The organism is Mycobacterium sp. IDUB_36 (assembly GCF_055419225.1).
Map to the genome: position 1 here is coordinate 1970360 of NZ_JBVAXH010000001.1, position 57244 is coordinate 2027603.

Sequence of the window (57244 nt, forward strand, 5' to 3'; positions counted from 1 at the left end):
CGGCCCAGCGAGGTGTCCGGCCTGCGGTTGACCCCCAGCTCGTCCCCGGTACCCGCCCACCCGACGATGGTGGCCGTCGACCTCGGCGACGGACCTCAGGTCCGAACGCTGGAAATATCTGGCCCACAGACTCTTTCGCTGCATCCGCGGCAAACCGACACGGTCACGGTGAGCCTGCTCGACTGGAAAGACGTCATCGACCGCACCGCGTTGGGGTTCGACCAGCTCAAACCACCCGGTCTGGCTGAGGTCTCGGCGCTCGACGGCCGGGGTGAGCCGATCGCGGCCGCTGACGCGCGGCGCAACCGGGATCGTCCGGTCACCGTCGACTGCGAGCACGGCCCGGTCATCGCGATCGCCGGCCGATTCGTCCACACCGATGTGCACACGACGGTGGGTGCGCTACTGGAGGGCTCCCCGGTCAGCGCCCACCCCTGCGACCGTGATCCGATTACGTTGCCCGCAGGTCAGCAGGAGCTGGTGGTCAGCCCCGGATCGCAATTCGTCGTCGACGGCGCGCAGCTCGCCGGTCCCACGGCCGTAGCGTCGACCGGTGCCACCCCCGCAGCGGCCGGCGCGTGGAGCCCGGCCCATCGGGAAGTGCGCGTCGCGGCGGCCGAGAGGCCACGGGTATTGGTCGTACCGGAAAGCATCAACGCCGGCTGGGTGGCCCGCACCGGCGCCGGAACCCGGCTTACACCGTTGGCGGTCAACGGGTGGCAGCAGGCCTGGATCGTTCCCCCCGGGACGTCGGGCACCGTCACGCTGACCTTCGCGCCGAATTCGCTGTACCGGGTGGGCCTGGCCGGTGGGCTTGCGCTGCTGCCACTGCTGGCCGCACTGGCCTGGTGGCCGGCACGGCGCCGCAGCACCGACCCGGCAGCGCCGCCCTGGAACGCCGGCCTGTGGGTTGCGGTGCCGGTGCTCAGCGCGGGGTTCGCCATCGCCGGCTGGGCGGGTCTGGTGATCTTCGGTGCCGCAATGGGTTTGCGGTGGGTACTGCGCAAGAGTCCACAGCGGCGCGACAGTGCCACCCTGTGGTTGAGCGCCGGTGGCCTGATCCTGGCAGGCGCCGCGCTGTCGCGCCACCCGTGGCGATCGGTCGACGGATACGCCGGCCATTCCGCCGGGGTGCAGCTGCTGGCGCTGATCTCCCTTGCCGCGCTGGCCGCCTCGACCGTGACGCGCGACGCCGAACGCTAGATCCAGAACCGCGGTCTACAGGGTTTCGTCGAGTTCGCCGAGACGATCGGTCAGCCGCAGGTTGTCGGAGTAGTCCACCGGGCAGCAGATCAGCGACACCCCGTCATCGGCGAGCGCTGTCTGCAGCGTGGGCAGCAATTCGTCGGCGCTGGAGATCCGATAGCCTTTCGCGCCAAAGCTTTCCGCGTACTTCACGATGTCGGGGTTGCCGAATTTGACGTAGTGGTGCTCGCCGAGTTCGAGGTCCATCTTCCACTCGATCAGGCCGTAGCCGCCGTCTTCCCAGATCAGTACCACCAGCGGGATCTTCTCCCGGACGGCGGTCTCGATCTCTTGCGAGTTCATCAGGAAGGCGCCGTCGCCGGCCACCGCCAGCACCTTCGACTCCGGCCGCGCCAGCTTGACCCCCATCGCACCCGGCAGCGCAAAACTCATGGTGGACAGCCCATTCGAGATCAGGCAGGTATTGCGCTCGTAGGTCGGGTAGAGCCGGGCCATCCACATCTTGGTGGCGCCGGTGTCGACCAGCACCACGTCGCTGCGGTCCAGTGCGGCGCGGGTGTCGGCAACCACCCGGGCGGGTGCCAGCGGGTACCGCGAATCCTGTTGTCCGCCGCTGAATTCCTCGCTGAGCAGACCCGCACCCGGAATCTCCGGGTCGGCGACGAAGACGTGATCGTCGAGCGCCTCGGTGACGGCGTCGAGTGAGGCGCTGATGTCGCCGATGATCCCGACGTCGACCGAGTAGTGCGCATCGACTTCGGCGGGGAATCGATGGATGTGGATGATCTTCTTGTCGGCCTTCGGATTGATCCGAACCGGGTCGAACTCCTGCAGCTCGTATCCGACCGCGATCACGACGTCGGCGTTGTCGAACCCGAAGTTCACGTAGTCGTGGCGCATGAAACCCAGTGCCCCGATGCTGTTGGGGTGGTCGTCGGGCATCACGCCCTTGCCGTGGAACGTGTTGGCCACCGGCACGCCGAACTTCTCGGAGAATCGCACCAGCGCCTCGGTCGCATCGGAGCGGGCGGCGCCGTGGCCGGCCAGGACCACCGGCCGCTTGGCCTCGCGCAGGATGTCGACGGCGCGCGCCACCTGGCGGAAGGCCGGCGCTTCGGCGTGAACGACGTTGCGCGGCAACGGTCCCAGCTCGTAGTCCTCGTCGTCGGCGTCGATGTGCTCCGGCACCGCGAGGTACACCGCGGCGGGGCGTTCGGTCTCGGCGAGCTTGAACGCCTTGCGGACCATCTCGGGTATCGCCTGCGCGGTCGGGATGTCGGCCGCCCAGCGGGTGATCGGGGCGAACATCGAGACCAGGTCGACGTATTGGTGCGACTCCTTGTATTCGCGGTTCTGACCGACCTGGGCGGAGATCGCGACCAGCGGGGTGCTGTTGGTGGTGGCGTCGGCAACACCGAGCTGCATGTTGATCGCGCCCGGGCCCAGGGTCGAGGAGACCACCGCCGCCCGCCCGGTGACCCGGCCGTACATCTCGGCCATGAACGACGCCGCCTGCTCGTGCCGGGTGAGGACGTAGCGGATGCTCGACGAAGCCAGCGCCTGCACGAAGCGGATGTTCTCCTCACCCGGCAGCCCGAAGACCACCTCGACGCCCTCGTTTTCCAGGCACTTGACTATCAGCTCTGCGGCTTTGCTCATCGGCCTCTCCCTTGTTGGGAACGTTAGTGGCAGGCTAGGTGTTGGAACTCTCAACAACGACTAAACACGACTGCAATAAGGAGGGGCCAGCGTGCCCATCGCCACCATCAACCCGGCCACCGGCGAGACAGTCAAGACCTTTGACCCGGCTACCGACAGTGATGTGGAAGCAGCAATCGCCAAAGCCCACGAGCGATTCCTCGACTACCGTCACTCCACCACGTTTGCCCAGCGGGCCGAGTGGGCAAACGCCACCGCCGATCTGCTCGAAAAAGAGGCCGACGAAGTCGGCGCGATGATGACCCTCGAGATGGGCAAGACGCTCAAGTCGGCGAAGGCCGAAGCGATCAAGTGCGCCAAGGGCTTTCGCTACTACGCGGAGAACGCCGAGAAGCTGCTGGCCGACGAGCCGGCCGAGGCGTCCAAGGTCGGCGCCAAGCGGGCCTACACCCGGTGGCAGCCGCTCGGGGTGGTGCTGGCCGTGATGCCGTGGAATTTCCCGCTCTGGCAGGCCGTGCGGTTCGCCGCGCCGGCGCTGATGGCGGGCAACGTCGGCCTGCTCAAGCACGCCTCCAACGTGCCGCAGTCGGCGCTGTACCTCGCCGACGTGATCGCCCGGGGCGGTTTCCCGGACGGCTGTTTCCAGACATTGCTGGTGTCGTCCAGCGCGGTCGAGTCGATCCTGCGCGACCCGCGGGTCAAGGCGGCCACCCTCACCGGCAGCGAACCGGCCGGTCAGGCCGTCGCCGCCATCTGCGGTGACGAGATCAAGCCGAGCGTGATGGAGCTCGGCGGCAGCGACCCCTTCATCGTGATGCCGTCGGTGGACCTCGACGAGGCGGCCAAGACCGCGGTCACCGCCCGGGTGCAGAACAATGGCCAATCCTGTATCGCCGCAAAACGTTTCATCGTGCACACCGACGTCTACGACGCCTTTGTCGACAAGTTCGTCGAGAAGATGCAGGCGCTCAAGGTCGGCGACCCGACCGACCCGGACACCGACGTGGGCCCGCTGGCCACCGAGTCGGGCCGCGACGAGATCGCCAAACAGGTTGACGACGCCGTCGCCGCGGGCGCCAAGCTGCGCCTCGGCGGCAGCAAGCCCGACCAGCCCGGCTGGTTCTACCCGCCGACCGTCGTCACCGAGATCACCAAGGACATGGCCCTCTACACCGAAGAGGTGTTCGGCCCGGTCGCCTCGATGTACCGCGCCGCCGACATCGACGAGGCGATCGAGATCGCCAACGCCACCACCTTCGGGCTCGGGTCCAACGCGTGGACCAACGACGAGGCCGAGCAGGAACGCTTCATCGACGACATCGAGGCCGGCCAGGTCTTCATCAACGGGATGACGGTCTCCTACCCCGAACTCGGATTCGGCGGGGTCAAGCGGTCCGGCTACGGCCGCGAGCTGGCCGACCTCGGCATCCGGGCGTTCTGCAACGCCAAGACGGTCTGGGTCGGCTAGAACCGGTCAACAGCCACCGAGATCGACGCCGTAAGTCAAACGGCCGCCAGCGCCTTCTCGTCTTCGGCGGCGAAGGTGTCTTCGAGCTGGACCGGTGAGTAGTCGAGGTCGATCTCGCCGAGCGGTCGGCCGCGCGCGCTGGAGATGGTGCCGAACCGGCGCATCCCCTTGTCCGCAGCGTATTGCATGAACTCGTCCTGGACCAGATCGAACGGCATCACGTCGAACAGGGCGAACCCTTGCACGGTTGCCTCGAGGGCGAGCGGCATCAACTCGTTCATCCGGCTCTCGAAGACCGCCCAGTTGGCGTCGTCGGCGGCGACGTGGCGGCGGCAGGTGAAGGTGCCCCAGGCCATGTGCCGACGTTCGTCGTCACCGATGCGACGCACCAATTCCTGCATGCCGGGCAGGATTCCGCGGGCCACGCAGATCTTGTGCCACGCGTAGTACCCGGTGAGCGCCAGCATCCCTTCGACGACGTGGTTGTAGGTGACCGAGGCGCGGATCTGGGCTGCCGGTGACGCATCGGACGACAACGCGTTGAGCGAGTCCGGCAGTTCGTCGTAGAACATCGTGCGATACGCCGGCAGGGGTTCCAGATAGCTCTGCAGGTCGCCGCTCATGCCGACGGCGTCGAGCCAGAGCCGGAACACCTGGGTGTGCTTGGCTTCTTCGAACGCGAATTGCGTCAGGTACATCTCGTCGCCGAGGCGTCCTTCTTCCCGCATCGCGGACATGAACGGCTGGATGTCCTCGGTCACCGCTTCCTCGCCGGCGATGAACTGCGCGCACAACCGGGTGGCGAAGTCTCGCTCGTCGTCGTCGAGTCGCTCCCAGTCGGCACGGTCTCGGGAGAAGTCGATGTCGGCGGGATTCCAGAATTTCGCGTTGCCACCCGCGAAAAGCTTGAGCGGCAAGCTGTCCCAGTTGAGACCGCCAGCGGCGAGTGAGTGTGAACCAGTGCGTGTCATCAGACCTCCTCAGATCTCATGCGGTGTGAATACTTGTGCTGCCAACGGGAGCGAACGCGGCCGAAAGCACCGCGACCAGCCGGCGGACCGCTAGCGCGGGCTGTTCCGGGCTGGGGTCGTCGAGACCGAGAATCGGGTCCAGGCCGCGCACGTACGGCGCCAGGGCCAGGTGCGGAAAGATCAACAGCAGCAACGACATCAACGCCTCGACATCGGCATCGGTGCGAAAGTCGCCCCGCAGTTGCGCGTCGCGGACCAGCGGTCGCAGCACCTCCAGATAGTGGCGGTGGATGACGTTGCGCACGCTGACGCGGGCATCGGTGTCGACCTCGAGCGTCGCCGCCGCGTGCACGGCCCGTTCGTGCGGATGATCGGCGAAATACGCGATCCAGACGTCGAGCCAGTCGGTGAGGAAGTCGAAGAACGGCCGACTCGGGTCGAGTGGACCGATCTGGGCTTCCATGTAGGCCCGCACCCGCTGGCTCACGACGTCGGTGACGAACGCATACAGGTCGCGCTTGTCGGCAAAGTATTGGAACAGGCTGCCTTTGGCCACACCCGCTCGGCGGGCGATCACGTTGAGGCTGCCGCCGGAGAAGCCGTGCGCACCGAACTCCGCCTCAGCGGCCTCGATGACGGCCGCGCGGCGTCGGGCATCCACGCGGGCCCAGGTGACCGTCGGCATCAGCCCTCCTCCCGTGGATGACCAGTGGTCACTCTACTGTGAGCCACGTCACGCCACAAGGGCCTAGGCGCAGATGATTCGCGTCATGGCGGCCATGGCCGCTGAAGTCGACACCCTCGAAATGCTCCGCGAATCGGCACGTTTCGCCATACTGCTGCGCAGGGAGGGGTTCATGGGGCATTACAAAGCAAACCTGCGTGACATCGAGTTCAACCTTTTCGAGGCGCTGGCGCTCGGCGACGTGCTGGATTCCGGGACCGCCGGCGACATCGACGCCGAAACCAGCCGGGAGATCCTCGCCGAGGTGGCCCGATTCGCCCAAGGTCCGGTCGCGGAGTCGTTCGTGGCCGCCGATCGCGAGCCGCCGGTGTTTCTGCCCGACGAACACACCATCACCGTGCCGGATCCGATTCGCAAGACCGTGCAAGCGATCTGGGACGCCGAATGGTGGCGACTCGGTGTGGCGCCCGAGATCGGTGGCACGTCGGTGGCGCGCACCGTCGCCTGGGCGGCGCTGGAGATGATCATCTGCGCGAACCCGGCGCTGTTCTTTTTCTACGCCGGGCCGCCGATGGCCGACATCCTCTACGAGCTCGGCAACGAGAAGCAGCGCGCGCTGGCCAACGCGGCGATCCAACGACGCTGGGGCGCAACGATGGTGCTGACCGAACCCGACGCCGGTTCCGATGTCGGGGCCGGGCGCACCAAGGCCGTCGAGCAGCCGGACGGCTCCTGGCATCTCGAAGGTGTCAAGCGTTTCATCTCCGGCGGCGACCTCGGTGACACGGTCGACAACATCCTGCACCTGGTGCTGGCCCGCCCGCAGGGTGCGCGGCCGGGCACCAAGGGCCTGAGCCTGTTCGTCGTACCGAAATTTCTCTTCGACTGGGACACCTTCGAAACGACTGGGCGCAACGGTGTTTTCGCGACTGGGCTCGAGCACAAGATGGGCTACAAGGCGTCGCCGACGTGCGAGCTGACCTTCGGCGCGCACGGCATCCCGGCTCAGGGCTGGCTGGTCGGCGACATCCACGACGGCATCGCGCAGATGTTCAAAGTGATCGAGAACGCGCGGATGCTGGTCGGCATCAAGTCGTCCGGCACGCTGTCGACGGGCTACCTCAATGCGCTCGAGTACGCCAAGACGCGCCTACAGGGTGCCGACATGACGCAGATGCTCGACAAGAACGCGCCCCGGGTCCCGATCACCCGGCACCCGGACGTGCGGCGGTCGCTGATCATGCAGAAGGCTTACGCCGAAGGACTGCGGGCGATCTATCTCTACACCGCCGCACACCAGGATCCCGCTGTTGCGCAAGCTGTTTCGGGTGCCGACCCGGATGTGGCGAACCGGGTCAACGATCTACTTCTGCCGATCATCAAAGGTGTGGGCTCCGAGCGGGCGTACCAGTACCTGACCGAGTCGCTGCAGACCCTGGGCGGATCGGGCTTCCTGCAGGACTACCCGATCGAGCAGTACATCCGGGACGCCAAGATCGACTCGCTCTACGAAGGCACCACCGCCATCCAGGCGCAGGACTTCTTCTTCCGCAAGATCGCGCGCGATCGGGGGGTGGCGCTCGCACACGTCGCCGGTCAGATCGAGTCGTTCCTCGACAGCGATACGGCCGACCAACGGCTCAAGGTGGAGCGCGCCTATCTGCGAACCGCGCTGGAAGACGTGCAGGCGATGACGGCCACCCTGACCGGTCACCTGATGGGATCGGTCGAAGCGCCGGGCGACCTGTACAAAATCGGCCTGGGCTCGGTGCGCTACCTGCTTGCCGTCGGCGACCTGCTGATCGGCTGGCAGTTGCTCCAGCATGCCGAAATCGCCCTACGCGCATTGGATTCCGGTACCAACGAGAAGGACAACGGATTCTACGAGGGCAAGATGGCGGCGGCTCAGTTCTTCGCGGCCAACGTGCTGCCCGAGATCACCGCCACCCGGGGAATCCTGGCCCGTACATCGACGGCGCTGATGGATCTCGACGACGACGCCTTCTGACCCGGACATCCCCCGAACCACCCACGGCGGCCGATCGGTCGTCCTAGAGTCGGCTACGTGTCGTTAGTGAATACCGCTTCCGGGCCTGTCAACACCACCGATATCGGCGTCACGCTGATGCATGAGCACGTGTTCATCATGACCACCGAGATCGCTATGAACTATCCCGACGCCTGGGGCGACGAGGACAAACGGGTGGCCGACGCCATCAACCGGCTCAACGAGCTGAAGTCTCGCGGTGTCGACACCATCGTCGACCTGACCGTGATCGGGCTGGGCCGCTACATCCCGCGCATCGCCCGGGTCGCCGCGGCCACCGAGCTGAACATCGTCGTCGCAACCGGTCTCTACACCTACAACGACATCCCGTTCCGGTTCCATTACGAGGGCCCGGGCGGAATGCTGGGCGGCCCGGAGATCATGTCCGACATGTTCGTCCGCGACATCGAGGAGGGCATCGCCGACACCGGCGTCAAGGCCGGAATCCTCAAGTGCGCCACCGACGAACCCGGTATCACACCGGGTGTCGAGCGGGTGCTGCGCGCGGTCGCGCAGGCGCACAAGCGGACCGGGGTGCCGATCTCCACGCATACCCACGCCGGGCTGCGGCGCGGGCTCGAGCAGCAGAAGATCTTCGAAGAAGAGGGCGTCGACCTGAGCCGGGTGATCATCGGGCACTCCGGCGACAGCACCGACATCGGCTACCTCGAAGAGCTGATCGCCCCCGGCTCCTACCTGGGCATGGACCGGTTCGGCCTCGACCTGATCTCGCCGTTCGAGGACCGGGTCAACATCGTCGCGCAGATGTGCGAGCGCGGGCACGCCGACAAGATGGTGTTGTCCCACGACGCCAATTGCTACTTCGACGCCCTGCCCGAAGCGTTGGTGCCGGAGCTGGCGCCGAATTGGCACTACCTGCACATCCACAACGACGTCATCCCTGCCCTCAAAGAACGGGGGGTGACCGACGAGCAACTGAACACCATGCTCGTCGACAACCCGCGTCGCATCTTCGAGCGGCAGGGCGCCTACTCGTGACCGCGCTGGTCCTCCCGATCGGCGCCCAGATCTCCGCGCTGGCCGCGCTCGCTCCCGACGAGCCGGCCGTCACCTGCGACGGGTGCACGCTGACCCGCGGCGAACTCGACCGCTCGACCAACCGGCTGGCCCGCGCCTATGCCGAGCGTGGGGTCGGCGTCGGCGACTACGTGACCATGGTGCTGCCCAACTCGATCGAATGGATCCAGGCCGCGGTGGCGTGCTGGAAGCTGGGCGCGGTGCCCCAGCCACTGTCGGCGCGACTGCCCGATGCGGAGCTGGCCGGCCTGCTCGAGCTGCGTCCGCCGACATTGCTGGTGGGCCGCCTGCATGACCAAATACCGAGCGTGGCAATCGGATTCGCGCCCGACCCGTCGCTGTCCGACGGTGAGCTGCCCGAGGCGGTGTCGCCGGTGTGGAAGGCGATGGGATCGGGCGGCAGCACCGGCCGGCCCAAACTCATCGAATCCGGTGGTGACAGCCGGATTCCCGCCGCTATCGGTTACCCGCTCGGCGCCCAGGAGGGCGACGTCACCTTGGTTCCGGTGCCGCTGTCGCACAACACCGGCTTCACGACGGCGACCATCGCGCTGCTCATGCGCCACCACCTCGTGCTGATGAGCCGATTCGAGCCGGTGCAATTCCTTCGGCTGATCAGTGACTTTGGTGTCACTTTTCTGACGACGGTGCCGACCATCATGCAGCGGTCGTTGCCGGTCTACCACGACGACCCGGACGCGTTCGACCTGTCGTCGATACGACGGTTCTGGCACCTGGGTGCGCCGTGCCCGCCCGCGATCAAGCAGGCGTGGATCGACATCCTCGGGCCGGAGAAGGTGTGGGAACTCTACGGCGGCACCGAATTACAGGCGCTGACCTTCATTTCCGGTGACCAGTGGCTCGCTCACCGCGGCTCGGTCGGCGTTGTGGTCGCCGGTGAGATGAAGGTGCTCGACGACGACGGCAACCCGTGCCCGCCCGGCGAGGTCGGAGAAATCTACCTGCGGCCCAGCCCGGGTAGTGCCCCGACCTACCGCTACGTCGGTGCTACGGCGAAATCCCGCGACGGCTGGGATTCGTTGGGCGACCTCGGCTACTTCGACGCCGACGGATTTCTCTACATCTCCGACCGCCGGGTGGACATGTTCACCGTCGGTGGCCGCAACGTCTATCCGGCCGAGATCGAGGCGGCACTGTCGGAGCATCCGGATGTGTTGTCCTGCTTGGTCGTCGGCGTACCGCACCAGGATCTCGGGCAGGTGCCCTACGCGCTGGTCCAGGCCGGGGCCGAGCTGGATGCACAGGCGGTGCAGGACTTTCTGCGTGAGCGCATCGCCGGCTACAAGGTGCCGGAGACCGTGGAATTCGTCGACGGTCCGCTACGCGACGATGCCGGTAAAGCCCGCCGTTCGGCGGTCCGCGACGAAATCATGGCGCGACTCTCCCCCGCAAGCGGGGGGACCCCCACCTCATTGGGTTAGATCGAATCGTCGTCTGCGGGTATCACGGCGCGATTGCGTCTTCCTGACGCGGGCTGAGCGGTTCCCCGCGACGTGAGCTGCGGTGAGATTCCCAGCGCCGCAACGCCTCCCGGCATGGTGACTCGACGAGCGCATAGCTCACCGCGGAGATCGCGATGGTGAAGACCAGAGTGAACAGCAACACCCTGGGCATGTGTCCGTGGAAGGCGAACTGACCGATCACCGGGAACACCATCGTCAGCGCGGCAAGATGCCACACGAAGATGCCGTACGACCAGCGTCCGAGCGTGACCATCGCAGCACTGCCCAGAAGCCGATGGGTGTCGCCGGGGCGGTCGAGCACCAGCGGCGCCACCAGTCCGACGGCCACCAGCGCACCCATCGCGGTCTTCACCGTGAATTGCGCACTGCTGCTGGGGACCAGGCCGGCCGGGCCGGCCAGCGGCGAGGCCGCGACCAGGTAGGCCACCAGCACCACGGCAGCCAGCGCAACGCGGTGTCGCGCCAGTGCGCGCGGCCAGCCGGCCGGGCTGTACATCCACTCGGCGAGCAGCATCCCGGCGGCGAACCAGGAGAAGAAGGCCGGCGGCCAGGTCAGCGGATTGAGTCCGGGCGGCGGGTGAAACGGAATCCAGCCCCAGAACAAACTCGCGACAGCGATGGCCGCAATGGCGGGCACCCGGGCGCGGACCGGTAACCGGGCGGCGAGCACTGCGAGGATCGGCAGCGCCAGGTAGAAACTGACCTCGACCGACAGGCTCCACATCTGGGTCAGGCCGGCGGTCAGCGTCAGCGGCACATAGACCTGGGTGAGTGAGAGATTCGCCAGCCACACGGTCAGACTCGGATGATTGCCCTGCGGCAGCAGGGTCAGAATCACCACGACCGCAACCAGGTAGGCCGGCATGATCCGGACGATCCGCGAGCGCAGGTAGTGACCGGTAGCCGGCTGCGGCGCCAGGCCCCGCGCGGCGGCCGCGTGGCCGCGCCACAACAGGAATCCCGATAGACCGAAGAACACCGCGACCGCCAGATCGAAGCGGCCGAGCAACCGGCCGTCGACTCCACCCGAGTGCCCGGTGTCGAATGCGACGTGGGTGACGACGACGCCGATCGCGGCACAGGCCCGCATGCCCTCGACGGCGGGCAGGAATTTGCGGGTGCCGCCGACCGTCTCGGCGTCGCCGGGTTGGCCGCTCGATCGCATGCCGACAGTCTGCCCGGTGAATGGGTACACCCCGTTTGCCCACCCCGGGGACATAAACAGGCACCTTAAATAATGCTGTTAGGGTCGAACGAGTTTTGCTTCGCTGCAGCGCCGCCAGCGGGTAGAACCCCAGGTCGCCGCGGGGTTCGGGCGGGACAGGTTTGCGGGCCTGAACCAGACGAGACCAGAAGGAGGTCACGGCAACGTGAACCGAGCAGTCATGTTGCGGATGGCCGCGTGCGGAATCATGGGACTCGGTGCCGCGCTGTTGATCGCCGCGCTGCTGTTATGGACCTACACCGGCAGCAGGATCACCAAGATTCCGCTCGACCTGGATGCGACGTTGATCGGCGAAGGAAGCGGCACAACCGTCGACCCGGCCTCGCTCTACAGCCCGAAGCTCGTCGTCGACAAGAACGTTCCGGTGGTGGCCCAGCAGCAGATCGACGTCGAGTCCCCCGCCAATGCCGACGTCGTGACGTTCCAGGTGGGTAGCTCGGTTCGGCGCAGCGACAAGCAGAAGGATTCCGGGCTGCTGCTCGCGCTCGTCGACACCGTCACGCTCAACCGCAAGACGGCGTCCGCGGTGTCGGACGACACCCATCCCGGCGGTGCGGTGCAGAAGCCGCGCGGCTTCAAAGACGAAAGCCCGGCCACCAACATCGCGCTCCCCCACGACGGGCTGTCCTACCGTTTCCCGTTTCACACCGAGAAGCGGTCCTACCCGTACTTCGACCCGATCGCGCAGAAGGCATACGAGGCCAACTACAACGGCGAAGAAGACGTCAACGGGCTGGCCGCCTACAAGTTCACTCAAGACGTCGGCTACGACGCCGACGGCAAGCTCGCCGAACCGGTCCGGTACCCGTCGCTGTACGCCGACGACGCGGACAGCAAGGTCACCAACAGCGCAGCCATGTGGGGCCTGCCCGGTGATCCCGACGAGAAGATCACGATGACCCGCTACTACGCGGCGCAGCGGACGTTCTGGGTCGATCCCGAGTCCGGCACGATCGTCAAAGAGCAAGAGCGGGCCAATCACTACTACGCCCGGGACGCCCTCAAACCCGAGGTGACGCTGGCCGACTACAAGATCACCTCGAACGAAGAGACGGTCGAATCGCAGGTCAACGCCGCTCGCAACGAACGCGACCGGTTGGCGCTGTGGTCGCGGGTGCTGCCCATCACCTTCACTGCTGCGGGCGTCATCGCGTTGATCGGCGGGCTGCTGCTCGGCTCCTTCAGCCTGCGGACCGAGACGGCGTTGAACGACCCCGAGCTGGAGAAGTCCGATCGCGGGTTCTTCGGCCGCGGCGAGCCGCCGGTCGAGCGAGTGTCCGGTGCCGAAGCCGAGACCGAGAAGATACCCACTCCGCCCAAGGACCCGAAACGAGACGGCCCGTCGAGTTCGGGAGGTTCTTCGACTCCCGCGCCACCGGACGTCCCCTAGCTGATTCAGCGCGTGCGGTGGTCTCGTCCCGGGTACGCACTGGCCCTGGCGCTCCTGGTGGTGGCGCCGCTGCTGAGCCCCGGCTATCTGTTGTTGCGCGACGCGGTCTCCACGCCGCGGTCCTATCTGACCGATAACGCGCTCGGGCTGGTGTCCGCTCCGCGGGCCACCCCGCAGGATTTCGCGGTGTCGCTGGCCTCCCATGTCGTCGACGGCGGCATCGTGGTGAAGGCCCTGCTGGTGGTGGGTCTCTTCCTGGCCGGGTGGGGCGCCGGCCGGTTGGCCGCCGCGGTACTACCCGAATCCGGTGCCGGTGGCCAGTTCACCGCGATCACGCTGGCGATCTGGAATCCCTATGTGGCAGAACGTCTTTTGCAGGGGCACTGGAGCCTGCTGCTCGGGTATGGCTGCCTGCCCTGGATCGCGCGATCCGTCGTGATGCTGCGATCGTGCGAAAGTGTCTGCTGGTCACAGGTTTTCGCGCTGGCATTCTGGATCGCGCTGGCGGGCCTGACACCGACCGGGCTGATCCTGGCCGCGGTCACCGGGCTGGCGTGCGTTGCCTTTCCGGGCGGTCTCTCGCGTCGGCGTTGCGCGGCAATCGTCGTGGGAGAGGCCGTGCTGGCCGCACTGCCGTGGCTGACCGCGGCACTCCTGGGCCTGTCATCAGCGGACCGCATGTGGGCGCACACCCCGGGCATCGCCGCATTCGCCGCACGCGCCGAGCCCGGTCTGGGCACGCTCGGCAGTCTGGCCGGCATGGGCGGGATGTGGAATGGCGATGCTGTACCTGTTTCGCGGACAACATTTTTCGCGCTGATCTCGGCGGTGGTGCTGCTGTCCATTGTCGCCACCGGGGTGGTCGGGTTGCGGCATTCACGTCCCGCGCGGCCGCTGCTGGCACTGGCCTTGGTTTCGGTGCTGATACCCGCTGCACTGGCCACCGGCGTGGGGCTGTCCGCCCTGCACGCGGTGGTCGACGCAGTACCGGGCCTCGGCGTGCTGCGCGACGGACAGAAGTGGGTCGCGCTGGCGATGCCCGGCTACTCGCTGGCCGCGGCTGCCGCCGTGTCGACGTTGCGCCGGTGGTTGCCGCCCGCCGCGGCGGCGCTGACGTGCTGCCTCGCGCTCCTGTTGTCGCTTCCCGACTTGGCGTGGGGTGTCGCGGGAAAGGTCCATTCGGTGCGCTATCCCAGCGACTGGCCGGCTGCCGCCGCCGTGATCAATCGCGCGCCCGCGGAGGTCGCGGTGTTGCCAGCCGACAGCATGCGGCGCTTCGCCTGGTCGGGCCCGGCGCCGGTGCTCGATCCGCTGCCGCGGTGGCTGCGCGCCGACGTGTTGGCGACCGGCGACCTGACCATCTCGGGGACGACGGTGCCCGGCGAGGGCGACCGCGCCCGGGCGGTGCAGCGTCTGCTGCTGACCGGCGCCGACCCGGACCGGCTACGGGCGGCCGGCGTCGGATGGCTGGTGGTCGAGCTGGGAACTCCCGGCGACGTGAGCGGAGCCGCCGATACAGTGGCGCGCTTACCGGTTGCCTATCGCGGGCGGGACCTGATGGTCTACCGGGTCGGCGGTGACACGGCCGGCGCGTCGCCGAGTCGTCGGGCAGTGGTGATCGTCGCGCACCTGATCTGGCTGGCGATGCTGATCGGCGGAGCCGCCGGATCTGTGCTGACGCGCCGGACGTCGCTACACGACGCCGGAGACGAAGTCGCCGGCGACGACTGACTCCAGCACCGAGCGCAGTGCGTCGGCGCTTTGCCTCCAGGAGAATTCCGCGCTGCGCGCCTGCGCTTTGACGCCGAGCTGATCGCGCAGCACCGGGTCGGTGAGTAGACGCTCGAGACGGTTGACGAGTTCGCCGTGGTGGTCGACGAGAACACCGGTGACCCCGTCGATGATCGAGTCGGCCAGCCCGCCCGATGAGCGGTAGCCGATGGTCGGCACCGCGTGCTGGGCCGCTTCGATGACCGCCAAGCCCCAACCTTCTTTGCGTGACGGCAGCACATGCACCCAGGCCTGTTGCATGACAAGGTGTTTCGCAACATCGTCGACGTGCCCGTGAAACGTCACCGCATCGCCGATGCCCAGCCGCCGGGCATGGTCGGTCAACCGCCGATCCCACCAACCGCCGCCGACGACGTCGAGGTGCAGGTCCGGAATCGAGGCCCGCAGCTCTGCCACCGCATCCAGCGCGTCCTCGATCTGCTTGTGCGGCACCAGCCGCGAGAGCACCAGCACCCGTGGGCCGTGCGCCCGGGCACCGGTCAGTGACGCCTCGGGCGCCTCATCAAGCCCGTTGCGCACCACCGCAATTCGCGCGTTGTCGACGCCGAGGCCGACCAGGTCGCGAGCAGACGGAAGAGACACCGTCACATACTGGTTGCGCCGATGCAGCCGCGGCGACAGCCACGCTTCCACGAACCAGCCCACCCGGCCGAGAAACAAACCGGCGACCGGCCACTGTTCCCGATGGCAGTGGTGCACCAGCACCACGACACGGCGGCCGTAGATCAGCCGGGCCAGAAACGGCAGACCGTTCTGGGTGTCCACGACCACGTCCGGTCGCGCGTAGCGCAAAGACCCGACGCCGAGCCGAGCGGCCGCCATCGCCAGCATCGCCCAGATGTAGACGGAGTAACGGCCACCCGAGCGGCTGATCTGGACGCCGTCGACGACCTCGCGTCGAGCGGCCCCGGGGTAGCGCGCGGTGCGCAGGGTGACGTTCACCCCGGCTGCGGCCAGCTGCGCGCCGATGCGCTGCAGGTAGGTCTCACTTCCGCCGCCCTGCGGGTGACCGGTGTCGCGCCAGCACAGAAGGAGCACTGAGCGGACGGCGGACATCGGGTTAGCCTAGCCGGGCGACGATGCTCGCCGCGAAAACGGTGAGCGGCTTTAGGGTTGGCCGGTGGCTGTGACCGAGGTGTTCGCCCGACGGGCGACGTTGCGCCGGTCGGTACGGCTGCTCTCGAGCTTTCGCCACGAGCAGCGCGAGCCGACCCGGTTCTACCGCCCACTGGCCTCCGACACCGCCGCCATGGTCGGTGACCTGTGGCAGGGCGTGCACGGCGAGCGGCCGGTCGGTCGCAGCGTGCTCGACGTCGGAGGTGGGCCCGGTTATTTCGCCGCGGCGTTCGGTGACGCCGGGTTGCAATACACCGGTGTCGAGCCGGATCCCGGCGAAATGCACGCCGCCGGACCGGCTTTGGCGCGTGGAGCAGGGACCTTTGTGCGGGCCTCCGGGATGGCGCTGCCATTCGCGGACAACAGCGTCGACATCTGCCTGTCGTCGAACGTCGCCGAGCACGTCCCGCGCCCCTGGCAGCTCGGCAACGAGATGCTGCGGGTGACGCGGCCCGGCGGCTTGGTGGTGCTGTCGTACACGGTCTGGCTCGGCCCGTTCGGCGGCCACGAAATGGGCCTGACCCATTACCTGGGTGGGGCTCGCGCGGCGGCGCGCTACGCCCGCAAACACGGCCATCCGGCCAAAAACAACTACGGGTCGTCGTTGTTTGCGGTGTCGGCGGCGGACGGCCTGGACTGGGCGTCCAGCACGGGGGTGCTGATCGCCGCGTTCCCGCGCTACCACCCGAAATGGGCCTGGTGGCTGACGTCGCTGCCGGTGGTACGCGAGTTCCTGGTGAGTAATCTCGTGCTGGTCCTCCAACCGCGATACTGAAACGTGTTCTCGTTTGGACGCGGCTTGGGTATGGTTGCGCCCATGACCCAAGTCACAACCGAGCACGCTACGACGGAGTACGACAAGCTTTTCATCGGCGGTAAGTGGACCGAGCCGTCCACATCCGAGGTCATCGAAGTGCACTGCCCGGCGACCGGCGAGTACGTCGGCAAGGTGCCTCTGGCCGCAGGCGCCGACGTCGATGCCGCGGTCGCTGCGGCGCGCGCGGCATTCGACAACGGACCGTGGCCCTCCACCCCGCCGAAAGAACGCGCGGCCGTCATCGCCGGCGCACTCAAGCTGATGGAGGAGCGCAAGGACCACTTCGTCAAACTGCTCGGCGACGAGACCGGCCAGCCGCCGATGTCCGTCGAGACGATGCAGTGGATGAGCGGAATCGGGTGCCTGAGCTTCTTCGCCGGGCCCGCCGTCGACCAGGTCAAGTGGCAGGAAGTCCGCAACGGCGGCTACGGCCAGACCATCGTCCATCGTGAGCCGCTCGGCGTGGTCGGCGCGATCGTGGCGTGGAACGTGCCGCTGTTCCTGGCGATCAACAAGTTGGGCCCGGCGCTGCTGGCCGGCTGCACGGTAGTGCTCAAGCCGGCCGCCGAAACACCGCTGAGCGCAAACGCTTTGGCGGAGGTGTTCGCCGAGGCCGGCCTGCCCGAGGGCGTGCTGTCGATCGTCCCCGGTGGCATCGAGACCGGTCAGGCGCTGACGTCCAACCCCGACATCGACATCTTCTCCTTCACCGGGAGCTCCGCGGTCGGCAAGGAGATCGGCAAGCGTGCCGCCGAAATGCTCAAGCCGTGCACCCTCGAACTGGGAGGAAAGTCGGCCGCGATCCTGCTCGAGGATGTCGACTTGGCCGCGTCGGTGCCGATGCTGGTGTTCTCCGGCATCATGAACACCGGGCAGGCCTGTGTGGCACAGACCCGCATCCTGGCGCCGCGCTCGCGCTACGACGAAATCGTGGAGGCGGTCGGCAATTTCGCGGCTTCGCTGCCCGTCGGGCCGCCGTCGGACCCGGGCGCGCAGATCGGCTCGCTGATCTCGGCGAAGCAGCGGGACCGCGTCGAGGGATACATCGCCAAGGGCGTCGAGGAGGGTGCCCGTCTGGTGACCGGCGGTGGTCGTCCGGAAGGACTGGACAACGGCTTCTTCGTCCAGCCAACGGTGTTCGCCGACGTCGACAACAAGATGACGATCGCGCAGGAGGAGATCTTCGGCCCGGTGCTGAGCATCATTCCCTACGACACCGAAGAGGACGCGGTCAAGATCGCCAACGATTCGGCGTACGGATTGGCCGGCAGCGTGTGGACCACCGATGTGCCGCGCGGCATCAAGATCTCCGAGCAGATCCGCACCGGTACGTACGCGATCAACTGGTACGCGTTCGACCCGTGCTGTCCGTTCGGTGGTTACAAGAACTCGGGAATCGGTCGCGAGAACGGTCCCGAGGGTGTCGAACACTTCACGCAGCAGAAGAGCGTGCTGATGCCGATGGGTTACACCACCGACTAGTCTCGCGCCGCCGAGTCTGCAGCCGGCCGTGCGTTCGAATTCGACTGCGCAGCCGGCTGTCTCGGCGTTGTGTCACTGCACAACGACGTCACGCTTGAAGTCGATCCGCAGCACGCTCCGCACCGCCACTTCATCGCCCAGCATGAGGCCGACCGTCTGCACTGTGCGATCGGCCGCGGCGATGCCGGCCTGGATGCCGCGCCGTGCCGGTACGACAGCCGTGAGCGTCACCGTCGGTCGACCGCGTTCGATGACCGCGCTGCCGCGGGCTTTGACGACGCCGGTCTCTTGCCCCAGCGCGGCGGCGGCAGCGGTGGCGACGGAGTCTGCGTCGGCGGTGAAGTCGTACGTGTTGGCGGCCAACGGAACCCTGGCCGCCTTCCGGGGGTAGCGGTGTGCCGCCAGCCAACGACAACCCAGCGCCACCGATGCCAACCCCGTCGCGGCGCAGGTCCACGGCCACCACCAGGCCTGCACACAGTGCGCCAGTTCGATTCGCGGACTGACGATTCTCCGTTGCCACGCGACGAGGAAGCAGCCGAGCGCCAGCAGACCGACGCCCGACAGCAGCGTCACGACCCGGTCCACAGCCACCGCGCGCCGGGTCACGAGACGCTCTCCGTGCGGAGCCTGACGACTACTCGCGGTGGCGTCCTCAGCCGGCTCAACTCGTCGGACACTGCTGCGGCAACCGAGTTTTTGGCATCCCGGCTGGCGGTTCCGGTGATCCGGCACCGAACCACGACCCGTCGCCGAGACACCTTCGCCCGCGCCTCGAGCACCCCGCCGACGGTCTGCGCCGCGGCGACGGCGATCTTGCCGATGTCCTTGACGCGCAAATACACCGCGGTGTCGGCTGCCAACAGACGGGCTGTGCGACGTCTGGGTGCCAGCGCGGTCAGCATCAGCCCGAGGCCGACCACGGCCAGGAAGGTGCCTGCGGGCACCAGCCAAGGCCCCGGCCGCACGGTGTCGATCGCTCGCAACACCACGGGAAGCCACGCTGTGCCTCGCGTCCATCCCGCCGTCAGCACCGCATCACGGACCGCGACGGCACCGCTCGCAACAAGGACGAGAGCAATCACGACGCCGACACGGCTGGCGCCGGCCGCCGCTACCGGCGCGGGCGCTGGACGAACCTGGGGGCCGACGCGATCAACCGAGATAGCGAGTGTCGTGTGCGGATCCGTCGTGGTCACAGCAGTGCCCTCCCCTGCGTCGGGTCGCCCGGCGGTACGACGGCGCCCACATGCACGGTGACGCGGTCGACCGACAGTCCGCTCACTGATTCAAGTGCGTCGCGAACATGGGTGCTGGTGGCTGCCGCCACCTCGCCCAGCGACCGGCCCCAGCCCACCGCGATCTCGACATCGGCGCAGACCCGCTCACCGGCGACGGCGACAGTGGCCCGCGGTAGCGCCCGCCCGGGCAGCTTCCCCGGTCCGCTGCGGTGTCGGTAGACGTCGGGTGACGTCAATGCCGCTGCGATCACGATGCTCTGAACAGCGCGTTCGCGTATCTCCAGCCGGCCCGCGTCGCCCGAGCCGGGGGGCGCAGATTCGGCAAGGTCAGCCACGGCCACGCCCCCGCAGCCACGTGGTGGCATCGAATTCGCCGTCCCGGTGACCGCCGATGACGTATCCGATGGCACCCAGGACCAACGCCAGGAGAAATCCTGTGAATCCGCCGGCGGCGCCCGCCACCCCGAGAAGCACACCGGCCAACATTCCGGCCGTTGCTGTCGTCATTGCCGTCCTCCTGTTTGTCTAGCGTGAATCCGCGACGCTCGCGCCCGGCCGCAGTGGGCCGGACGCGATGTCCTCGACCGTCACGTCCACCGCGGTGGCGTCGGGAAATGCTTCGGCCACCGCCGCGCGGACCGCGGCGGCGGTGCCCCGGATCTGCGCATCGGCCGCCACGACGAGATGAACTTCGATTCGGTGACCGTCGACGCGCACGCCGGGAACCCGACGTCCCGGCAGGTAGGTGGCTACCTCGCCGAATTTACCGGGGTGCAGCGCCACGACGCCGGACACGGTGCGGGCGATACCCGCCACCGTGTCGGCGTCGGTCTCCTCCGCTGCCGGCACTACTCCACCCGAGCCAGGTGACTGTTCGGCGAGTCCGAGTCGTCGTCAGGCACGTGGACGTCGTGCACGGTGATGTTGACTTCGACGACCTCTAGTCCGGTCATGCGTTCGATCGCGGCAATCACGTTGCGGCGGATACCAGCGGCCAAATCGGCGATGGACACCCCGTATTCGGCGACGATGTCGAGGTCGACGGCGGCTTGCTTCTCCCCGACCTCGACCGACACGCCCTGCGAATAGTTCGTCGATGCGCCCGGGATCCGCTCGCGCAGAGCTCCGACCGCCCGGCTGGCATTGCCGCCCAGGTCGTACACACCGTGAACCTCGCGGGTGGCCATTCCGGCGATTTTGGAGACCACGACGTCGGCGATGGTCGTCTGACCGTGGCTGGTGACCAGCGGGCCGTTGGTGCTCTCGGCGACCGGACTCGTGGGATTGCTTGCCATGTCCTCGTCCTTTCCATCGATTTGGTTCTACTGGTGGGTGGACGTAGCTGACGGGCAAAACCGAACGCCCCGAGCATGTAATCCCAGACACACTCGTGGTTTGCTAACAGTGGTCGACGCTTCCGCGATCGGCCACGGCGGCGCGCAGGGGGGCCAGTGTTGGCAGAGTCGTCGCCGGCGGAGGGTGACGACTCATTCGACGAAGAGCTCCTCGCTGCGGCAGCGCGGGCCGGCGATGACGCGGCGTTCGAATCCCTGGTGCGTCGGCACGGTCCCGCGATTCACCGTTACGCCCGCCGGATGACGGGTGACAGCGACGCGGTACCCGACATCGTTCAGGAGACCTTTGTCGCCGCGTGGCGCCAGATCGGCAACTTTCGTGCGGAGTCCTCGCTGCGAACCTGGTTGTTCGCCATCTGTGCTCGCAAAGTCGTCGATTCGCACCGGGTCAAGCGCGCCACCCCCATCGACGACCGGCTGATAGAACCGGCGAGCACCGATCGCAACACCGATCCGTTCGCGGCTACCTCCAACAGCGCCTTCCTGGCTGCGGTGGAGGTGGCGCTGCAGGAACTGCCGCCGCGCCAGCGCGCCGCATGGTTGCTGCGCGAACTCGAGCGGTTGACCTTTCCCCAGATCGCGACCATCCTCAACGTGAGCCCCGACGGTGCGCGCGGGCACCATCACCGGGCGCGCGCCACGCTCCAGCAAAGGCTTCTGCAATGGCGATAGGCGATCTCGGCGCGATCGAGCGCGCGGCACACCTGATGCGCGCACAACCCGAACCTGGCTGGCAGGCGATCGAACACGATGTGCTCACCGCGGTACGTTCGACCCCGCGCGGCGGCTGGCCACTGGTCGTCGAAGATCCCCAGCCCGGATCTGCGCCGGGAACGCTGTACGTGAGCGACGTGGCCCTGGGCGCCCGCCTGTCGCGTGCGCTGGCCGGCGACTCCGACTACGCCGTCACCGACATCCAACTGCGGTCGTCGGGAACTGCACTGCAGGCTGTCTCGATCACGCTCAGTGGCCGCTACCTGGCCGATCTCCCGTCGGCTACCGCGCGGGCGCTCGCCCGCTGCGAGGCGGAGCTCGCCGAGGTTGTCGGCAACATCCCGGGTATTTCGATAGACATCGTCGTCAACGACGTGCACCAGTAACGGCTGAGCCAACAGCCCTCTGCGACAAGCATTTCCGCTACCGTGGCGCACATCACATCGATGAGGCGTTCGCTTTCACCCCGACCACGCGTCTCAACCATTGGTTAGCGACAGATCGTCGCTGGAAGATGAGGAAGGTGACGCAATGGGAATCGCAGACAAAGCGAAAAACGCCGCCGAGGACGCAATCGGCAAGGTCAAGGAGACCGTAGGCGACGTCACGGGCAATGACGACCTCAAGGCCGAAGGCCAGAAGGACCAGGGCGTGTCCGGCGTCAAGAAGGTCGGCGAGAACATCAAGGACAAATTCACCAGCTGATCGGATCAACGACTGCGGTGGGTTGCGTTGCATACGCAATCCACCGCAGCTTTTTCCAGCCACCGCACTCGAGCGGTCAGAACGCCTCCTCGCGGAGCTGCATCACCGCGAGGTCGACGTTCGTCGCGATCTCACGCTCGGCGGACAACCGAGGCAGCACGTTCTTGACGAAAAATGTTGCCGTCGTGACCTTTCCGGCATAGAAGGCTGAGTCCGACGGGTTCGGTTCGCCGTCGAGGGCCGCCAGCGCGACCTCCGCGTGCCGCAGCAGCAGCCAGCCGATCAGGAGGTCGCCGACGGCGGTCAGAAACGCCACCGATTCCAGGCCGACACGGTAGAGCTCCTCGGCGCTCTCCTGGGAGGCCATCAGATAGCCCGTCAGGGTGGCAACCCAGGCCTGCATGTCATCCAGCGCGGTCGCCAACTGTTTGCGGGCGTCAGCGAGTTCTGGGCGCGCACCGTCGCTGTCGATGAAGGCTTCGATCTGGGTGACCAGGTGCCCCAGCGACGCGCCCTGGTCACGAATGATTTTGCGGAAGAAGAAGTCCTGCGCCTGGATCGCGGTGGTGCCCTCGTAGAGCGAGTCGATTTTGGCGTCCCGGATGTACTGCTCGATCGGATAGTCCTGGAGGAAACCGGATCCGCCAAAGGTCTGCAGCGACTCGGTCAGACATTGATAGGCCCGCTCCGAGCCGACCCCTTTGACGATCGGCAACAACAGATCGTTGACCCGCTCGGCCAGATCGGCATCTGCACCCGATACTGCCTGGGCGACAACGGAATCCTGGTGCGCCGCGGTGAACAGGTAGAGCGCGCGGAGGCCCTCGGCGTAGGCCTTCTGCGTCAGCAGCGCCCGGCGCACGTCGGGGTGGTGGATGATCGTCACGCGTGGCGCGGTCTTGTCCGTCATCTGCGTCAAGTCGGCACCCTGGATGCGGGTCTTGGCGTACTCCAGCGCATTCAGGTAACCGGTCGACAGTGTGCCGATCGCCTTGGTGCCGACCATCATTCGGGCATATTCGATGATCTTGAACATCTGCGCGATCCCGCGGTGGGTGTCGCCGACCAGCCAACCCGTCGCGGGCAGCCCGTGCTGGCCGAAGGTCAACTCGCAGGTGGCCGAGACCTTGAGGCCCATCTTGTGCTCGACATTGGTGACGAACACGCCGTTGCGCTCCCCCGGTTCGCCGGTCTCGGGGTCGATCAGGAACTTGGGCACCAGGAACAGGCTGAGCCCCTTGGTGCCGGGCCCCGCTCCTTCGGGTCGGGCCAGCACCATGTGCATGATGTTTTCGAAGACGTCGTCGCTGTCGCCGCTGGTGATGAAGCGCTTGACCCCGTCGATGTGCCAGGTGCCGTCGGACTGCTCGACCGCTTTGGTCCGGCCGGCGCCGACGTCGGATCCGGCGTCGGGCTCGGTGAGCACCATGGTCGCGCCCCAGTTGCGGTCGATGGCCATCGACGCCCAATGTCGTTGCTGCTCATTGCCGACCGCGTAGAGGATGTTGGCGAGGATCGGACCGGCCATGTACATGAACACGGCCGGGTTGGCCCCGAGAACCAACTCGTTGATCGCCCACTGCACCATCGACGGCGCCGGCACACCTCCGACGGCCTCCTCCAGGCCGACCCGGAACCATTCGCCTTCGGCCCAGGCGCGCATCGACTTCTTGAACGGCTCGGGCAAGGTGACGACGTGGGTGTCAGGGTCGAATGTCGGCGGGTGACGGTCGCCGTCGGCAAACGATTCAGCCACCGGCCCCTCGGCCAACCGGGCGGCTTCGGAAAGCATCTGCCGCACCGAGTCGCCGTCGAGGTCGCCGAATGCCTCGTCGGCAAGCACCTCATCCAGCTTCAGGAATTCGAACAGGTTGAACTCGAGGTCGCGCACGTTGCTCTTGTAGTGGCCCATGCTGACGCCTTTCGATCGCCTGGGCTGAGCCTAACGCCATTCGGCGCTTGAGGGGTCGTACTCCTGTAACACGAAGCCGCACAACGTATTTGCAGACTGCCGCCCGGAAAACCGCTCAGGTCTGCTCGAGCGCCGTGGAAAGTGCCGCCCGGGAGCGGACCCCGAGCTTGCGGTAGACGGCGCTCAGGTGCATCTCGACGGTCTTCTCAGCAAGGAACAACGCCGCCGCGATCTGCTTGTTGGACCGTCCCGCGGCGGCCAGTTCCGCAGTGCGTTGTTCGGCGCCGGTCAGACGCAGCCCGTCACCGCGGGGGCTGTCCAGGCGGGCGAGGTCCGCCCGTGCCCGCGCCGCCCACAGTGGTGACCCGAGTCGGTCGAAGGTCTCCAGAGCTTCACCCAACGAGCCGGCAGCCTCCTGCCGGCGGCGCCGGCGCCGCTGGATTTGACCCAGAAGTAGCTGCGTGCGGGCGGTTTCAAAGGGCATCGGGAGCCCCTTGTGGTGAGTCATCGTCTGCTCGACAACGCGTTGCGCCCCGTCGAGGTCGCCTCGAGCGGCCAGCAGCTGGCCGCGCCCGCGTGCGCCGATGGCCAGCATCCACGGCCGGTCATGCCGAATCCCATTGCCCTCCAACGCTTCGATCAGAGGTTCAGCCTCGTCGGATCGACCGACGGCGATCAGCGCCTCGATCGCGTCGGGCAGGTGACGACCACCTTCGATCTCGGTGGTCAGGCCGTCGAAGGCGGCCAGGTCGGGCGCCAGCACGTCGAGCGCGGCGGAGTAGTCACCTCCTGACACGTCGAGAAACGCCAGTGTGCTCCGTGGGTCCTTCGCCATCTGGAATGCGCCGATTGCGTTCGACGTGTCCACCGCGGCCTGAGCCAACGCACGGGCTTCCGACTCGCGACCGGCGTATGCGGCGACCGCGCACAGCGGAGTCCATGCGGTGACGAGCGAGAACTTTCCACCCATCTGCTCGGCGCGCTCGAGCGCTTCCTGCGCCGCGCGCGCGGCATCGGCGTAGCGACCCGACCACAAATCGATCTGCGCCACATGCACTGCAGCCCAGATGATGTCGACTTCGGTGCCGCCGTCGAACATCTGTTGCTGAACCGCACGCATCTCTCGCCGGGCGCGGTAGAGCTCACCCATACCACCGTGGACCATCGCCTGTACGGCGCTGGCGCGGAAAAACGTGGTCGCTCCGCTGGCGGGATCCTCCAGTTCCAGTGCTGTCTGCAGCGATTGCTCATCGACACCCCGGCCGGCGACGAAACTGCCTGCCACCCAGATCGACCTCGCCTGGCTCCGCAAACCCGGTACGCCGACCCGATCGGCGAGCTCGACCGCGTCGCCGATGATTCGCAACGCCTCGGTGAAACGATCGGTCATCACCAATGCCAGGGCCAGGCGCAGTCGACACAGCACACCGAGGGCGGGATTGTCTCCCAGCTCGTCGACCGCCTCGCTCATGATGTCGACGGCACCGGCCATGTCGTCGTCGTAGGCCTGGACCCCGCCCAGCCACATCAGCGCCAGACAGCGCAGCGCCCCCGGCGGCGCCTCGCTCAGCGCCGCCTGCAACCGGGATCGCGCCGCGAGGAAGGAACCTGCACGAAAATGCAGTTCTCCCAACCGGATTCGCCGCCACACGACATCGCCACCCAGCGTCAGGGCCAGCTCCAGCAACTCGGCCGCGACCGCCGGCGCACCCTGCGCGATCGTCGCGTCGGCGGCCGCATCCAACGCCGAGAGCATCGTCGTATCGCCGGTCGCGGCGGCCAGGGCGAGATGGCGGGCCCGGATTTCCGGCCGGTCGACGATGGTCGCGAGTTTTCGGTGCATGGCCCGGCGCCGCGATGGGGTGGCATCGGTGTACACCCCGGAGGCGAACAGCGGATGGGAGAACCTCACCCGATCGCCGTCGACCACGAGGGTGCGCAGCGCCCGCATCGATTCGAGAACCGCAACGACGTCGGCGGCCGACTTGTCGGTGGCACGCGCGACCGACTCGAGAGTCGGTGCCGCGCTGCAGGCCACCGCCAGCAACACGTCGGCGGCGTCGGTGTCGACCCGACCGATCCGCTGGCGCACGAGCGCGGTGAGGCTGTCGGGCAGGTCGACCTTGCCGGCGCCGAGGTCGTCGGCCGCACAACGGGCGAGTTCGATCGCGAAAAAGGGATTGCCGCCCGATATCTCGTAGATTCGCGTGATTGTCGGGCGTGGCAGCGGGTGGCCCAATCGGTCGGTGACCAACGCGTGCACCGCGCGCCGCCCCAGCGGTCGGAGCTTGGCTCCGCTGACACTCTCGGGACGGCGGAACTGCAACCACGACCGCTCGTCATCCGAATCCGGTTCGCCGGTACGAAAGCTCAACAGCAGCCCCACCAACCCGGTGAGTCGACGAGCGGCGACGCCGAGCACGGCGCGACTCGATGCGTCCAGCCATTGGACGTCGTCGATGACCAACAGCACCGGGAGCTGCCCGCTCACCTGTTCGACAACCGACGTCAACGCGGTGGCCACGGCCCGTTCGTCGGTGGCCGGACCGCCGTTGTCGGCCTCGCCGCTACACGCCCGCTCCAGCACGTCGCGATGCGGCGTCGGCAACGCTGCGACATCGACGTCTCGGAGCAGGTCCGCGACCGCTGCGTAGGCGTAGGTGACCTCGGCCGGCGAACCCTGCGCCGACAGCACCCGGAATCCGCGCGTCTCGGCGTCGGCGACGGCATCCAGCAGCAGCGTGGTTTTACCGATGCCGGCTTCGCCCTCCACCACCAGCGCGGCGGGTCCGGTCTGGGCACGGGACAGAAACTCTGCCACCGCCACGGACTCCGCGGCCCGTGTGATCGTCTCCCCGCCCACACCCTGCATTTTGCAGGCGAAGTAACGCTACGGACGAGCTTGTGCGGCTTTTTATGCAATAAGGCTTAGCGGCGGCGCTTGGTGGGTATGGAGGGGCGGAAGATCCACAGGTCATATCCGGCTGTAGCCAGCACCGAAGCGGAATTCGAGTTGCTTGCTGGACGCGAGTCTTATATGGTCTCTTACATAGTCCTCAGGAGATGACCATGCTGATCGTCGAACTCAATGTCGCCGGCTATCGCCTGAGCGGCGAATGGGCAGGTCTGCGCCGCAGCACGCTGCGGCCGGCGCGGTTCAATCCGAGGTCTCTCCGGTCCATCCAGTGGCGGATGCCGCAGCTTCGCCAGACTCCCGCAGCCTGACAGCCCGTCACACCCCCATGACGTCAGCCATCAAAACGCGCCGTACCCGCGGCAACACCCGCACCAAAATGCTGATCAGCGCCGCCGAAGTGATGCGCGAGCGCGGCGCCGCCGGCGTAACCATCGACGAGGTGCTGCACCGCAGCGGCGCTCCCCGCGGGTCGGTCTATTACCACTTCCCCGACGGGCGCAACCAGATCCTCGCCGAGGCGCTGCAGTACGCCGGCGACGCGATCACCGCGGACATAGACGATGCCGCCGGCCGCGGCGCAAAGGTGCTGGTTCGGCAATTCGTCGAGTTCTGGGAACGGGTGCTCGCCGAGAGCGACTTCCACGCCGGCTGCCCGGTGGTCGCCGCGGCGATCGGTTCGGGCGAGGACGAAGTGCGGTTGGCCGCCGAGGCGGCACGCATCTTCGCGCACTGGCGGACGGCGCTCACCTGGGCGTTCGTCGCCGACGGCTTCCCGGAACCCGACGCGGACTCGCTGGCGGTCATGTCGATCGCCACGCTGGAGGGCGCCGTCGTGTTGTGCCGCTCCACCCGCAGCAGCGAACCACTGCACAAGGTCTACGAGCAGCTCGAATTTCTGGTCAAGGCAAGGGAATTCGTGCGCCGCAACGGCGTGCCGCAGAGCTGACCGATGGCTAGTCGCTGGCCGGAAGCGGCTTGGCTTCCTTGAGGCTCAACGCCGTCCCGCCCACCGACAACGTCCCGGCGCCGGCCTTGGTCACCAACACCTCAGCGCCCGCCTCGTCCACGTAACGCTTACCCATGATGGCGCCGTCCGAGAACGCGGGATCCAGCTCACCGGAACGCTCCGCACCCAACTCGACCATCGGCGCGCCACCGCAGCGCAGATCCTCGAGGCTGTCGGCGCTGCGGACGACGATCACCTGGGTGTCGCAGACCTGACTCGCCAGACGGGTTCCGTTTTTGATCATGATCTCGATCCTCGGTTGGAGTTACTGCTCGGCCGGAGCGGCGCGAAGCTCTTCGACGATTTCGCGGCGAAGCACTTTGCCCGTCGCATTGGTGGGCAGCTCGTCGCGGAAGACTACCCGGTCAGGGGTTCGCGAGCCCCGCAAACTCTTGCGGACGTGCTCGCGCAACTCCTCCGCATCAGGGTCGGCGCCGGCGGCCGGCACCACCACCGCGACAATCGCCTGCCCCCACTGCGGATCCTCGACGCCGACCACCGCGACGTCGCGCACATCCGGATGCTCGACCAGCACGTCTTCCAGTTCGGCGGGTGCGATGTTCTCACCGCCGCGAATGATCGTGTCGTCGCTGCGCCCGCCGATGAACAGGTAGCCGCCTTCGTCGAGCGTGGCGATGTCCTTGGTCGGGAACCACCCCTGGTCGTCGAGCACCGAACCGATCCCGGTGTAGCGGCCCGACACCTGCTCCCCGCGGACGAACAGCTCGCCGGTCTGCCCGGCCGGCAGCACGGTGCCGTCTTCGCCCCGGATCTGCACTTCGACACTCGGCACCGGCTGCCCGACCGAACCCAACCGCTTCAGCACCGACGGATCGGCGGCGGCCTGCGCCTCGCGGTGATCGTCCGGGGTCAGCACGGCGATGGTCGAGCTGGTCTCGGTCAGGCCGTAGGCATTGACGAAGCCGACCTGCGGTAACAGCTCCAAAGCGCGGCGTACCAGCGGCAACGGCACCTTTGAACCGCCGTAGGCCAGGTTGCGCAGCGACGGCAGCCGGTGCGCGCCGCCTTCCAGAACCGAGACGATGCGGTCCAGCATGGTCGGCACCACCGTCGCGCTGGTGACGTGCTCGGCGTCGATCAGACGCAGCCACTCGTGCGGATCGAAGACGGGCAGATAGACCATCTTGCGTCCGGCGTACAGATTCGACAGCGCCGCGCTCACCCCGGCGATGTGGTACGGCGGTACACAGATCAGCGCGCCGTCGGTCTCCTCGGCGGAGCCGAACTCGACGGTGCCGGTGACATAGCTGGTCAAGTTGTTGTGAGTCAGCTCAACGGCTTTGGGCTGCGAAGTGGTGCCCGACGTGAACAACACGATGCCCACCGAGTCCGGGTCGGCGAACTCCACCGCCGGCTCGGCTTCACGGGCCTGCGCCAGAAAATCGTCGGACAGGATGACCTGTTTCGCCACCCCGTCGAGGCCGGCCGGCCCACCCAGCTCGTCGAGGTAGCGGCTGTCGGCGACCACCAGCGGATCGGGCAGTCGCGCGATCAGCGTCTTGATCCCGTCGGCGGACAGCCGGTAGTTGATCGGGGTGAACGTCTGGCCGGCCCGCGCCGACGCGAAGATCAGCAGCGGCAGCATCGCGCCGCCGAGTCCCACGTAGACGACGTGCGACGCCCCTGCGGCCGCGATGATCCCGGCCCCGCCGTCGGCAAGATCGCTGAGCTGCTGGGTGGTCATCCGAACGTCTCCGGAGACGACGGCCGTCCGCTCGGGATCGCTCGAGCTGGCCATCTCGAGAAGTAGCGAAATACTCACGCTCGCACTTTCTGTGGAGTCCACACGTTACAAAGCTTGGCAGAAGTGTCAGGCAAGTTTAGATGACGTCACATTGCCCGCCTCGTCGTGGCCGACGTCACGGCCGATGACCCGTTTACCTGCAAATCGACCGGTTACCCCGCTCCGAGGCCGCCAGTAGTTGACCAAGCAACCACGAGCGAGTTGGGGGACTTCGCATTGACGACCCTGCAATCAGCACCACCTGTCATCCATTCCACCTTCACCAGGCTGCGCGCCGGCATCGCCGGCGCGATGTTGGCCGAGTTCTTCGGCACGTTCGTGCTGCTGCTGCTCGGCCTCGGCACCTGCGCCGTGAACGTCGTCGGCCTGCCGGGTTCCGGCCGGCAGACCATGCCGTTCGGGCCGGACAACTGGCTGATCAACGTCTTCGGCTGGGCGTTCGCAGTGACGCTGGCCGCGTACGTCTCCGGCGGTATCAGCGGCGCACACTTCAACCCGGCGGTCACGCTGGCCTTCGCGGTCGCGCGAAAGTTCTCCTGGCGCAATGTGATTCCGTACTGGGTGGCGCAACTCGCCGGCGCGTTCTGCGCCGCCGGTGCGGTGTACGCGGTCTACCGCGCCGCCATCGAAGCGCATGACGCCGGAGTCCCCCGATCGAGCGCCATGGACACCTACGGGATCTTCGGCACCTCGCCCGCGCAGTACTTCCACGGCGGCTACCTCGGGCCGGTCGTCGACCAGCTGGTCGGCACCGCGATCCTCATCGTGCTGATCGCCGCACTGATCGACAACCGCAACCAGGCGCCCGCCGGCAACCTGGCGCCGCTGCTGATCGGCTTCGTGATCGCGGTGATCGGCTGCTCCTACGGCACCAACGCCGGCTACGCGCTCAACCCTGCGCGCGAGCTCGGTCCGCGCGTGTTCGCGTGGCTCGAGGGCTGGGACAAGTTGGCGCTGCCCGGCGATTACGGGCAGACGACCAACTACTGGTGGATCCCGGTGTTCGTGCCGTTGGCGGGCGCCGTCGTCGGCATCCTGCTCTACGACTTCTTCATCGGGCACGTGCTCGATGCCCGCGCCACCATGCTGCTCACCCCGGAGCCGGGGCTGGCACCGGTACCCACCACCGACGCCGCGGCGGGCGTGGCGGGTCCGGTCACCGTGGAGGACAGCGCGGACGCCGAGGAAGATCAGGCCGCGTGAGCTAGGAGCCGGTCCATTTGGCCGGTCGCTTCTCGGCGAATGCGATCGCGCCTTCCTTGGCGTCGTTGGAGCTGAACACCGGCATCAGGATGCTGTTCTGCTTGGCGAAACGCTCGTCGGGGCTCCAGCCGCGGGATTCGACCATGATCTGCTTGGTCGCGGCCACCGCAAGCGGCCCGTTGGCGGTGATCCGCTCGGCCAGGTCGATCGCCGCGTCCAACGCGCCGCCGGGTTCGGCAAGGACGTTGACCATCCCCAGTGCGTGGGCCCGTTCGGCGGTGAAGCTCTCACCGGTGAGCGCCAACTCCATCGCGACCGCCGGCGGAATGCGTTCGGGCAGTCGCAGCAGTCCCCCACCGCCGGCGACCAGTCCGCGCTTGACCTCGGGAATGCCGAACGACGCGTCCCTGGACGCCACGATCAGGTCGGTGGCCAGCGCCAACTCGGTGCCGCCGGCCAGCGCATAGCCCTCCACCGCCGCGATCAGCGGCTTGACCGGACCGCGCTCGGTGAAGCCCATCCCGCGACCCTCGACCAGCGGAACCTCGCCGCGGGCGAACGCCTTGAGGTCCATGCCCGCGCAGAAAGAGCCGCCCGCACCGGTCACGATGCCGACCGACAGTCCGGGGTCGTTGTCGAGCTTGTCCACCGCGTCGGCCAGGCCGTGGGCCACCGCCGAGTTGACCGCGTTCTTGGCCTTGGGCCGGTTGATGGTGATGATCAGGATCCGGTCCCGCTGCTCGACCAGGACTTCGGGTTCGGTGGCTTCTTCAGTGCTCACGGCGGTGTGACACTCCTTGATTGATTTCCAGTACGGCTTTCGAGGAGATGGTATCGAGCCGTTGCGGCTCGGCTAGCATCACAGCCAAATGGCTGCTACCGACATCGAACCAACCGAGATCTCCAAGTGGGATCCCGGCCTCACCGAACGGGTGATGGGCTGGCTGCGTCCGCTGATCAAGGGCTACCACCGGGCCGACATTCGCGGCTTCGAGTCGTTCCCGCCGGGCGGCGCGCTGGTGGTTGCGAACCATTCCGGGGGCCTGTTCCCGATGGACGTGCCGGTCTTCGCCACCGGCTTCTACGAGCACTTCGGCTACGACCGTCCGGTGTACACCCTGAGCCACGACATCATCTTCACCGGACCCACCGGTGATTTCTTCCGTCGCACCGGTTTCATCCGGGCCAACCACGAAAACGCCGACGAGGCACTGCGATCCGGCGGGGTGGTAGTGGTGTTCCCCGGCGGCGACTACGACGTCTACCGCCCGACGTTGTCGGAGAACGCGATCGACTTCGACGGACGTACCGGCTATGTACGCGCGGCGATCAACGCCGGGGTGCCGATCGTGCCGGCTGTGACGATCGGCGGTCAGGAAAGCCAGCTGTACCTCTCCCGTGGAACCGGATTGGCCAAAGCGCTCCGACTGGACAAGCTCTTACGGGTGAAGATCCTGCCGATCTCGGTCGGCTTCCCGTTCGGGTTGTCGGCGGTGCTGCCGATCAACGTGCCGCTGCCGACCAAGATCGTCATGCAGGTGCTCGAACCCATCGACGTGACAGCGGAATTCGGGGAGAACCCCGACATCGACACGGTCGACTCGCACGTCCGGCGCGTCATGCAGAAGGCACTCGACGGGCTGGCCAAAGAACGCCGCCTGCCGGTAATCGGGTAGCCGTGGCGCTCGGTCTGCTGGGCAGCATGGTCCGCGCGGGCATCATCGCGCCGATGCGACCCGACAAGTATCTGCGCATCATCGGCGCGGTCCGGCGCGAAGGGCTCACCGTCACAAGTGGATTCGGGATGTCTGCGCAGCGGTGCCCGAACCGGGCCGCATTGATCGACGAGCTGGGTTCGCTGACCTATCGCGAACTCGACCGGCGCGCCGACGCGTTGACCGTTGCGCTGCAGGGCTTACCGGGCGGAACGCCGGAGGTGGTGGCCATCATGTGCCGCAACCACCGCGGGTTCGTCGAGGCTCTGATCGCGGCGAACCGGATCGGCGCCGACGTCCTGCTGCTCAACACGTCGTTCGCCGGCCCGGCCCTGGCCGATGTGGTGAATCGTGAGGGCGCGGACGCGGTGATCTACGACGAGGAGTTCGCCGAGTCGGTCGATCGTGCACTGGCCGACAAAGCCGACACCACCCGCATTCTCGGGTGGACCGACCATCCCGACCAGCACGACGTCACCGTCGAGGAGCTGATCGCGACCCACCTCGGCGAGCGGCCCGCCAAATCGGAACGCACCGGCAGGATGATCCTGCTGACCTCGGGAACCACCGGAAACCCCAAGGGAGCCAAGCACTCCGGCGGCGGCGCGACCGAGCTCAAAGCGATCCTCGACCGGGTGCCGTGGCACACCGAGGAGACCACGGTGGTGGTGGCGCCGATGTTCCACGCCTGGGGGTTCTCGCAATTGATCTTCGCGGCGTCGCTCGGCTGCACGGTGGCCACCCGGCGCAAGTTCGATCCGGAGGCCACCCTCGATCTGATCGACCGCCACCAGGCCACCGGGCTGTGCGTGGTGCCGGTGATGTTCGACCGGATCATGGACCTGCCCGACGAGGTGCGCCGCCGGTACAGCGGTCGCTCGCTGAAATTCGCCACCGCGTCCGGATCGCGGATGCGGCCCGACGTCGTCACGAAATTCATGGACGAGTTCGGCGACATCCTCTACAACAACTACAACGCGACCGAGGCGGGCATGATCGCGACCGCCACACCCGAGGATCTGCGGGCAGCACCCGACACCGCCGGAAAACCCGCTGTGGGCACCGAGATTCGCATCCTCGACTCCGAGCATCGGCCGGTGCCCACCGGCGAGGTCGGCCAGATCTTCGTCCGCAACTCCAACCGGTTCGACGGCTACACATCCGGCGGGGGAAAGAACTTCCACGACGGCTTCATGGCGTCCGGCGATGTCGGTCGGCTCGATGAGTCGGGGCGTCTCTATGTAGTGGGCCGCGACGACGAGATGATCGTGTCCGGCGGCGAGAACGTCTACCCGATCGAGGTGGAGAAGACGCTGGGATTGCACCCCGACGTCGCCGACGCCACGGTGCTGGGCGTCGACGACGAGCAGTACGGACAACGGCTTGCCGCGTTCGTGGTTTTGACGCCGGGCGCGTCAGCCTCCGGCGATGACCTCAAACAGCACGTCCGGGAGAACCTGGCCAACTACAAAGTGCCACGCGAGATCATCGTGCTCGATGAATTGCCACGCAGCAGCACCGGCAAGATTTCGCGGCGCGATCTGCAGAGCCACCTCCACGGCGACGGCAGCTGAGGCGAACCGACGCTCGTCTCGCCGCCCGTGACATCTGACGCTCAGGCCGGTGCCAGCGCCTCTTCGACCACCGTCAACTTCTCCGAAAGCCCAGCGGCGCGCCGGATTTCGACGAGTTCATCGACGACGGCCTCAGTGACCTCGTGCGGGTCGTCGACCGTCGCGCCGTCGGACAGCACCGAAACATTCAGCTGGTCAACGTAACTCCACACGGTGATGTTCAGGCCACTGCCGGTGGTCAGCGGCCCCACTGAGTAGATCTCGGTGACCTTTGCACCACCGACCCGCCCGTGTTCACGCGGACCCGGCACGTTGGAGATCGGCAGGTTGAGCACCTTGTTCTGCCCGTCGCGTTCGGCCAGCCACCGGAACAGCGACTCCGACGGCCCCGGCGGAAAGTATGCGGCCCAGCGGCTGACCAGTTCCGGTCCGAGCAGATGGTGACTCTCCTTGGCGTCGACCGCGTAGTCGTGCGAGCGCCGCACCCTTTCCAGCGGATCGTCGACGTCGGCAGGCAACGCCACCATCATGCCGGTGAACAGGTTGCCCGACACCCGGTCCGGCGAGAAGTCGAAACTCACCGGCACCGAGGCCAGCAGCGGATGGTCGGAGCTGCCGTCGTAGCGCATCCGCAGCTTGCGCAACGCGCCGGCCGAGAGCGCCAACACCATGTCGTTGATGGTCGCGCCCAGGGCCTTGCTGGTTTCCTTGATGTCGCTCAGCGCCAAAGTCGCTGTGGCAAAACGACGTTCGGGCGTCAACATGTGGTTCATGAACGTCGGCGGCGGGGAGAACGGCATGGTCAGTTCCGGTGACAACTTGCGCGAGCTGCGGCGGACCCGGTTGATGCCCTTTGCGGTGTAGCCGATCGTTGCCGGTATCCGCCCGATATGGCGCATGTGATCGGCGAACGCCGAGCGCACCAGCTCACCGGTCGACGGTGCCGGATCCGGGGCGTAACGGACCTCGCCGGACTGCGGACCGGGCGCCAGATCCATGCCGCGGGCAAGCAGATTCGCCGCGGCCACCCCGTCGGCGAGCGCGTGGTGGACCTTGCCGACCACCGCAATCCGATTGTCGGCCAACCCTTCGACGAAATACATTTCCCACAACGGGTGGTCGCGGTCCAGCGGAGTGCTGGCGATCTCACCGATCGCCTCGTCCAGCTCACGGCGCCCACCCGGCGCCGGTAATTGCCACGGTCGCACGTGATAGGTCAGGTCGACGTCGCAGTTCTCCCGCCACATCGGATGGTGCAGTTTGAGCGGAATGTCAATCAGCTGATAGCAAAACGGCTCCAGCTTGTACAGCCGACTGTGGATCACCCGACGAAACGCGTCGATGTCGAAGTCGCGGCGGTCCGTGTCGAGTTCGATCACCGCAACCTTGAGCGTGTGCATGTGCACGTTCGGCGTTTCGCTGTACAGCAGTACTGCGTCCCAGCCGCTCAGCCGCTTCATGGGTCGGACCTTACAACCGCGCGGAGGCTAAATAACCTCTTTGGCCGCGATCATCCGGTTGCGGTGAACCTGTCCCAGGAACAGGCCGACCGCGGCCGACATCGCGCCCGTGCGCGCGCCGTCGGTCAGGTCGAAGCCGTGACCGGCGCCGGGCAGTTCGACGTAGCTGACCAGTGACCGCGACACGGACCGCAGCCGCTCGACGAAGCTGCGTGCCTGTTCGACCGGGATCACCCTGTCGCTGCTGCCGTGAATCACCAAGAACGGCGGGGCATCTGGGTGAACCCGCGCGATCGGCGAGGCGTCACGGAACACGTCGGGGTGCCGACTCATTCTGCGTCTGACCACGACCCGCTCGAGGAAGTCGACGAATTGCTGCCGCTCGGGGGTCGAGCGGTCCTCCCAGTCGTAGCGGCCGTAGATGCCCACCACGGCGTCGACGGAGGTGTCCGAGTCCGGCGGCAGATCCGTCTGCATAGCGGGGTCGTTGGCGGTCAACCCGGCCAACGCGGACAGATGCCCGCCGGCCGAACACCCCGCCACCGCAATGAAATTGCGGTCGCCACCAAACTTGTCGACATTGGCACGGGCCCACGCGATCGCGGTCTTGACGTCGGTGATGTGCGACGGCCAGCGGTTGTGTGGCGAAACCCGGTACTCGGCCGACAGGCACACCCAGCCCATCTCGGCCAGGTGCGACATCAGCGCATATCCCTGGAGTTGCCGGCCACCGTGCACCCAGGCGCCGCCGGGCACGAAGATCAGTACCGGCGCTGGGCGGACCGGCAAATCCTTGCGCCGCCACACGTCCAGCAACTGCGCGGACTCCTTGCCGTACCGCACCGATGTCCGGTGCAGATGGCGGCGATGCTGCCGCGCACGCAGGAACGGCGGTGTCCGGTCGGGGGCAGGCCAGTCGATGTCGAGTTCGCTGGCCGCGACCACGCCGCGCAGCGCGGCGTCGATCACCGCTTGAGTTTGGCCGCGGTCTGCCTTACGCGTCTCGCCGATGCCGGGAGTGCGCCAGGTCTTGACCGAGGTCGACACGAACTCGGGGGCCAGCCGGGAGCCCCAGACGCTCATCGCCGTGATACCGCCGAGTGGTTCCAACCGTCGACCGACCAGTGGCAGCGAGGCCATCGCATCGCTGGCTGCCAGCATGTAATCGCCCGGGCGGGCCCGTAGGAACCATTTCACCTGCGACGCCAAGGAGCGCCCAGCGGGGCGCGGCGCCGGTCGTGCCGTCATCGAGCGAGCGTACCCCGCACCGCGCCGGCGCAATCGGATTCGTGTCAGTTCGTTGCCGACGCCTGGCCGCACCCGACGGCGGGCACCGGGGTAGCGTTGACGGCAACGGGTTGCTCGGTGACGAGCGGAAATGCCCGATTGAAAAGGACAAGCTGATGGCTTCACCGACGACGACTCGTTCACCCTATTTCCACCGTGTCGAGCTGGTCAGGGACGCCCTCGTGTCCCATTCCAAGCTCAAGGACGAGGAAGCCACCGAGCTGGCCGAACACGTCCTGCACGCGTTGAACTCGATACCGGAAAAGATGCGCTGAGCAGCAGCTCGGCACAAGCCCGCTGACTTCCCCCGAGTGCGACGTGATCCGCGCCGACAGGGTGGAGGATTGTCACTGTGACACGGTCGCATGGTTTCACCCCGGACGTTCGTCCTCGCGCGGGTGTAGCCTTGGAGGTGCTGAAACGTCCAGCCGCTGCGGAACGAATCAGGTTGTCACGTCGCCGATTCAAAGAGCATTCGCTCGCGCCGCCCACACTGAGTCACCCGCAGCTCAACGTGCCGCAAATCTCTTGTCTCGCAACGCAATGACGCGCCGCGATCCTTCCACAATGTCCAGGATCAGGTAGCCGTCATGACCGCACTCGGAGTCTCAACGTCCTCGCTCGGGGCGGCGCAGTACCGGCCGTGCCGGAGCGAGCGGGGCACGCCGTCCGCAGCCGCTGCCACTACTACTGATCGGGCGACAGACTCCCCGGCTCGGCCAGCGGCCAGCGGCCGAGCCGGGTGCCTATCCCCTTGATGCCGGCGGCTAGGGCCGCACACCCACAACTACCAACTTAGAAAGAAGAAGCGCGACCATGGCGATCACCGACGTAGCGGCCTTCGCTCACCTGACCGATGCCGACATCGACAACCTGGCCGCAGAGCTGGACGCGATCAGGCTGGACGTGGACGCGCGCCTCGGCGAGTCCGACGCGCGTTACATCCACCGCACCATCGCCGCGCAACGTTGTCTCGAGATCGCCGGCCGGCTGCTGCTGGCGCGCGGCACCCGCCGACCCGCATGGTGGGCCGGTACGGCGACGCTCGGGGTGGCCAAGATCGTCGAGAACATGGAGATCGGCCACAACGTCATGCACGGCCAGTGGGACTGGATGAACGACCCGGAGATTCACTCCACGACCTGGGAGTGGGACTTGAGCGGGGCCTCGAAACACTGGAAGGCCACCCACAATTTCCAGCACCACAAGTACACCAACATCCTCGGCATGGATGACGACATCGGTTACAGCACCTTGCGAGTCACCCGAGACCAGCCGTGGAAGGTGCGCAACCTCGGCAACTTGTTCTACAACACCGTCCTCGCGCTGGGCTTCGAATGGGGAATCGGCCTGCAGCCACTGGAGATCGAGAAGGTCCTCGACGACGGGCCCGAGGGCGACAAGGCCGCTCAACGAGTCCGTGAATTCGCGACCAAAGCCGGAAAGCAGCTCGCCAAGGATTATGTCGCGTTCCCGTTGCTGACCGCACTGTCGCCGAAGGCGACGTTCGGATCGACACTGAAGGCCAACATCGTGGCCAACGTGATCCGCAACCTGTGGACCGACGCGGTGATCTTCTGCGGTCACTTCCCCGATGGCGCAGAGAAATTCGCCATCTCCGACATGGTCGACGAGAGCCGCGGACAGTGGTACCTGCGCCAGATGCTGGGCAGTGCCAACTTCGACGCCGGGCCGACGATGCGCTTCATGAGTGGCAACCTGTGCTACCAGATCGAGCATCACCTCTACCCCGATCTGCCGAGTAACCGACTGCACGAGGTCTCGCTACGAGTGCGCGAGGTGTGTAACAAGTACGACTTGCCTTACACCACAGGCTCATTCCTGGTGCAGTGCGCCAAGGTGTGGCGCACCATCGCCAAACTGTCGCTACCGGACCGCTACCTGCGCGACACCGCCGACAACGCTCCCGAGACCCGCAGCGAGCGGATGTTCGCCGAACTGGAGCCCGGTTACGGCGGGACCGACCCGGCGACCGGACGTCGTCGTGGCCTCAAGACCGCCATTGCGGCGGTGCGCCAGTGGCGTCACGAAGCTCGCGCCGGTGAACGCATGGGATCGTCCGCGATACCCGCCTGACCGTCGATCGCGCATCCCGGCATCGGTACTCGGCCGGCGTTGGCGATACTGGATCGATGCCGAGCCCAGAGTTCCACCCCGACCTCCGCAAAGTCGCTCGCTTCGCGCCGCGCGCGCTGGTCGGCCCGAGGTCGTTGAAGCTGATCCGCCGGCTCTCGCCGGTGGTCCAGCGCGGCGGCGCGAATCCCGACGTCGAGGCGCTCATCCTGGGTTCCGGTGTCGGAGTGCGGCTGCATCGTCCGGCTGGGGCCGGCCGGCCCGGGCCCGCGCTGCTGTGGATTCACGGCGGCGGCTATGTCATCGGCACCGCGCAGCAGGACGACGAACTGTGCCGCCGGTTCGCCCGTGAACTCGGCATCACCGTCGCGGCCGTGGACTACCGCCTGGCGCCCGAGCACCCCTACCCCGCGCCGCTGGAGGACTGCTATACGGCGCTGACCTGGTTGGCTGGGCTGCCCGCGGTCGACCCGACACTAGTCGCGATCGGCGGAGCCAGCGCCGGCGGTGGCCTGGCGGCTGCGCTGGCACTGCTGGCGCGGGACCGGGGCGAGGTAACGCCGGCCCTGCAGCTGCTGGCTTACCCGATGCTCGACGACCGCAGCGGATCGACGCCGGAGAACCCTAACTACCGGCTGTGGGGACCGAAGAGCAACCGCTTCGGATGGGCCGCCTACCTCGGCAATGCCGACCCGACGACTGCCGTTCCGGCCCGCAACGAGGATCTCAGCGGGCTGCCCCCGGCCTGGATCGGCGTCGGCACCCACGACCTGTTCCACGACGAGGATGTCGCCTACGCCGCCCGGCTCACCGCTGCGGGCGTGCCGTGCCAGATCGAGACGATCCCGGGCGCGTTCCACGGTTTCGATCTCGTGGTGCCGAAAGCGACTGTGTCCAAATCGTTTTTCGCCAGTCAATGTGCGAGTCTGCGGTCCGCCCTGGCAGTCGCACGCTGATGGCGGGTGGCGCGGACTTCTTTGCGGTGAGTGACGAGCAGCGTGCGTTGCGCAGTGCGGTCGCCGACCTGATGGCCCGGAATTCCAGCGAGGCGCAGGTGCGCGCGCGGATGGCAACCGATACCGGGCTCGACCCGACCGTGTGGCGCGAACTGGCGGCCATGGGCCTGACCGGGCTGCTGATCGACGAGAAGCACGGTGGTGCCGGAGCCGGCCCGGTCGACATGGGCATCGCGATGGAGGAGATGGGCCGGGCACTGCTGGTCAGCCCGTTCCTGTCGACTGCGGTGCTGGTGCCGGGCCTACTCGACGCGACCGGCGACGCCGCCGAATGCGACGCGGTGCTGCCCCGGATCGCCGCCGGTGACCTGATCGCGACCGCGGCGTTCGCCGAGGACGGCTCGGCCCGGTTGCCGGATCCGATCGCCACCTCCGCCGGTGTGATCGGCGACGCCTGGCACCTCACCGGGTACAAGCACTTCGTGCTCGACGGACTGTCAGCGCAACTGATCTACGTGCTGGCCGGCACGGACGCCGGCCCGACCGTGTTCGCGGTCGAAGCGGGCGCACCCGGTCTGACCGTGACGCCGCTGACCACGGTCGACCCGACCCGCAAGCAGTCTCGCCTGCAATTCGTCGACACCCCGGCCCGATTGGTCGGCCGGCCGGGCGCGGGTGTCGAGGTGTTCGAGGCCGCACTGGACCGGGCGGCGCTGGCGCTGGTCAGCGAGCAGGCCGGTGGCGCCCGTCGCGCGGCCGAGATGGCCACGGAGTATGCGAAGACCCGCTACCAGTTCGGCCGCGCGATCGGCAGCTTCCAGGCCGTCAAGCACATGTGCGCCGACATGCTGCTGGAGGCGGAGTCGACGGTGTCGGCGGCACGCTTGGCCGCGGCGGCGTTCGCCTCGCACGCATCGTCGCGGCTCGCCGATCTCGCTCTTGCGCAAGCGTATTGCTCGGATGCGTTCGTGTTCGTCGCGGCGACCAGCATCCAGGTACACGGGGGCATCGGGTTCACCTGGGAGCATCCGGCGCACCTGTATCTGCGCCGGGCCCGCAGCGATGCCCAGCTGCTCGGCAGCGCCTCCTGGCACCGGGAGCGCTACCTGCAACAGATCGGAGCCTGATGACCGACCAGGAATTGCGAGAGCAGGTCCGAGAGTGGTTGGCGGACAACTGGAATCCCGATATCGATCGCGGCGCCTGGGCCCACATCGTGGTCGAGGCCGGATGGGCCACACCCAGCTGGGAGCCGGAGTTCTACGGCCGCGGCCTCACCGATGCCCAATCTCGGCTGGTGGCATCAGAATTCGCCGCGGTCGGCGCTCACGGTTGTGGACACGACCGCGGAAACCTGTTCGCATGTACCCTGCACGACCTGGGAACCGAGGAGCAGAAGCACCGGCTCATTCCGCCGTCGATCCGCGGCGAGAGCAAATGGTGCCTGCTGTACAGCGAGCCGGGCGCGGGTTCGGACCTGGCCGGTCTGCGCACCCGGGCCGAGCGCGACGGCGACGAGTGGGTGATCAACGGCCAGAAGGTGTGGACGTCGTTCGCCACCACTGCCGACTACGGCATGTTGGTGGCTCGCACCGACTGGACTGTGCCGAAGCACCAGGGCATCAGCTTCTTCATATTGCCGATGCGCCAGCCCGGCGTCGAGGTCCGGCCGATTCACCAGATCACCGGCGAATCGGAGTTCAACGAAGTCTTCATCGAAGACGCCCGCGTCCCGGCGACCAACCTGGTCGGCGACGTGAACGCCGGGTGGTCGGTGCTGCAGACCGCCCTGGCCTACGAGCGGCGTTTCATGGCCGACATCGCCCGCACCGCCAAGGATGCCAAGCGGCCGCGGGACGAAAAAGGGCATCTGCTGGTCGAATTGGCGCGCGATGCCGGCCGGTTGGACGACCCCTACATTCGCCAGCAGATCGCCCGTGTCGACGCGCTGGCCGCGGTCAACCGGTGGAACACCCAGCGGTCGAAGGCCGCCACCGATCGTGGTGAGTCGGCGACGCTGATGGCGCTCGGCAAGATTGCGATGTCGCGCATCCTGCACGAGACGGCGCGAGTGGAGACCGAAATCGTGGGCGCCGAAGCGATGTTGACCGGTCCGGACAACCCGATCGGCGACGCTGTGACGTTCCGGACGCTGAACGCCTACTTCACCTCGATCGGGGGCGGAACCGATCAGATTCAGCGCAACATCGTCGGCGAGCGAGTGTTGGGCCTTCCGAAAGAGCCTGAGCCGTACAAGAACACGCCGTTCCGGGACTTGCCGCACTGACCAGGCACGTGCCATCCTGGCAACGTGGCCCCGCGCGAAAACCCGTTCCGCGCAATTCTCGACCCGGTTGCGCGCAGGCTGCATCTGCCCTTCGGCACCCGGGACTTCATCGACAAGATCGTCCGTGGGGGCGTGGACCAGGCCGGCCGGCGGACCTTGCAGATGCTGCTCACCACCTGGGATGCCACCGGCGGCGGACCATTCGCGGCCAGCGCGATCGCCACGGCTGGGCTGGCCAAGACGGTCGACGTCGCGCAGGGCCTGTTCATCGGTCCGGTGTTCAACCCGCTGCTCAAGGCGCTGGGCGCCGACCAGGTCACGTTCCGCGCCTCGCTGTGCGCCTCGGCGGTGGTCGGCCTGGGCATCATGCGCTACGGGGTGCGGGTCGAGCCGATTCACTCGATGGACGTCGACACCCTGGTCAACGCTGTGGCACCCACACTGCAGCGTTACCTCATCGGTGACATCTCCTGAGTCAATCCCGGGTGTAGCTGACCTCGCCGCCGACGATTGTCGCCGCGACCATCTCGGCGTCCAGCTCGTTGAGCGCGGCCTCCGGCGACAGTGCCAGCACGCACAGGTCGCCCGGTTCACCGGGTTGGACGAGTCGCGGCCGGGTGGGTTGCTCGGCGCTACCCAGCAACATCGTCAAAGCTGTTCTGGCCGAGACACATTCGTGTTCGCCGAGGACGACGCCGCTGGGCGTCTCGCGGTTGACCGCAGCGCGTACCGTCGCCCACGGGTCGCCGTCGCCGAACGGCATATCGGTCGACAGCGCCACCGGCACACCGGCGTCGAGCAACGACGCCACCCGCCAGAGCTGGTCGTGTTCGGTGACCGGCACCTCGTCGAGGTATTGATCTCCGCGCTCGGCAACGAAATTGGGCTGGGTCACGACGGTCACGCCGAGCTCGGCGAGGTCGGCCAGACTGTCCTGCGGTACGACGGCCGCGTGCTCGATGCGGTCACCGGGATGATGACCGGTTTCGCGTAGTGCCGCGATCGTCACCAGTAACTGCGCGGCGGTGACGCAGTGGATCGCGACCGAGTGGTCGTCGCGGTGTGTGCCGGCGATCCAGTCCACCAGCTGCTCGAGGTCCAGATCGTCGTCGTGCAGAATGCGTTTGCCCGGTGCCAGGCAGTGCACCCGCTGCTGTAATTCCCCATGCCGGTGCAGCTCTGACAACTTCATGACGTCGGCGATCGCCAAGTCCGGAGTGGCGTCGGTGATTCCGGTGACGCCGTAGCGGCTCAACCGTTCGCTGAGGTCGGCCAGACTGGCATCGCTGCGGCCCAATGCTTCTGCCCAGGAGTCGGTGCTGCGTAGCCGGCCGTCAGGATGGTCGGCCAGTCCGATGCGTTGCAGGCCTGCGGAGTTGAGCATCCACAACACGCCACTGCGATGTTGAATGCGCACCGGCATCCGCGGCGCGAGTGCGTCCAAGGCGTTGCGGTCCAGCGCACCGGCGACCGAATCGTGGTAGGCCACCGCGCGGACCCAGCCGTTTTCGTCCGGGTCGGCTGACGTCAATGCGGCTGCCAGCGCGTCGCGATCGCGTACCTGCGGTGGACCCAGCCGAATCGAGGTCGCGGCGGCAGCCGCCGAGTACAGGTGCACGTGGTGGTCGTGCAGGCCGGGCAGCACGGCTCCGCCCGCGGCGTCGAGCACGTCCTCGCCCGGCCGCGGCGTCAACGACTCGGCGACCTCGTCGATGTGCTCGCCCACCCTGATGTCGACGGTCAGCCCGTCGAGAGTTTCGGCGCGTTGAATCAGCATGTTGCACCGGCTTTCTCAGCGACCAGGTGTTCGACCACGGCATTGTCGGCGCCCAGTGCCGATGCCGGTGAGGTCTCAGGACGGACGGCTGTCGGCATGGCCCCGCGCGGTTCCGCCGCGTAACGGGCGGCCACCTGAGCCATTGCCACCTCGATCACCTCGCCGCCACCGCGGCGCAGTGACTCCCCGATTGCGCGCGCCGCTTCCAGCCCGCTGAGTGGATCGGCGATCGCATCACCGAAGAACACCGGGCCGTTGGGAGACGAGCCGGCCAGGCCTCCCGCGACCGCGGCATCGTCACCGAACGCCGGCCGCTCCGGCTGGTCACGATAGCCGTTGATACGCAACCAGATTCGACCTGACCGGGCAGCCACATCGTCAGCACTCAACGCGCGGCGCCGTAACGCCGCCGGGCGGGAGCCCTCGATGACGATGTCGGCGACAGTGAGCAGGCGTCGCAACGCATCCTTGTCGGTATCGAAATCGACCGCGTAGGAGAGCTTTCCGGCATTCATCCAGTCGAAGAACGCCGGCTCGCCGAGCCGAGTGCCGTCTGGGCGCCGGGGGCTCTCCACCTTGACGACCGTCGCGCCCGCCCGGGTGAGAAGCTGACCGCACAGCGGTCCCGCCCACAACGACGACAGATCCGCCACCAGCAAGCCGTCGGCCGGTCGTGGTCCGACCTTCGCACCGCGCTGCCGGACCGTGGGTGGCGCGGCGGATGCCTCACCCAATTCGGATGCCGCGATGTCGAGCAGTCGAGTACGCGCAATCACCTCCCGGCTGGAACGCTGCGCCGCCCAGGTCGCCAGCTCGGTCCACGGATCGACCACGCCGTCGGCTTCGATCAGCGCGGGCAGCACCGCGACGTCGTCGTCGCGCGGCAGCGCCACCGCACACCACCCGTCGGCACTGGCTACCAGCCTGGTCGCACCACCGGCCGAAATCCGGCCCGGCGGGCCGAGATTCATCATCGATGCCCGCCCGGCCAGAAGGGTCGCGGCGTCGACGTCCACACCGAGAAGCCCGCCGATGTCGGCGGCGACGCGGCGGGCTTCGTCCAGCATCAGAAGTGCAGCGCGGCGAAACGCCAGTCCAGGACGTGGCGGGGCTCGTCGGGCCGGTCGCTGACCGCATAGACCAGTGAACGCAATTCGAGCACCCCGCCGTCGTCGGCCTGTTCGGCGGATTCGATGTGCAGTTCGCTGTAAAGGGTGTCGCCCTCGTACACCGGCCCGGTGTGGTCGCAGGACCGCCAACCCAGCACGGTCGCCAGATTGGGCAGTAGCTTGCCGGCCTGCGCCAGCGCCAGGCCGATGGTGTGGCCGCCGTAGACCAGCCGACGCCCGCCGATGCGTGAATCATGGTGCACACCAGCTAGATTCAATGTCAGTCGGGCCAACTCGGGGGCGCTGCTGACCACGTCGGCGCTGCTGTGCAGTACCGAGCCGGCCAGCCCGGGATCGAAGTGTGGTCCGGTGACCCGCTGGCGGAACGCGCCACCGTTCCAGTCCGCGGCGGCCGACAGCGGCGGCACGAGATCGGCACCGATGGTGGACAGGTCGTCGGCGTGGTTGGAGCCGTCCGGATCGGCATCGGCGCTCAGCGGCAGCATGGCGCAGCGGTAGAAGTCGAGGATCAGCCGGTCGGCCTGGTCGATGGTGGTGATCCGCAGGGCCATCAGCCCGGTGGGGGCGCGGCCCGGCTTTGCCGAGTTTTTCTTCAGCCCCACGATCTCGGTGCGGGTGAACAGGGTGTCGCCGATCGCCGGGAAGCGGAAGAACTGCAGCCCGCGATAGAACAGGTTGGCCTTGACGTGTTGGGTGGCCAGCGTCGACTGGCCGATCGCGACGTCGCAGACCAGTCCGGGATGCGCCAGCGGCGCCGGCAGGCCGGTCACGGCGGCGGACAGCTCGGCGTCCAGCGGCAGCCGCAGCCGGTCACCCAGGATGCTCTGGTGCACGGCGGCCAGCCCCGCGGTGAGCGTCATCGACGGCGCCCCGGTGAAGACCTGGCCGGTGTGCACCTGATCGAAGTACGGGCCGGTGGTCATCGTGCGCTGCCGGACCGGCGTGCCACGATGGGCCGATGGCTACGGGACTGGATGACGACGCCGAGGAGCGGCGCACAGATGAGGCAATGCTGGTCGCGACGGTGCGCGAGTTCGTCGATAAAGAGGTCCGGCCAACGGTGCGCGAAGTCGAGCATGCAGGAGAGTATCCCGAAGCGTGGATCGAGCAGATGAAGCGCATCGGGATCTACGGCCTGGCCGTCCCCGAGGAGTACGGCGGCACGCCCGTGTCGATGTGGTGCTACGTCCAGGTGACCCAGGAGCTGGCCCGCGGGTGGATGAGCCTGGCCGGCGCGATGGGTGGCCACACGGTGGTGGCCAAGCTACTCACGCTGTTCGGCACCGAGGAGCAGAAGCGGCGCTACCTGCCGCCGATGGCCACCGGCGAATTGCGCGCGACGATGGCGCTGACCGAGCCCAGCGGGGGCAGCGATCTGCAGAACATGTCGACCACCGCACTCACCGACGGGGAGGAGCTGGTGGTCAACGGTTCGAAGACGTGGATCTCCAACGCCCGCCGGTCCGGGCTGATCGCACTGCTGTGCAAGACCGATCCGGCCGCCCAACCCCGGCACGCCGGGATCTCGGTGTTGCTCGTCGAGCACGGGCCCGGGCTCACGGTGTCGCGGGATCTGCCCAAGCTGGGCTACAAGGGCGTGGAGAGCTGTGAGTTGTCATTCGACGACTACCGGGTGCCGCACTCTGCGCTCCTCGGCGGCGATGCGGGCAAGGGTTTCCCGCAGATGATGAAAGGCCTTGAGACGGGCCGTATTCAGGTGGCTGCGCGAGCCCTGGGGGTGGCGACCGCAGCCTTGGACGACGCCCTTGCCTACGCCCAGCAGCGGGAGAGCTTCGGTCAGCCGATCTGGAAGCATCAGTCGGTCGGAAACTATCTGGCCGAGATGGCGACCAAGCTGACCGCCGCCCGTCAACTCACCCGGTACGCGGCCGAACGCTACGACGGCGGCGAGCGCTGCGACATGGAGGCCGGGATGGCCAAGCTGTTCGCCTCCGAGGTGGCGATGGAGATCGCGCTCAACGCCGTCCGAATCCACGGTGGCTACGGTTATTCCACCGAATACGACGTCGAGCGTTACTTCCGCGACGCCCCGCTGATGATCGTCGGCGAGGGGACCAACGAAATCCAGCGCAACGTGATTGCGGCGCAGTTGGTTTCCCGCGGCGGGCTCTAGCGTCAGCCCACCGCGTCGACCAGTCCCCACCCGAGGGCGGTGTCGACATCGAGGTTCTGGCCACTGAGAACCAAATAGGCTGTCCGCCAACGTCCTATCCGCCGCGTCACGCTGACGGTGCCGCCGGCGCCGGGGAGCAGGCCGAGTTTGAGCTCCGGCAATCCGAACACCGTGCCGGGCGCGGCCACGATTCGTCCGCAGAACGCGGCCATCTCCAGTCCGCTGCCGATCACCTGACCGTGTACCTCCGCACGACACGCGCCACCGATCCGCGCGGTGATCGCGTCGATCGCCAACGCGGGGCTGTAGCGGGTGCGGGCCAGATGGGCGCTGGCCGGGTCGCGGAGTGTGCCGAACTCGTCGAGGTCACCGCCGCTGCAGAACGACGGCCCGTTGCCGGTCAGCACGACTTCATCGACCGACGAATCGAGTTGCGCCACAGCCAAAGCCTCGAGCAGCGCCGCGCGGGCATCGGTGGAGAAGGCGTTGTGCCGTTGCGGCCGATTGAACGCGATCCGCAGGGTGTCGCCCTCGCGGTGGGCCCGCACCGGGTCGGAAATGTCAGGCATCGTCACGGGCCCGCGGTCGGTCAGCCAGCGGGCGAACTCCGGGCCGGCCTGCAGGGTGGAGTAGGCCAGCGATTCGGTCACCACGCCCGGCAACGCCGGGCCCGCCGGGTCGACGGACTGCAGCACGTCGTCACACGTCGCCGCCGCGATCGGCCAGCGCTCGACGCGCTCGGCCAGTGCGCCGACTGCCGCATCGATCGACGCGACGGTGATCACCCGACGGTCGTCGGATTGGTCCTCGGTGAGCGTGAATGTCGCCTGCTGCAGCCAGAACTCGGTTGCCCGTGCCAATGACCCGACCGCCACGACCGGAACTCCCAGCACCGCGGGGTCGACCGCGGAGTCCGGCTCCGAGACATCGACAACGCGCAGCGTCACACCGAATACTTCTTGACCAGTTCGTGTTTGAACATCTTGCCGGTGTCGGTGCGCGGCAGCTGCGCCTCGAAGGAGATCGACTTCGGACACTTGTAGTGCGCCAGGCGCTCGCGCAGCCAGGCGATCAGTTCGGCCGCGAGTTCCTCGGATCCATCGGCCGGATCGACGGTCTGCACAGCGGCTTTGACGCTCTGGCCCATCTCCTCGTCGGGAATCCCGAAGACGGCCGCATCAAGCACTTTCGGGTGCGTGACGAGCAGGTTCTCGGCTTCCTGCGGATAGATGTTCACACCGCCGGAGATGATCATGTGGTGACGGCGGTCGGTGAGATAGAGGTAACCGTCCTCGTCGACGTAGCCGACGTCGCCGACCGTCGTCCAGCCGTGTTTGTCGCGGGACGCCGCGGTCTTCTCCGAGTCGTTGAGGTACTCGAAGGAAAAGCCGCCCTCGAAATAGATTTCGCCGGGCCGGCCGGGCGGCAGCTCGTTGCCGTCCTCGTCGAGGATGTGCAGTTGGCACATCATCGGTTTGCCGACCGAACCCGGATGCGCCAGCCACTCGTCGGCGCTGATCAACGTCGAGCCGATGGCTTCGGAGGATGCGTAGTACTCGTCGACGATCGGACCCCACCAGTCGATCATCTGCTTCTTGATCTCCACCGGACAGGGCGCGGCGGCATGCATCACCCGCTCCAGGCTGGACAGGTCATACGAATTCCTGGTTGCCTCAGGCAGTTTCAACATCCTGGTGAACATGACCGGTACGAACTGCCCGTGCGTGACGCGGTGGCGCTGGATGGCGTCCAGACAGCCTTCCGGATCGAACTTCTCCAGGACCACCGTGGTGATGCCACCCGCCTGCACCGTCATCGACCACACCGACGGCGCGGTGTGGTACAGCGGAGCCGGGCTGAGGTAGACGGTCTCCGGGTGCATCCAGAATCCGACCAGAGCCGACATCATTCCCGGCGCATCGGCGGGCGAGACATGCGGCAGCGCCCGCTTGATGCCCTTGGGCCGGCCTGTGGTTCCCGACGAATACTGCAGCAGGTCGCCTTCGATCTCGTCGTCGATCGGCGTATCCGGTTGACTGGCAACGGCTTCGGGGTAACGCTCCCAACCGTCAAGATCGTCATCTCCGTCGCCGGAGGCGAGTAGGAGCAATCCGGGCAGACCACCGGGCAGGTGTTCGGCGAGGTTCTCGCACGTCTTGCGCAGCGCGGCCGAACCGATGATCGCCTTGGCGGCGCTGTTGTCGATGATGTAGGCGGCCTCGGGCGCGGTCAGGTGTGTGTTGATCGGCACGTAGTACAGGCCGGCCCGGCGCGCCGCCCACATGACGGCGTGGATGTGCTCGTTGTTCTCCATCAGAATCGCGACCGCGTCACCCTCGACGAGACCTGCCTGCCGGAAATAGTGCGCCAGCCGGTTGGCACGGGCTTCCAGTTCGTCGAACGTGATCACCGTGCCGGAGGGGTGAAGGATGATGGCGGGCTTGTCAGCACCACCCTGGCCGGAGGTGTGCTCGCGAATCTGCATGGGCAGACTGTACCGCCGTAGAAGTTGACAGCTGTCAAGAGGGCGCGATCAGCCCGGCGACTAGCGCGAATGCACCGGCTCAGGCTGCGGATGCGGGTGACCGCCAAGTCGCTTGGCCCGGCCGCCGAACGGCGCGGACAACGTCGCCGGCAGTTCGCGGCGGTAACGCACCAGGGCGATCAGGGCGATGCTCGCGTAGACCCCGCTGAGCACCAGGCGCCCCTCGGTCGACGTGAGCGGGAACTGCACGACGAACAAGCCGAGTAATGCCCAGGCGGCCCAACGCCGGAATCGCAGGCCGAGCAACAGCGTCACGCCCATCAACGTCTGCGCCGCGGTCAGCACCATCTCCTCGACCTGACGGCCGTCCAGATGCATTGCGGCGCTTCCGCCGCCGAGCATGTACGCCACCGGCAGCGAGCCGATCAACAACGTCCACTGGTTCACCTTCGCCGAGATCAGGGTCGCAATCGCCACCCCGCCCTTACCCCGGGCCGCGAAGATGGTCGCGATGATGAACTCCGGCGCCTCCGACGCCAGCGGGGCCAGCCACTGCACCAGCAGGAATCGATCGATGTGCAGCTGCGTTCCCGCCCCGATCAGGTTGTCGGCGAACGGCTTTGCACACGTCACGATGACAGCAGCGGCGACGATGAACAGCCCCGAGACCGCGATCCGGCGAATCCGGTCGGGCAGTGCGCCCAGCGCCGCAGCGGTGCCGATCAGCTCGGGCTCCTCGACGTCGCCGCGGCTGAGCTTGTAGAGGTAGTAACCGAACCAGCCCAGCAGGGCCAGACCGAGGGCGATGTGAATGCGCCCGGTCAGGGGAATGGTGAAAGCGGCGACCCCGGCGATCATCAGAAAGCCGATCTCGACCCGGTTGCTCGGCTCGAGTTCCAAGCCGTCGAGCCTGCGGCCGGACGCCCGGCGCGCCACCAGCACGCTGACCAGAACGACCACCGGCCACCCGAGACCCATCAGCAGACGGTTCGAGCCGGTCATGTTCGCGGCCGCGTACTGGGTGTATTCCGGTACGTGGCCGGCGGTGTAGGCGTAGTACAAATCGACGGCGTACTCGGGCAGCACCGCGATCACGGCCAGCACGGCCACGGCCAAGCTGCCCGATACGTCCACCTGGGCGGCTTCGGCGGCCCAGGCCAGCACGAAACTGGCACCCACCACGGCGGCGCCGTAGGCGATCAGGCCGATCACGGGATCGAGCTGGATACCGAGGACGCGCAGCACCAGTGCGGGCGCGATGACGACACCGACGATGGCAAGGGAACGGAACAACGTCCGTGTCCGGACCTCCGGCGCCGTTACACCGCGCGCAGTAGTTGTCACGCCGCCAAACTACCCGGCCGACCTCATTCCAGCAACATAGCCTGGCTACCGAATGCAGCTGAGGTGCGGATCAAATTTGCTGGTCAGCGGGGTCGCAATCGAGAGTTCGGCGAGCCAATACTTTCGTTGTGGCAACCCTGACGCCGCTGCGGGACCGCCTTATTCCGACTCGGCCAGGCGCTGCTTGAGCGCCTCGAACTCGTCGCGGACGCCGGTCGGCAGTTTGTCGCCGACGAACTCGAACCACTCTTCGATCAACGGCAGTTCCTGACGCCATTCGTCGGCGCTGACCGCGAGCGCACGCTCCACGTCGGCCGCGTCCACGTCGAGTTCGGACAGGTCGAGGTCGTCCGCGGTGGGCACGACGCCGATCGGGGTCTCCTGACCGCCGGCCCGGTGCTCGATGCGGTCCACAACCCACTTCAGCACCCGGCTGTTCTCGCCGAAGCCCGGCCAGAGGAACTTGCCGCCGTCGCCGCGACGGAACCAGTTGACGAAGAACACCTTCGGCAGCTTGGATTCGTCGGAATTCTTGCCGAGGTCGATCCAGTGCTGGAAGTAGTCGCCGACGTTGTAGCCCAGGAACGGCAGCATCGCCATCGGGTCGCGGCGCACATCGCCGACCTTGCCCTCGGCAGCAGCGGTTTGCTCGCTGCCCATCGTGGCGCCCATGAACACACCGTGCTGCCAGTCGCGCGCCTCGGTCACCAGCGGCACCGTGGTCTTGCGACGCGCGCCGAACAGGATGCCCGAAATCGGCACGCCCTGCGGGTCGTCCCATTCCGGCGCCAGGATCGGGCACTGCGACATCGGGGTGCAATACCGCGAATTCGGGTGTGCGGCTTTGGTTTCCGTCTCACGGAGAACCCAGTCGTTGCCCTTCCAGTCGACCAGGTGATCGGGCTCGCCTTCTAGGCCTTCCCACCAGACGTCGCCGTCGTCGGTCAGCGCGACGTTGGTGAAGACGGTGTTACCGCCCTCGATGGTGCGCATCGCGTTCGGGTTGGACTTCCAGTTGGTGCCGGGCGCGACGCCGAAGAAGCCGAACTCGGGGTTGACCGCGTAGAGCCGGCCGTCCTTGCCGAACCGCATCCAGGCGATGTCGTCACCGAGGGTCTCGGCACGCCAGCCGGGGATGGTCGGCTGCAGCATCGCGAGGTTGGTCTTGCCGCAGGCCGACGGGAATGCGGCGGCGAAGTAGTAAGCCTTGTTCTCCGGGGAGATCAGCTTGAGGATCAGCATGTGCTCGGCGAGCCAGCCCTCGTCGTGCGCCATCGCCGAGGCGATCCGCAGCGAGTAGCACTTCTTGCCCAGCAGCGCGTTTCCGCCGTAGCCGGAACCGAAGCTCCAGATTTCCCGGGTCTCGGGGAAATGGGTGATGTACTTCGTGTCGTTGCACGGCCACGGCACGTCTTTCTGGCCGGGTTCCAGCGGAGCGCCGATCGAGTGCAGCGCTTTGACGAAGAAGCCGTCGTCGCCGATCTTCTCGAGCGCGGCCTTGCCCATCCGGGTCATCACCTTCATCGAGGCGACGACGTATTCGGAGTCGGTGATCTCCACGCCGAGCTTCGGGTCCTCGGCGCCCAGCGGTCCCATGCAGAACGGGACGACCCACATGGTCCGTCCGCGCATGCAGCCGCGGTACAGCTCGGTCATGGTGGCCCGCATCTCGGCCGGCGGCTTCCAGTTGTTCGTGGGGCCGGCGTCGACCTCGCGCTCGGAACAGATGTAGGTGCGCGACTCGACCCGCGCCACGTCGGAGGGGTCAGAGAGCGCCAGGTAGGAGTTCTTGTGCTTCTTCTCGTTGAGCTTGGTGAAGGTGCCCGCCTCGACCAGCTGGTCGGCCAGGCGCTGCCACTCCTCGTCGGAGCCGTCCGCAAACACCACCCGGTCCGGCTGGGTGAGCTCGGCGACTTCCTCCACCCAGGACAGCAGGCCCTGGTGGCTAGTCGGGGCAGTGTCCAGACCGGGAACGGTCGCTGAAGTCATCAAAATCTCCTGCATTCGCGGGTGCGTCGTGCGCGGCTAGTTTGCGGCGGCCTGCACACAGGTTATCGCGAGCTGAATACCCAGAAAAAGCCGGGAGCGTATCGCATAACTCACAGGAACGATTCAGATCACGTTATCGGCGGTGTTCGACGCCGAACTTTCGGCAGCGTCTGCGTCGACGACGTCGCCCGAAACCGGGTCCTGCGGCCCCTCACCCGGGCCGTCGCCGCCGTCGCCGTCGTCGGGCGGCTCCGGCTCGCCGAGCTCGGCTCGCACCGCCTCCAGCGCGGCCTGCAACGCCGGCATCTCCTTGACCCGCAGCGCCGCGGCCCGCGCCCCGACGACGGAGTGTTCCCGCAGCTCGTTGTCGATGATGCTGACCTGCTCGGCCACCCGGGTGCTCTCACCTTCGTCCTGCTCACTGAGCGCGGCCGTGAGCGCCGACTCGGCGGCCAGCACCCGCGTCGCCACCAGCTGTTCCACCGCGGACTGCACCAGTGCCGCGGCCTCGCCGGCCCACCGGTCCAGCACGGCGCGGTCGCGAAGCAACCCGCGCATCCCGACGACCCACACCGTGAGCCCGAGACCGATCGCCGCGCACGCGACAGCACCGGCCACGGTGAGCCCGGGCGTGAGGTCGGCCAGCAACCGGCTGAGGGTCAGTGCCACGCCCAACCCGAAGCCGGCGCCCACCAGCATCATCAGCCTGGTCTCCAGCTTCCGCGACTTCAGCGGGGCGGCCGGCAGGTCGACGACGGGAAGCGGCGCCGGCGGCGGCAAGTCGACCTCGAGGGCCAAGGCGGTGGCCAGCTCGCCCAGCTGCGTCGTGGTGCTGTCGTCCACCTCGGCAACGACGCCGGTGAGCCGGGCGGCCGCCGCGGGTTCGAACTCGGCCAGCGTGCCGCGACTCAGGTTCGCGGTGTCCTCCTGCAACTCCGTGCGCACCGAGGCGCACCGGTTGCGGGCGAAGTAGGACAACTGGACGCGGGCCTGCTGGGTCTGGCTGCGCAGGGCGACCGTGCGCTCGGACTTCGACAGCCGTCGCTGCCGCAGGATCTCACTGCGCTGCTCGCGCAACGCCTCGACACGGGAACGGCGACCCGCGCCGTCGGCGTCGCGGTCGTATCGGTCGGCGATGGTCTGCAATCGGGATTGCCAGGCCCGCAGCCTGTTTCGCCGCACCAGCGCCGAGGCGGCCAGTTGCTCGGACACCGCGCCGACGAGGTCGTCGATGCGCGGCTCACCCTCCTCGGGCGCGGCGGCGACCCCGACCCAGTGCACGTCGCTGTAGCGCGGGGCGTAGGAGGCCAGCATCTTCCGATTGCCGGCCAGCACCTCTTCCCAGTTCTGGTGGACGTCGATCTTGGACACCACGCCGATCACGCCGTCGGTCTCGGCGGCTGCGGCGTCGAGCAGCAGGCAGTCCGACCGGGTCAGCGCGGCGGCCGCGGAGACGACGAACACCACCGCCGTCGGCGCCACGCCGGCGTCGAGATCCGACGGCTCGACGAACTTCTGCTTGGGCATCCGCTCGCTGAGCGCGGTGGCCACGCCGGTGACCCCGGCCAGCCACGGGCCGGTCACCAGCACCGCGTCCAGGCGCTCGATAGCGGGGGGACCGAGTTGCGGGCCGATGGCCGCCACCATCGCGTCGACCTCGGCCACCGCCTTCTTGCCGCTCACACCGTTCCCCCGACTTTCGACCACAGCCGCAGCGAGCCCCGGACGATGTCGTTGCCGCAAGCCTGTCGCAGGCCGGCCGGGCCACGGCGATGCGGCTGCCAGTGCCGCGCCCGGCGTAGGTGGGCGGCCGCGGTGTCGGCGCGGTCAACGTCGAGTCCGCCGGCTTCCGCGGCCTCGACGGCGTTCAGCATCCGGGCGACGACGGTGTCGTCCCGCGCGAGGAATTCGCCGATCCGCCGATCGGTCACGGCCATCGTCTCCAACTCGGCCACGGCGCCCAGCACGCGCTGGTAGCGCAGCGGCGCACCGAGCGCGTGGATCATCCCGACGACGGCGTCGATGCCGCTCAGGTCGCGCAGCAGCGCGATGACGTCGGCGCGCATCGCTCCGTGCCGGATCGCGGTGGTCGCCTGCCGGATGCCGAATGTGTCGAACCGGTCCATGAGACGTCCGTGGTCGGCGGGGGCGACGGTGTGCCCGCCGGCCAGCGCCCGCAGCCGTGCCCACTGGCGGTCGTCGAGTTCGGCGACGGCGAGCAGGCCGATCAGCGGTTGGACCGGCCTTGCGCTGCGAGCCGAAAGCTGGGCGCATCGGGCCCGGGCGGCTGTGGTCGGACCGTCCTGGCGCCGGCCGGGCGCGGTGGTCGCGGCCAGATCGGCTTTGTTGAGCACCATCAGCACCGGCTGGACAGCGGTGTCGACTGCGGCGCGATCCTCGGGTTTGACCACGTCGGCGATCACGTGGACGCGCAGGTCGGCGTCCGCAGCAGTGGTCACGGCAAGCCCGGAACGGGCCAGAGCATGCGCGACCGTGCGCCGACCGACGCCGCGACGTCCGGTCACGCTCACCCGCGGCGGGACGGCCAACCGCTCGGCGATCGCGGCACAACGCGGGTCGCTCACCGTGGCCGCAAACCGCGCCAGCTCTTCGACGAAAATCGGATGCCCCTCCGCTCGGGTTTCGCCTTGCAGGTGCTGCTAGCCCCTCATTGTGGCCGAGTACCTGCCGATTGGGACGTAGCACCACCGGTTTGTCGGTCGAATGGTGACATTTGGCCGACCCCGAGGCGAGTCACCCTCAGGCAAAGGCAACTGTTGGGTATCAATCTGTCCCGCGGGCGGCGACATGATGGGTTCATGGGCCACGATGAACGGATGCGCGCGCACCCCTGGGTGGACGCGGCCACTCCGCCGACGCCTGACACCGCCCTGCCTGCGGAACCTGGCGTGGGCGGCTACCGGCGGAACACCAGCTTTCGCACCCGACGCTCACAGCTGTCGGCCGCGCAGCAGCGCACCTGGGAACGGCGGTGGCCGGACCTGGGCCGGGTCGCTGTGTCCGGGGATGACCCCGGCGTCGCGCCCGAGCCGCTGGACACCCAGGCCTGGTTCGGCCGCGACGCTCCCCTGGTTCTCGAAATCGGTTGCGGCACAGGAACTTCTACGCTGGCGATGGCACAGGCCGAGCCGGACGTCGACGTCATCGCGGTCGAGGTCTACCGGCGCGGGCTCGCGCAGCTGCTGTCCGGCATCGACCGGGAGCACGTCACCAACATCCGGTTGATCCGCGGCGACGCCGTCGATGTGCTGGACCATCTGCTCGCGTCGGGCGCACTGAGCGGGGTGCGGGTGTTCTTCCCCGACCCGTGGCCCAAGGCCCGGCATCACAAGCGCCGGCTGCTGCAGCCGGAGGTCGTCGCCACGATCGCCGACCGGCTCCGGCCGGGCGGGGTGCTGCACGCGGCGACCGATCACGCGGGCTACGCCGAACAGATCGCCGAGGTCGGCGACGCAGAACCGCTGCTGAGCAGGGTGGACGCCGGCGCGGCCACGGCGGTCTCGACCGTCCGTCCGGCGACGAAATACGAGGGCAAGGCCAGAGACGCCGGCAGTGCCGTCACCGAGTTCGTCTGGGAACGCCGCCCCGGAAAGGCCCGCGGATGAGCCTCACCGAAGCGGTCGACCCCGCAGTCGAGTCCGGCCCTGCCCCCCGGCGCGCACTTCTGGTCTGGGATGCGCCGAACCTCGACATGGGCCTGGGGTCGATCCTGGGCCGTCGGCCCACCGCGCTGGAACGTCCCCGCTTCGACGCGCTGGGGCGGTGGCTGCTGGGCCGCACCGCCGAGGTGTCGG

Annotated in this window: 53 protein-coding genes (2 of these 53 cut by a window edge); 26 read left to right on the forward strand and 27 right to left on the reverse strand. The window is 67.5% G+C overall.

Features of this window, described 5'->3' with window-relative positions:
- Positions 1–1203, forward strand: partial view of an alpha-(1->3)-arabinofuranosyltransferase domain-containing protein gene (locus ACZYW1_RS09615; RefSeq protein ID WP_463787768.1) — the 3' portion only. The gene continues 2979 nt to the left of window position 1, outside the view; only the last 1203 of its 4182 coding nucleotides appear in the window; its start codon lies beyond the left edge, outside the window; its stop codon occupies positions 1201–1203.
- Between the two features lie 15 nt (positions 1204–1218).
- Here ACZYW1_RS09615 and ACZYW1_RS09620 read toward each other — a convergent pair whose 3' ends face one another.
- Positions 1219–2865, reverse strand: coding sequence for an acetolactate synthase large subunit (locus ACZYW1_RS09620; RefSeq protein ID WP_463785270.1), 1647 nt, complete (start codon positions 2863–2865; stop codon positions 1219–1221).
- 91 nt (positions 2866–2956) lie between these two features.
- Here ACZYW1_RS09620 and ACZYW1_RS09625 point away from each other — a divergent pair, with 91 nt between their 5' ends.
- Positions 2957–4333 (forward strand): NADP-dependent succinic semialdehyde dehydrogenase, encoded by a 1377-nt coding sequence (locus tag ACZYW1_RS09625; protein ID WP_463785272.1) that lies wholly within the window; start codon positions 2957–2959, stop codon positions 4331–4333.
- A 35-nt stretch (positions 4334–4368) separates the two neighbouring features.
- On the opposite strand, the gene ACZYW1_RS09630 is transcribed toward ACZYW1_RS09625, so the two are convergent.
- Together ACZYW1_RS09630 and ACZYW1_RS09635 are read right to left on the reverse strand one after the other, a co-directional pair.
- Positions 4369–5304, reverse strand: coding sequence for a R2-like ligand-binding oxidase (locus ACZYW1_RS09630; protein ID WP_463785274.1), 936 nt, complete (start codon positions 5302–5304; stop codon positions 4369–4371).
- 16 nt (positions 5305–5320) lie between these two features.
- Positions 5321–5989 carry a TetR/AcrR family transcriptional regulator gene (locus tag ACZYW1_RS09635; RefSeq protein ID WP_463785275.1) on the reverse strand — a complete coding sequence of 223 codons (669 nt, stop codon included), beginning with the start codon at positions 5987–5989 and terminating at the stop codon, positions 5321–5323.
- A 172-nt stretch (positions 5990–6161) separates the two neighbouring features.
- Here ACZYW1_RS09635 and ACZYW1_RS09640 point away from each other — a divergent pair, with 172 nt between their 5' ends.
- Genes ACZYW1_RS09640 through ACZYW1_RS09650 form a run of 3 tightly spaced genes read left to right on the forward strand, consistent with a single transcriptional unit; the run spans position 6162 to position 10516 of the window.
- Positions 6162–7997: an acyl-CoA dehydrogenase gene (locus tag ACZYW1_RS09640; protein WP_463787770.1), complete on the forward strand. Its 1836-nt coding sequence runs from the start codon at positions 6162–6164 to the stop codon at positions 7995–7997.
- A 57-nt stretch (positions 7998–8054) separates the two neighbouring features.
- Positions 8055–9035 (forward strand): phosphotriesterase family protein, encoded by a 981-nt coding sequence (locus tag ACZYW1_RS09645; RefSeq protein WP_463785277.1) that lies wholly within the window; start codon positions 8055–8057, stop codon positions 9033–9035.
- Positions 9032–10516 carry an AMP-binding protein gene (locus ACZYW1_RS09650; RefSeq protein ID WP_463785278.1) on the forward strand — a complete coding sequence of 495 codons (1485 nt, stop codon included), beginning with the start codon at positions 9032–9034 and terminating at the stop codon, positions 10514–10516. Before ACZYW1_RS09645 ends, ACZYW1_RS09650 begins: the two co-directional genes overlap by 4 nt.
- A gap of 22 nt (positions 10517–10538) precedes the next feature.
- Here the strand turns inward: ACZYW1_RS09650 and ACZYW1_RS09655 are convergent, their stop codons facing one another.
- Positions 10539–11723 (reverse strand): acyltransferase family protein, encoded by a 1185-nt coding sequence (locus ACZYW1_RS09655; RefSeq protein ID WP_463785280.1) that lies wholly within the window; start codon positions 11721–11723, stop codon positions 10539–10541.
- A 205-nt stretch (positions 11724–11928) separates the two neighbouring features.
- On the opposite strand from ACZYW1_RS09655, the gene pgfA reads away from it, so the two are divergent.
- Positions 11929–13173, forward strand: coding sequence for a cell envelope lipid trafficking protein PgfA (gene pgfA, locus ACZYW1_RS09660; protein ID WP_463785282.1), 1245 nt, complete (start codon positions 11929–11931; stop codon positions 13171–13173).
- A gap of 12 nt (positions 13174–13185) precedes the next feature.
- Positions 13186–14904: an MmpA family trehalose lipid delivery protein gene (locus ACZYW1_RS09665; RefSeq protein ID WP_463785285.1), complete on the forward strand. Its 1719-nt coding sequence runs from the start codon at positions 13186–13188 to the stop codon at positions 14902–14904.
- On the opposite strand, the gene ACZYW1_RS09670 is transcribed toward ACZYW1_RS09665, so the two are convergent.
- Positions 14866–16020, reverse strand: a complete 1155-nt coding sequence (locus tag ACZYW1_RS09670; protein ID WP_463785286.1) for a glycosyltransferase family 4 protein — start codon at positions 16018–16020, stop codon at positions 14866–14868. The genes ACZYW1_RS09665 and ACZYW1_RS09670 overlap by 39 nt on opposite strands.
- Before the next feature lie 64 nt (positions 16021–16084).
- Between ACZYW1_RS09670 and ACZYW1_RS09675 the strand changes: the two genes are divergently transcribed.
- Entirely contained in the window at positions 16085–16855 is a 771-nt protein-coding gene (locus tag ACZYW1_RS09675; RefSeq protein ID WP_463785288.1) for a class I SAM-dependent methyltransferase, read from the forward strand.
- A 42-nt stretch (positions 16856–16897) separates the two neighbouring features.
- Positions 16898–18379, forward strand: a complete 1482-nt coding sequence (locus ACZYW1_RS09680) for an aldehyde dehydrogenase (protein ID WP_463785290.1) — start codon at positions 16898–16900, stop codon at positions 18377–18379.
- A 72-nt stretch (positions 18380–18451) separates the two neighbouring features.
- Here ACZYW1_RS09680 and ACZYW1_RS09685 read toward each other — a convergent pair whose 3' ends face one another.
- From ACZYW1_RS09685 to ACZYW1_RS09710, 6 genes are all read right to left on the reverse strand, one after another.
- Positions 18452–18988, reverse strand: a complete 537-nt coding sequence (locus ACZYW1_RS09685) for a hypothetical protein (RefSeq protein WP_463785291.1) — start codon at positions 18986–18988, stop codon at positions 18452–18454.
- On the reverse strand, positions 18985–19371 hold the full coding sequence (locus ACZYW1_RS09690; RefSeq protein WP_463785293.1) for a DUF6286 domain-containing protein: 387 nt from the start codon (positions 19369–19371) through the stop codon (positions 18985–18987). Before ACZYW1_RS09690 ends, ACZYW1_RS09685 begins: the two co-directional genes overlap by 4 nt.
- Positions 19372–19574: 203 nt before the next feature.
- On the reverse strand, positions 19575–19955 hold the full coding sequence (locus ACZYW1_RS09695) for an Asp23/Gls24 family envelope stress response protein (protein WP_463785295.1): 381 nt from the start codon (positions 19953–19955) through the stop codon (positions 19575–19577).
- Entirely contained in the window at positions 19948–20127 is a 180-nt protein-coding gene (locus tag ACZYW1_RS09700) for a hypothetical protein (protein WP_293004074.1), read from the reverse strand. Before ACZYW1_RS09700 ends, ACZYW1_RS09695 begins: the two co-directional genes overlap by 8 nt.
- Positions 20128–20145: 18 nt before the next feature.
- A complete protein-coding gene (locus tag ACZYW1_RS09705) occupies positions 20146–20469 on the reverse strand; it encodes a hypothetical protein (protein WP_463785296.1) in 324 nt (107 codons plus the stop codon).
- Entirely contained in the window at positions 20469–20915 is a 447-nt protein-coding gene (locus ACZYW1_RS09710) for an Asp23/Gls24 family envelope stress response protein (protein WP_463785298.1), read from the reverse strand. Before ACZYW1_RS09710 ends, ACZYW1_RS09705 begins: the two co-directional genes overlap by 1 nt.
- 156 nt (positions 20916–21071) lie before the next feature.
- Here ACZYW1_RS09710 and ACZYW1_RS09715 point away from each other — a divergent pair, with 156 nt between their 5' ends.
- The 3 genes from ACZYW1_RS09715 to ACZYW1_RS09725 all read left to right on the forward strand — a co-directional run bounded on the left by ACZYW1_RS09715 (position 21072) and on the right by ACZYW1_RS09725 (position 22394).
- Positions 21072–21647: an RNA polymerase sigma factor gene (locus tag ACZYW1_RS09715; RefSeq protein WP_463785299.1), complete on the forward strand. Its 576-nt coding sequence runs from the start codon at positions 21072–21074 to the stop codon at positions 21645–21647.
- The gene (locus ACZYW1_RS09720; RefSeq protein WP_463785301.1) at positions 21638–22075 is read left to right on the forward strand and encodes a hypothetical protein; all 438 of its coding nucleotides are present in this window, start codon (positions 21638–21640) and stop codon (positions 22073–22075) included. Before ACZYW1_RS09715 ends, ACZYW1_RS09720 begins: the two co-directional genes overlap by 10 nt.
- Before the next feature lie 145 nt (positions 22076–22220).
- On the forward strand, positions 22221–22394 hold the full coding sequence (locus ACZYW1_RS09725; protein ID WP_293004069.1) for a CsbD family protein: 174 nt from the start codon (positions 22221–22223) through the stop codon (positions 22392–22394).
- 76 nt (positions 22395–22470) lie between these two features.
- On the opposite strand, the gene ACZYW1_RS09730 is transcribed toward ACZYW1_RS09725, so the two are convergent.
- Together ACZYW1_RS09730 and ACZYW1_RS09735 are read right to left on the reverse strand one after the other, a co-directional pair.
- The gene (locus ACZYW1_RS09730) at positions 22471–24306 is read right to left on the reverse strand and encodes an acyl-CoA dehydrogenase (protein ID WP_463785303.1); all 1836 of its coding nucleotides are present in this window, start codon (positions 24304–24306) and stop codon (positions 22471–22473) included.
- A 115-nt stretch (positions 24307–24421) separates the two neighbouring features.
- Complete coding sequence (locus tag ACZYW1_RS09735; protein ID WP_463785305.1) at positions 24422–27169, reverse strand: AAA family ATPase; 2748 nt, start codon at positions 27167–27169, stop codon at positions 24422–24424.
- A gap of 206 nt (positions 27170–27375) precedes the next feature.
- Here ACZYW1_RS09735 and ACZYW1_RS09740 point away from each other — a divergent pair, with 206 nt between their 5' ends.
- Both ACZYW1_RS09740 and ACZYW1_RS09745 read left to right on the forward strand, forming a co-directional pair.
- Entirely contained in the window at positions 27376–27531 is a 156-nt protein-coding gene (locus ACZYW1_RS09740) for a hypothetical protein (protein ID WP_463785306.1), read from the forward strand.
- 17 nt (positions 27532–27548) lie between these two features.
- Positions 27549–28169, forward strand: a complete 621-nt coding sequence (locus tag ACZYW1_RS09745; protein WP_463785308.1) for a TetR/AcrR family transcriptional regulator — start codon at positions 27549–27551, stop codon at positions 28167–28169.
- 7 nt (positions 28170–28176) lie between these two features.
- On the opposite strand, the gene ACZYW1_RS09750 is transcribed toward ACZYW1_RS09745, so the two are convergent.
- Both ACZYW1_RS09750 and ACZYW1_RS09755 read right to left on the reverse strand, forming a co-directional pair.
- Positions 28177–28473: a hypothetical protein gene (locus ACZYW1_RS09750; protein ID WP_463785309.1), complete on the reverse strand. Its 297-nt coding sequence runs from the start codon at positions 28471–28473 to the stop codon at positions 28177–28179.
- Between the two features lie 21 nt (positions 28474–28494).
- The gene (locus ACZYW1_RS09755; RefSeq protein WP_463785311.1) at positions 28495–30012 is read right to left on the reverse strand and encodes a class I adenylate-forming enzyme family protein; all 1518 of its coding nucleotides are present in this window, start codon (positions 30010–30012) and stop codon (positions 28495–28497) included.
- Positions 30013–30210: 198 nt separating this feature from the next.
- Between ACZYW1_RS09755 and ACZYW1_RS09760 the strand changes: the two genes are divergently transcribed.
- Positions 30211–31197 (forward strand): MIP/aquaporin family protein, encoded by a 987-nt coding sequence (locus ACZYW1_RS09760; protein ID WP_463785313.1) that lies wholly within the window; start codon positions 30211–30213, stop codon positions 31195–31197.
- Between the two features lies 1 nt (position 31198).
- Here ACZYW1_RS09760 and ACZYW1_RS09765 read toward each other — a convergent pair whose 3' ends face one another.
- On the reverse strand, positions 31199–31978 hold the full coding sequence (locus tag ACZYW1_RS09765) for a crotonase/enoyl-CoA hydratase family protein (protein WP_463785314.1): 780 nt from the start codon (positions 31976–31978) through the stop codon (positions 31199–31201).
- Positions 31979–32066: 88 nt separating this feature from the next.
- Here ACZYW1_RS09765 and ACZYW1_RS09770 point away from each other — a divergent pair, with 88 nt between their 5' ends.
- Positions 32067–32873, forward strand: a complete 807-nt coding sequence (locus ACZYW1_RS09770; RefSeq protein WP_463785316.1) for a 1-acyl-sn-glycerol-3-phosphate acyltransferase — start codon at positions 32067–32069, stop codon at positions 32871–32873.
- 2 nt (positions 32874–32875) lie between these two features.
- Complete coding sequence (fadD12, locus tag ACZYW1_RS09775; protein ID WP_463785318.1) at positions 32876–34486, forward strand: acyl-CoA ligase FadD12; 1611 nt, start codon at positions 32876–32878, stop codon at positions 34484–34486.
- Positions 34487–34527: 41 nt separating this feature from the next.
- Here the strand turns inward: fadD12 and ACZYW1_RS09780 are convergent, their stop codons facing one another.
- Both ACZYW1_RS09780 and ACZYW1_RS09785 read right to left on the reverse strand, forming a co-directional pair.
- On the reverse strand, positions 34528–35946 hold the full coding sequence (locus tag ACZYW1_RS09780; RefSeq protein WP_463785320.1) for a WS/DGAT/MGAT family O-acyltransferase: 1419 nt from the start codon (positions 35944–35946) through the stop codon (positions 34528–34530).
- Between the two features lie 27 nt (positions 35947–35973).
- Positions 35974–37194, reverse strand: coding sequence for an alpha/beta hydrolase fold domain-containing protein (locus ACZYW1_RS09785; RefSeq protein ID WP_463785322.1), 1221 nt, complete (start codon positions 37192–37194; stop codon positions 35974–35976).
- Positions 37195–37349: 155 nt separating this feature from the next.
- Between ACZYW1_RS09785 and ACZYW1_RS09790 the strand changes: the two genes are divergently transcribed.
- From ACZYW1_RS09790 to ACZYW1_RS09815, 6 genes are all read left to right on the forward strand, one after another.
- Positions 37350–37508 (forward strand): DUF6307 family protein, encoded by a 159-nt coding sequence (locus ACZYW1_RS09790; RefSeq protein WP_463785325.1) that lies wholly within the window; start codon positions 37350–37352, stop codon positions 37506–37508.
- Between the two features lie 541 nt (positions 37509–38049).
- Positions 38050–39330, forward strand: a complete 1281-nt coding sequence (locus ACZYW1_RS09795) for a fatty acid desaturase family protein (RefSeq protein ID WP_463785327.1) — start codon at positions 38050–38052, stop codon at positions 39328–39330.
- Between the two features lie 56 nt (positions 39331–39386).
- Positions 39387–40283, forward strand: coding sequence for an alpha/beta hydrolase (locus tag ACZYW1_RS09800; RefSeq protein WP_463785329.1), 897 nt, complete (start codon positions 39387–39389; stop codon positions 40281–40283).
- A complete protein-coding gene (locus tag ACZYW1_RS09805) occupies positions 40283–41410 on the forward strand; it encodes an acyl-CoA dehydrogenase family protein (RefSeq protein WP_463785331.1) in 1128 nt (375 codons plus the stop codon). The genes ACZYW1_RS09800 and ACZYW1_RS09805 overlap by 1 nt, the downstream gene beginning before the upstream one ends.
- A complete protein-coding gene (locus tag ACZYW1_RS09810; RefSeq protein ID WP_463785332.1) occupies positions 41410–42570 on the forward strand; it encodes an acyl-CoA dehydrogenase family protein in 1161 nt (386 codons plus the stop codon). The genes ACZYW1_RS09805 and ACZYW1_RS09810 overlap by 1 nt, the downstream gene beginning before the upstream one ends.
- A 24-nt stretch (positions 42571–42594) precedes the next feature.
- Complete coding sequence (locus ACZYW1_RS09815; RefSeq protein ID WP_463785334.1) at positions 42595–43044, forward strand: TetR/AcrR family transcriptional regulator; 450 nt, start codon at positions 42595–42597, stop codon at positions 43042–43044.
- Position 43045: 1 nt separating this feature from the next.
- Here the strand turns inward: ACZYW1_RS09815 and ACZYW1_RS09820 are convergent, their stop codons facing one another.
- Genes ACZYW1_RS09820 through ACZYW1_RS09830 form a run of 3 tightly spaced genes read right to left on the reverse strand, consistent with a single transcriptional unit; the run spans position 43046 to position 46400 of the window.
- Positions 43046–44347, reverse strand: a complete 1302-nt coding sequence (locus ACZYW1_RS09820) for an amidohydrolase family protein (protein ID WP_463785337.1) — start codon at positions 44345–44347, stop codon at positions 43046–43048.
- Positions 44341–45501 carry a CoA transferase gene (locus tag ACZYW1_RS09825; RefSeq protein WP_463787771.1) on the reverse strand — a complete coding sequence of 387 codons (1161 nt, stop codon included), beginning with the start codon at positions 45499–45501 and terminating at the stop codon, positions 44341–44343. The genes ACZYW1_RS09820 and ACZYW1_RS09825 overlap by 7 nt, the downstream gene beginning before the upstream one ends.
- Positions 45414–46400 carry a MaoC family dehydratase gene (locus ACZYW1_RS09830; protein WP_463785339.1) on the reverse strand — a complete coding sequence of 329 codons (987 nt, stop codon included), beginning with the start codon at positions 46398–46400 and terminating at the stop codon, positions 45414–45416. The genes ACZYW1_RS09825 and ACZYW1_RS09830 overlap by 88 nt, the downstream gene beginning before the upstream one ends.
- A gap of 35 nt (positions 46401–46435) precedes the next feature.
- Between ACZYW1_RS09830 and ACZYW1_RS09835 the strand changes: the two genes are divergently transcribed.
- Positions 46436–47611: an acyl-CoA dehydrogenase family protein gene (locus tag ACZYW1_RS09835; protein ID WP_463785342.1), complete on the forward strand. Its 1176-nt coding sequence runs from the start codon at positions 46436–46438 to the stop codon at positions 47609–47611.
- Between the two features lie 2 nt (positions 47612–47613).
- On the opposite strand, the gene ACZYW1_RS09840 is transcribed toward ACZYW1_RS09835, so the two are convergent.
- The 6 genes from ACZYW1_RS09840 to ACZYW1_RS09865 form a co-directional block, all read right to left on the reverse strand.
- Positions 47614–48552: an enoyl-CoA hydratase/isomerase family protein gene (locus tag ACZYW1_RS09840; RefSeq protein ID WP_463787772.1), complete on the reverse strand. Its 939-nt coding sequence runs from the start codon at positions 48550–48552 to the stop codon at positions 47614–47616.
- 2 nt (positions 48553–48554) lie between these two features.
- A complete protein-coding gene (gene fadD4, locus ACZYW1_RS09845) occupies positions 48555–50096 on the reverse strand; it encodes a fatty-acid--CoA ligase FadD4 (protein ID WP_463785343.1) in 1542 nt (513 codons plus the stop codon).
- 60 nt (positions 50097–50156) lie between these two features.
- Complete coding sequence (locus tag ACZYW1_RS09850; RefSeq protein WP_463785344.1) at positions 50157–51440, reverse strand: sodium:proton exchanger; 1284 nt, start codon at positions 51438–51440, stop codon at positions 50157–50159.
- Positions 51441–51599: 159 nt separating this feature from the next.
- On the reverse strand, positions 51600–53429 hold the full coding sequence (locus ACZYW1_RS09855) for a phosphoenolpyruvate carboxykinase (GTP) (RefSeq protein ID WP_463785345.1): 1830 nt from the start codon (positions 53427–53429) through the stop codon (positions 51600–51602).
- A 123-nt stretch (positions 53430–53552) separates the two neighbouring features.
- Positions 53553–55076, reverse strand: coding sequence for a hypothetical protein (locus ACZYW1_RS09860; protein WP_463787773.1), 1524 nt, complete (start codon positions 55074–55076; stop codon positions 53553–53555).
- Positions 55077–55108: 32 nt separating this feature from the next.
- The gene (locus ACZYW1_RS09865; RefSeq protein ID WP_463785346.1) at positions 55109–56014 is read right to left on the reverse strand and encodes a hypothetical protein; all 906 of its coding nucleotides are present in this window, start codon (positions 56012–56014) and stop codon (positions 55109–55111) included.
- Positions 56015–56248: 234 nt separating this feature from the next.
- Here ACZYW1_RS09865 and trmB point away from each other — a divergent pair, with 234 nt between their 5' ends.
- Both trmB and ACZYW1_RS09875 read left to right on the forward strand, forming a co-directional pair.
- A complete protein-coding gene (gene trmB, locus ACZYW1_RS09870; protein ID WP_463785347.1) occupies positions 56249–57055 on the forward strand; it encodes a tRNA (guanosine(46)-N7)-methyltransferase TrmB in 807 nt (268 codons plus the stop codon).
- Positions 57052–57244 carry the 5' end (the start) of an NYN domain-containing protein gene (locus ACZYW1_RS09875; protein WP_463785349.1) on the forward strand. 476 nt of this gene lie beyond the right edge of the window, so 193 of the gene's 669 nt are visible here — the first part of the coding sequence; its start codon is at positions 57052–57054; its stop codon lies off the right edge, out of view. Before trmB ends, ACZYW1_RS09875 begins: the two co-directional genes overlap by 4 nt.

What these genes read in the sequence shown, in the direction of transcription:
- ACZYW1_RS09620 (WP_463785270.1), bottom strand. Translation starts at nt 2,865, where the DNA reads ATGAGCAAAGCCGCAGAGCTGATAGTCAAGTGCCTGGAAAACGAGGGC.
- ACZYW1_RS09630 (WP_463785274.1), bottom strand. Translation starts at nt 5,304, where the DNA reads ATGACACGCACTGGTTCACACTCACTCGCCGCTGGCGGTCTCAACTGG.
- ACZYW1_RS09635 (WP_463785275.1), bottom strand. Translation starts at nt 5,989, where the DNA reads ATGCCGACGGTCACCTGGGCCCGCGTGGATGCCCGACGCCGCGCGGCC.
- ACZYW1_RS09640 (WP_463787770.1), top strand. Translation starts at nt 6,162, where the DNA reads ATGGGGCATTACAAAGCAAACCTGCGTGACATCGAGTTCAACCTTTTC.
- ACZYW1_RS09655 (WP_463785280.1), bottom strand. Translation starts at nt 11,723, where the DNA reads ATGCGATCGAGCGGCCAACCCGGCGACGCCGAGACGGTCGGCGGCACC.
- ACZYW1_RS09670 (WP_463785286.1), bottom strand. Translation starts at nt 16,020, where the DNA reads ATGTCCGCCGTCCGCTCAGTGCTCCTTCTGTGCTGGCGCGACACCGGT.
- ACZYW1_RS09680 (WP_463785290.1), top strand. Translation starts at nt 16,898, where the DNA reads ATGACCCAAGTCACAACCGAGCACGCTACGACGGAGTACGACAAGCTT.
- ACZYW1_RS09700 (WP_293004074.1), bottom strand. Translation starts at nt 20,127, where the DNA reads ATGACGACAGCAACGGCCGGAATGTTGGCCGGTGTGCTTCTCGGGGTG.
- ACZYW1_RS09710 (WP_463785298.1), bottom strand. Translation starts at nt 20,915, where the DNA reads ATGGCAAGCAATCCCACGAGTCCGGTCGCCGAGAGCACCAACGGCCCG.
- ACZYW1_RS09720 (WP_463785301.1), top strand. Translation starts at nt 21,638, where the DNA reads ATGGCGATAGGCGATCTCGGCGCGATCGAGCGCGCGGCACACCTGATG.
- ACZYW1_RS09725 (WP_293004069.1), top strand. Translation starts at nt 22,221, where the DNA reads ATGGGAATCGCAGACAAAGCGAAAAACGCCGCCGAGGACGCAATCGGC.
- ACZYW1_RS09730 (WP_463785303.1), bottom strand. Translation starts at nt 24,306, where the DNA reads ATGGGCCACTACAAGAGCAACGTGCGCGACCTCGAGTTCAACCTGTTC.
- ACZYW1_RS09740 (WP_463785306.1), top strand. Translation starts at nt 27,376, where the DNA reads ATGCTGATCGTCGAACTCAATGTCGCCGGCTATCGCCTGAGCGGCGAA.
- ACZYW1_RS09745 (WP_463785308.1), top strand. Translation starts at nt 27,549, where the DNA reads ATGACGTCAGCCATCAAAACGCGCCGTACCCGCGGCAACACCCGCACC.
- ACZYW1_RS09750 (WP_463785309.1), bottom strand. Translation starts at nt 28,473, where the DNA reads ATGATCAAAAACGGAACCCGTCTGGCGAGTCAGGTCTGCGACACCCAG.
- ACZYW1_RS09770 (WP_463785316.1), top strand. Translation starts at nt 32,067, where the DNA reads ATGGCTGCTACCGACATCGAACCAACCGAGATCTCCAAGTGGGATCCC.
- ACZYW1_RS09780 (WP_463785320.1), bottom strand. Translation starts at nt 35,946, where the DNA reads ATGAAGCGGCTGAGCGGCTGGGACGCAGTACTGCTGTACAGCGAAACG.
- ACZYW1_RS09785 (WP_463785322.1), bottom strand. Translation starts at nt 37,194, where the DNA reads ATGACGGCACGACCGGCGCCGCGCCCCGCTGGGCGCTCCTTGGCGTCG.
- ACZYW1_RS09790 (WP_463785325.1), top strand. Translation starts at nt 37,350, where the DNA reads ATGGCTTCACCGACGACGACTCGTTCACCCTATTTCCACCGTGTCGAG.
- ACZYW1_RS09795 (WP_463785327.1), top strand. Translation starts at nt 38,050, where the DNA reads ATGGCGATCACCGACGTAGCGGCCTTCGCTCACCTGACCGATGCCGAC.
- ACZYW1_RS09800 (WP_463785329.1), top strand. Translation starts at nt 39,387, where the DNA reads ATGCCGAGCCCAGAGTTCCACCCCGACCTCCGCAAAGTCGCTCGCTTC.
- ACZYW1_RS09805 (WP_463785331.1), top strand. Translation starts at nt 40,283, where the DNA reads ATGGCGGGTGGCGCGGACTTCTTTGCGGTGAGTGACGAGCAGCGTGCG.
- ACZYW1_RS09810 (WP_463785332.1), top strand. Translation starts at nt 41,410, where the DNA reads ATGACCGACCAGGAATTGCGAGAGCAGGTCCGAGAGTGGTTGGCGGAC.
- ACZYW1_RS09820 (WP_463785337.1), bottom strand. Translation starts at nt 44,347, where the DNA reads ATGCTGATTCAACGCGCCGAAACTCTCGACGGGCTGACCGTCGACATC.
- ACZYW1_RS09830 (WP_463785339.1), bottom strand. Translation starts at nt 46,400, where the DNA reads ATGACCACCGGCCCGTACTTCGATCAGGTGCACACCGGCCAGGTCTTC.
- ACZYW1_RS09835 (WP_463785342.1), top strand. Translation starts at nt 46,436, where the DNA reads ATGGCTACGGGACTGGATGACGACGCCGAGGAGCGGCGCACAGATGAG.
- fadD4 (WP_463785343.1), bottom strand. Translation starts at nt 50,096, where the DNA reads ATGCAGATTCGCGAGCACACCTCCGGCCAGGGTGGTGCTGACAAGCCC.
- ACZYW1_RS09855 (WP_463785345.1), bottom strand. Translation starts at nt 53,429, where the DNA reads ATGACTTCAGCGACCGTTCCCGGTCTGGACACTGCCCCGACTAGCCAC.
- ACZYW1_RS09860 (WP_463787773.1), bottom strand. Translation starts at nt 55,076, where the DNA reads ATGGTGGCGGCCATCGGCCCGCAACTCGGTCCCCCCGCTATCGAGCGC.
- trmB (WP_463785347.1), top strand. Translation starts at nt 56,249, where the DNA reads ATGGGCCACGATGAACGGATGCGCGCGCACCCCTGGGTGGACGCGGCC.